This is a genomic window from Segetibacter sp. 3557_3 (genome assembly GCF_004354985.1).
Taxonomy (GTDB): Bacteria; Bacteroidota; Bacteroidia; order Chitinophagales; family Chitinophagaceae; genus Segetibacter.
This window is the reverse complement of the sequence record NZ_SMSK01000017.1, coordinates 1-57,671: the sequence shown is the minus strand read 5'-3', so window position 1 is coordinate 57,671 and position 57,671 is coordinate 1. Positions and strand designations below refer to the sequence as shown.

47 protein-coding genes (1 of these 47 running past the window's edge) are annotated in these 57,671 nt (G+C 46.5%); 32 read left to right on the top strand and 15 right to left on the bottom strand.

Annotated elements, in window-relative coordinates; genetic code table 11:
* Window positions 1-819 carry the 3' portion of a RagB/SusD family nutrient uptake outer membrane protein gene (locus EXU57_RS20260; RefSeq protein WP_133270081.1) on the top strand. 648 nt of this gene lie to the left of the window's left edge, so the window shows 819 of its 1,467 coding nt (coding positions 649-1,467); the start codon falls outside the window, past its left edge; the stop codon is at window positions 817-819.
* A 137-nt stretch (window positions 820-956) separates the two neighbouring features.
* Here the strand turns inward: EXU57_RS20260 and EXU57_RS20255 are convergent, their stop codons facing one another.
* Window positions 957-1,829 (bottom strand): RNA polymerase sigma factor RpoD/SigA, encoded by an 873-nt coding sequence (locus EXU57_RS20255; RefSeq protein ID WP_207955549.1) that lies wholly within the window; start codon window positions 1,827-1,829, stop codon window positions 957-959.
* 355 nt (window positions 1,830-2,184) lie between these two features.
* Between EXU57_RS20255 and EXU57_RS20250 the strand changes: the two genes are divergently transcribed.
* The 4 genes from EXU57_RS20250 (at window position 2,185) to EXU57_RS20235 (ending at window position 6,508) form a co-directional block, all read left to right on the top strand.
* Window positions 2,185-3,186 (top strand): hypothetical protein, encoded by a 1,002-nt coding sequence (locus tag EXU57_RS20250; RefSeq protein WP_133270080.1) that lies wholly within the window; start codon window positions 2,185-2,187, stop codon window positions 3,184-3,186.
* 346 nt (window positions 3,187-3,532) lie between these two features.
* A complete protein-coding gene (locus EXU57_RS20245; protein ID WP_133270079.1) occupies window positions 3,533-4,087 on the top strand; it encodes a hypothetical protein in 555 nt (184 codons plus the stop codon).
* Between the two features lie 436 nt (window positions 4,088-4,523).
* Window positions 4,524-5,657 (top strand): P1 family peptidase, encoded by a 1,134-nt coding sequence (locus EXU57_RS20240; protein ID WP_133270078.1) that lies wholly within the window; start codon window positions 4,524-4,526, stop codon window positions 5,655-5,657.
* Entirely contained in the window at window positions 5,654-6,508 is an 855-nt protein-coding gene (locus EXU57_RS20235; RefSeq protein WP_165958216.1) for an aminotransferase class IV, read from the top strand. Before EXU57_RS20240 ends, EXU57_RS20235 begins: the two co-directional genes overlap by 4 nt.
* Window positions 6,509-6,521: 13 nt before the next feature.
* On the opposite strand, the gene EXU57_RS20230 is transcribed toward EXU57_RS20235, so the two are convergent.
* The 4 genes from EXU57_RS20230 to EXU57_RS20215 all read right to left on the bottom strand — a co-directional run bounded on the left by EXU57_RS20230 (window position 6,522) and on the right by EXU57_RS20215 (window position 10,991).
* The gene (locus EXU57_RS20230; RefSeq protein WP_133270076.1) at window positions 6,522-7,001 is read right to left on the bottom strand and encodes a DUF4112 domain-containing protein; all 480 of its coding nucleotides are present in this window, start codon (window positions 6,999-7,001) and stop codon (window positions 6,522-6,524) included.
* Window positions 7,002-7,058: 57 nt separating this feature from the next.
* On the bottom strand, window positions 7,059-8,324 hold the full coding sequence (locus EXU57_RS20225; RefSeq protein ID WP_133270075.1) for a histidine kinase dimerization/phospho-acceptor domain-containing protein: 1,266 nt from the start codon (window positions 8,322-8,324) through the stop codon (window positions 7,059-7,061).
* A gap of 323 nt (window positions 8,325-8,647) precedes the next feature.
* A complete protein-coding gene (locus EXU57_RS20220; RefSeq protein WP_133270074.1) occupies window positions 8,648-9,325 on the bottom strand; it encodes a response regulator transcription factor in 678 nt (225 codons plus the stop codon).
* 145 nt (window positions 9,326-9,470) lie between these two features.
* Window positions 9,471-10,991: a trypsin-like peptidase domain-containing protein gene (locus EXU57_RS20215; RefSeq protein WP_133270073.1), complete on the bottom strand. Its 1,521-nt coding sequence runs from the start codon at window positions 10,989-10,991 to the stop codon at window positions 9,471-9,473.
* Window positions 10,992-11,363: 372 nt separating this feature from the next.
* Here EXU57_RS20215 and EXU57_RS20210 point away from each other — a divergent pair, with 372 nt between their 5' ends.
* Complete coding sequence (locus EXU57_RS20210; RefSeq protein ID WP_133270072.1) at window positions 11,364-12,080, top strand: 3-ketoacyl-ACP reductase; 717 nt, start codon at window positions 11,364-11,366, stop codon at window positions 12,078-12,080.
* Window positions 12,081-12,451: 371 nt separating this feature from the next.
* On the opposite strand, the gene EXU57_RS20205 is transcribed toward EXU57_RS20210, so the two are convergent.
* A complete protein-coding gene (locus tag EXU57_RS20205; RefSeq protein WP_133270071.1) occupies window positions 12,452-13,846 on the bottom strand; it encodes an IS4 family transposase in 1,395 nt (464 codons plus the stop codon).
* A 312-nt stretch (window positions 13,847-14,158) separates the two neighbouring features.
* Between EXU57_RS20205 and EXU57_RS20200 the strand changes: the two genes are divergently transcribed.
* Window positions 14,159-14,920 (top strand): NAD(P)-binding domain-containing protein, encoded by a 762-nt coding sequence (locus EXU57_RS20200; RefSeq protein WP_133270070.1) that lies wholly within the window; start codon window positions 14,159-14,161, stop codon window positions 14,918-14,920.
* A gap of 6 nt (window positions 14,921-14,926) precedes the next feature.
* Here the strand turns inward: EXU57_RS20200 and EXU57_RS20195 are convergent, their stop codons facing one another.
* Both EXU57_RS20195 and EXU57_RS20190 read right to left on the bottom strand, forming a co-directional pair.
* Window positions 14,927-16,123 (bottom strand): alpha/beta hydrolase family protein, encoded by a 1,197-nt coding sequence (locus EXU57_RS20195; protein ID WP_165958215.1) that lies wholly within the window; start codon window positions 16,121-16,123, stop codon window positions 14,927-14,929.
* 529 nt (window positions 16,124-16,652) lie between these two features.
* The gene (locus EXU57_RS20190) at window positions 16,653-17,627 is read right to left on the bottom strand and encodes a GlxA family transcriptional regulator (protein WP_133270068.1); all 975 of its coding nucleotides are present in this window, start codon (window positions 17,625-17,627) and stop codon (window positions 16,653-16,655) included.
* A 117-nt stretch (window positions 17,628-17,744) separates the two neighbouring features.
* Between EXU57_RS20190 and EXU57_RS20185 the strand changes: the two genes are divergently transcribed.
* The 11 genes from EXU57_RS20185 (at window position 17,745) to EXU57_RS20135 (ending at window position 26,289) form a co-directional block, all read left to right on the top strand.
* A complete protein-coding gene (locus EXU57_RS20185; RefSeq protein WP_133270067.1) occupies window positions 17,745-18,239 on the top strand; it encodes a DinB family protein in 495 nt (164 codons plus the stop codon).
* Window positions 18,240-18,517: 278 nt separating this feature from the next.
* A complete protein-coding gene (locus EXU57_RS20180; protein ID WP_133270066.1) occupies window positions 18,518-18,961 on the top strand; it encodes a YdeI/OmpD-associated family protein in 444 nt (147 codons plus the stop codon).
* A 390-nt stretch (window positions 18,962-19,351) separates the two neighbouring features.
* Complete coding sequence (locus tag EXU57_RS20175) at window positions 19,352-19,888, top strand: SRPBCC family protein (RefSeq protein ID WP_133270065.1); 537 nt, start codon at window positions 19,352-19,354, stop codon at window positions 19,886-19,888.
* Between the two features lie 20 nt (window positions 19,889-19,908).
* Entirely contained in the window at window positions 19,909-20,283 is a 375-nt protein-coding gene (locus EXU57_RS20170) for a DUF1801 domain-containing protein (RefSeq protein ID WP_133270064.1), read from the top strand.
* A gap of 26 nt (window positions 20,284-20,309) precedes the next feature.
* On the top strand, window positions 20,310-20,717 hold the full coding sequence (locus EXU57_RS20165; protein WP_133270063.1) for a VOC family protein: 408 nt from the start codon (window positions 20,310-20,312) through the stop codon (window positions 20,715-20,717).
* 49 nt (window positions 20,718-20,766) lie between these two features.
* Window positions 20,767-21,195 (top strand): VOC family protein, encoded by a 429-nt coding sequence (locus EXU57_RS20160; RefSeq protein ID WP_133270062.1) that lies wholly within the window; start codon window positions 20,767-20,769, stop codon window positions 21,193-21,195.
* 495 nt (window positions 21,196-21,690) lie between these two features.
* Complete coding sequence (locus tag EXU57_RS20155; RefSeq protein WP_133270061.1) at window positions 21,691-22,146, top strand: DoxX family protein; 456 nt, start codon at window positions 21,691-21,693, stop codon at window positions 22,144-22,146.
* Window positions 22,147-22,215: 69 nt separating this feature from the next.
* Window positions 22,216-22,488: a hypothetical protein gene (locus EXU57_RS20150; RefSeq protein ID WP_133270060.1), complete on the top strand. Its 273-nt coding sequence runs from the start codon at window positions 22,216-22,218 to the stop codon at window positions 22,486-22,488.
* Between the two features lie 170 nt (window positions 22,489-22,658).
* Window positions 22,659-23,087 (top strand): DinB family protein, encoded by a 429-nt coding sequence (locus EXU57_RS20145; RefSeq protein WP_133270059.1) that lies wholly within the window; start codon window positions 22,659-22,661, stop codon window positions 23,085-23,087.
* Window positions 23,088-23,299: 212 nt separating this feature from the next.
* Complete coding sequence (locus EXU57_RS20140) at window positions 23,300-23,683, top strand: VOC family protein (protein WP_133270058.1); 384 nt, start codon at window positions 23,300-23,302, stop codon at window positions 23,681-23,683.
* A 194-nt stretch (window positions 23,684-23,877) separates the two neighbouring features.
* On the top strand, window positions 23,878-26,289 hold the full coding sequence (locus EXU57_RS20135; RefSeq protein WP_133270057.1) for an ABC transporter permease: 2,412 nt from the start codon (window positions 23,878-23,880) through the stop codon (window positions 26,287-26,289).
* 100 nt (window positions 26,290-26,389) lie between these two features.
* Here EXU57_RS20135 and EXU57_RS20130 read toward each other — a convergent pair whose 3' ends face one another.
* Entirely contained in the window at window positions 26,390-28,660 is a 2,271-nt protein-coding gene (locus EXU57_RS20130; RefSeq protein WP_133270056.1) for a gliding motility-associated C-terminal domain-containing protein, read from the bottom strand.
* 489 nt (window positions 28,661-29,149) lie between these two features.
* Window positions 29,150-29,623, bottom strand: a complete 474-nt coding sequence (locus tag EXU57_RS20125) for a response regulator transcription factor (protein ID WP_133270055.1) — start codon at window positions 29,621-29,623, stop codon at window positions 29,150-29,152.
* 189 nt (window positions 29,624-29,812) lie between these two features.
* Here EXU57_RS20125 and EXU57_RS20120 point away from each other — a divergent pair, with 189 nt between their 5' ends.
* Window positions 29,813-30,130 (top strand): hypothetical protein, encoded by a 318-nt coding sequence (locus EXU57_RS20120; protein WP_133270054.1) that lies wholly within the window; start codon window positions 29,813-29,815, stop codon window positions 30,128-30,130.
* 53 nt (window positions 30,131-30,183) lie between these two features.
* Here the strand turns inward: EXU57_RS20120 and EXU57_RS20115 are convergent, their stop codons facing one another.
* Complete coding sequence (locus tag EXU57_RS20115; RefSeq protein WP_133270053.1) at window positions 30,184-30,420, bottom strand: hypothetical protein; 237 nt, start codon at window positions 30,418-30,420, stop codon at window positions 30,184-30,186.
* A 690-nt stretch (window positions 30,421-31,110) separates the two neighbouring features.
* Here EXU57_RS20115 and EXU57_RS20110 point away from each other — a divergent pair.
* The 5 genes from EXU57_RS20110 to EXU57_RS20095 all read left to right on the top strand — a co-directional run bounded on the left by EXU57_RS20110 (window position 31,111) and on the right by EXU57_RS20095 (window position 36,513).
* Window positions 31,111-32,280 (top strand): glycoside hydrolase family 172 protein, encoded by a 1,170-nt coding sequence (locus EXU57_RS20110; RefSeq protein WP_133270052.1) that lies wholly within the window; start codon window positions 31,111-31,113, stop codon window positions 32,278-32,280.
* A 22-nt stretch (window positions 32,281-32,302) separates the two neighbouring features.
* A complete protein-coding gene (locus EXU57_RS25690) occupies window positions 32,303-32,782 on the top strand; it encodes a DUF6786 family protein (protein ID WP_243745673.1) in 480 nt (159 codons plus the stop codon).
* A complete protein-coding gene (locus EXU57_RS20105; protein WP_243745672.1) occupies window positions 32,694-33,542 on the top strand; it encodes a DUF6786 family protein in 849 nt (282 codons plus the stop codon). The genes EXU57_RS25690 and EXU57_RS20105 overlap by 89 nt, the downstream gene beginning before the upstream one ends.
* 334 nt (window positions 33,543-33,876) lie before the next feature.
* Window positions 33,877-35,076 carry an MFS transporter gene (locus EXU57_RS20100; RefSeq protein ID WP_133270051.1) on the top strand — a complete coding sequence of 400 codons (1,200 nt, stop codon included), beginning with the start codon at window positions 33,877-33,879 and terminating at the stop codon, window positions 35,074-35,076.
* 399 nt (window positions 35,077-35,475) lie between these two features.
* Entirely contained in the window at window positions 35,476-36,513 is a 1,038-nt protein-coding gene (locus EXU57_RS20095) for an aldo/keto reductase (RefSeq protein WP_133270050.1), read from the top strand.
* Window positions 36,514-36,565: 52 nt separating this feature from the next.
* Here the strand turns inward: EXU57_RS20095 and rpiA are convergent, their stop codons facing one another.
* Window positions 36,566-37,249 carry a ribose-5-phosphate isomerase RpiA gene (gene rpiA, locus EXU57_RS20090; RefSeq protein ID WP_133270049.1) on the bottom strand — a complete coding sequence of 228 codons (684 nt, stop codon included), beginning with the start codon at window positions 37,247-37,249 and terminating at the stop codon, window positions 36,566-36,568.
* Between the two features lie 333 nt (window positions 37,250-37,582).
* On the opposite strand from rpiA, the gene EXU57_RS20085 reads away from it, so the two are divergent.
* From EXU57_RS20085 to EXU57_RS20065, 5 genes are all read left to right on the top strand, one after another.
* Entirely contained in the window at window positions 37,583-38,392 is an 810-nt protein-coding gene (locus tag EXU57_RS20085; RefSeq protein WP_133270048.1) for an alpha/beta fold hydrolase, read from the top strand.
* A gap of 5 nt (window positions 38,393-38,397) precedes the next feature.
* Window positions 38,398-41,028, top strand: a complete 2,631-nt coding sequence (locus tag EXU57_RS20080) for a PKD domain-containing protein (protein WP_133270047.1) — start codon at window positions 38,398-38,400, stop codon at window positions 41,026-41,028.
* 81 nt (window positions 41,029-41,109) lie between these two features.
* Window positions 41,110-41,868 (top strand): SDR family NAD(P)-dependent oxidoreductase, encoded by a 759-nt coding sequence (locus EXU57_RS20075; protein WP_133270046.1) that lies wholly within the window; start codon window positions 41,110-41,112, stop codon window positions 41,866-41,868.
* A 421-nt stretch (window positions 41,869-42,289) separates the two neighbouring features.
* On the top strand, window positions 42,290-42,856 hold the full coding sequence (locus tag EXU57_RS20070) for a DUF4230 domain-containing protein (protein ID WP_133270045.1): 567 nt from the start codon (window positions 42,290-42,292) through the stop codon (window positions 42,854-42,856).
* On the top strand, window positions 42,853-43,494 hold the full coding sequence (locus EXU57_RS20065) for a DUF4230 domain-containing protein (RefSeq protein WP_133270044.1): 642 nt from the start codon (window positions 42,853-42,855) through the stop codon (window positions 43,492-43,494). The genes EXU57_RS20070 and EXU57_RS20065 overlap by 4 nt, the downstream gene beginning before the upstream one ends.
* Before the next feature lie 535 nt (window positions 43,495-44,029).
* On the opposite strand, the gene sprA is transcribed toward EXU57_RS20065, so the two are convergent.
* Both sprA and ruvA read right to left on the bottom strand, forming a co-directional pair.
* Entirely contained in the window at window positions 44,030-51,238 is a 7,209-nt protein-coding gene (sprA, locus tag EXU57_RS20060; RefSeq protein WP_243745671.1) for a cell surface protein SprA, read from the bottom strand.
* Between the two features lie 175 nt (window positions 51,239-51,413).
* Window positions 51,414-51,998 carry a Holliday junction branch migration protein RuvA gene (gene ruvA, locus EXU57_RS20055; protein WP_133270042.1) on the bottom strand — a complete coding sequence of 195 codons (585 nt, stop codon included), beginning with the start codon at window positions 51,996-51,998 and terminating at the stop codon, window positions 51,414-51,416.
* Window positions 51,999-52,409: 411 nt separating this feature from the next.
* Here ruvA and EXU57_RS20050 point away from each other — a divergent pair, with 411 nt between their 5' ends.
* The 3 genes from EXU57_RS20050 to EXU57_RS20040 all read left to right on the top strand — a co-directional run bounded on the left by EXU57_RS20050 (window position 52,410) and on the right by EXU57_RS20040 (window position 55,597).
* Complete coding sequence (locus tag EXU57_RS20050; protein WP_133270041.1) at window positions 52,410-53,411, top strand: beta-ketoacyl-ACP synthase III; 1,002 nt, start codon at window positions 52,410-52,412, stop codon at window positions 53,409-53,411.
* A gap of 325 nt (window positions 53,412-53,736) precedes the next feature.
* The gene (locus tag EXU57_RS20045; RefSeq protein ID WP_243745670.1) at window positions 53,737-55,080 is read left to right on the top strand and encodes a trans-sulfuration enzyme family protein; all 1,344 of its coding nucleotides are present in this window, start codon (window positions 53,737-53,739) and stop codon (window positions 55,078-55,080) included.
* 10 nt (window positions 55,081-55,090) lie between these two features.
* Entirely contained in the window at window positions 55,091-55,597 is a 507-nt protein-coding gene (locus EXU57_RS20040) for a GNAT family N-acetyltransferase (protein ID WP_133270040.1), read from the top strand.
* A 750-nt stretch (window positions 55,598-56,347) separates the two neighbouring features.
* Here EXU57_RS20040 and fabD read toward each other — a convergent pair.
* Entirely contained in the window at window positions 56,348-57,238 is an 891-nt protein-coding gene (fabD, locus tag EXU57_RS20035; protein ID WP_133270039.1) for an ACP S-malonyltransferase, read from the bottom strand.
* Window positions 57,239-57,671: the final 433 nt, after the last annotated feature.

Here is a 57,671-nt window from a genome sequence, read left to right as displayed (position 1 = left end):
TTGGGTAAGGTATATGTAACCCAACGGAAATGGAACGACGCGGTAACTGTGTTAAGACTTGTATTACCGACCTATTCATTGTTACCAAACTATGCCGACCTGTTTAGACCAGACAACCAATCGAATGCGGAAAGCGTTTTTTCTGTGCGGTTTAGGAAAGGTCAGAGCCCATCGGAAGGCAATACTTTTTTTAGCGACATGGCACCCATGATCTTTATTAATGGTACAGTTTACTCAGGCGCGACGAATAACCGCCCCACGGTTGACATGGCGCAGGCCTATGAAGCTGGTGATAATCGTTTTGCCGCATCAATGGATACACAATACCTGCGCAACGCAACGACCATCTCGAGGGGACGTTATGTAAAAAAATACCTTGATCTGCCTTCTACAACGGGCGACCAGGGAAACAGCTTCCCGGTGTTGCGTTATGCCGATATTTTATTGCTGCTTGCAGAAGCCTTAAACGAACAAGCGTATAGCGCCTCAACGGCAAATGGCTCACCGCTCTACTACCTGAACCTTGTAAGGTCACGGGCCGGGCTGGCACCGCGCACAGGAACGGACTTACCTACCCAGGTTGCGGTGAGGGAAGCCATTTACCGCGAGCGCCGGGTTGAGCTTGCTTTCGAAAACCATCGATGGTTCGACCTTGTACGCAGAACGGATGCGGTACAGATTATGCAGGCCCACCTGCAAAAGGAATATGGCCTTGCCTCGCCTGCCCTTAGCAACAACCGGCTTGTATTTCCAATCCCGCAAAGGGAAGTTGAGATATACAACGACCCGGTAAACTTTCCGCAGAACCCAGGCTATTAAAACACATGCTGTCACCACGCCGGACCTCTTAGCCTGGTGGATCTTACCAAGGGGTAACCGATAGTGTTACAAACAAAAGCGCCGTACAGATTTGCTGCACGGCGCTTTTGTTTATATAAGGGGTTTAATAAGGGGTACTAACCCAGGAAGACCCGGAGTTCTTCACTGTTTGAAGCGGTCCTCAACTTGGTAATTGCTTTGTCTTTAATCTGCCTTGCGCGTTCGCGGGTAATACAAAAGTGCTCACCAATATCTTCGAGGCTCAATGGGGTTTCCACACCGATACCATAGAAGTAACATAAAACTGTTTTTTGCCTTTCGGTAAGTCCCTGTAGTGAAATGCCAATCTGCATTTTCAGTGAGTCTTCGTACATCAGTTTTTCGTCGGCCTCGGAGGCATTTTTATTCACCAGCACGTCGAGGAGGGTGCTGTCCTCTTCCTCTGATACAGGGCTGTCAACACTAACGTGGCGGGTGGTCATTTGCAAGGCTTCGGCAACTTCCTGGATCGGGAGGTCAAGGTAGTCGGCAATTTCGTCGGTTGTTGGTTCGCGTTCAAATTCCTGCTCGAGCAATTGATAGGCTTTGGTGATGCGGTTAGAAAGGCCAACCTTGTTTAAGGGCAGGCGAACAATACGGCTTTGCTCGGCAAGCGCCTGTAATATGCTCTGCCGGATCCACCAGACCGCATAGGAAATAAATTTGAAGCCTTTGGTTTCGTCGAAGCGTTGTGCTGCTTTGATCAGGCCAAGGTTGCCTTCGTTAATCAGGTCAGGCAGGGTCAGGCCCTGGTTCTGGTATTGTTTTGCCACAGAAACCACGAATCTCAAATTGGCTTTTGTGAGTGCTTCAAACGCCTTCTCATCGCCTTTCCTGATTTTTGCGGCGAGAGCGACTTCCTGCTCTGGCGTTATCAATTCAAGTTTACCGATTTCCTGGAGGTACCTTTCCAGGCTTTGAGATTCACGGTTGGTGATGGATTTGGTGATCCGGAGTTGTCGCATGCTCATAAAGCTTAATTTTAGGGTGATTACTTATTTTTATAGAATTGAAAACGTGGGTTATTGGTTTTCTGCGGGCCGCCCGGGCCTAAGCACCTGCTTCATATTCATTCGTCCCGGGTACTTCGGCAGTTATAGCATAGTGGATTGGAGGTTTTCATAGTCATCAGACTCATGTAGGAGCAGCAAAGCTCTAAAGCCGGGGGGTGTTTTTATAATCGAAGGCTACTAAGCGGAATGGAAAAATTTGCAGTTTTTGCGATTTTTGGAGCTGGGATCTGGCAGGATATGCAAAAACTAATAATTGTGCTGGTTGCAAACCCGGATTTTTAAACAACAGTAACAACGTTTCAAATTTCTCCCGATGAACCCCATAGACTTACAGGTATCTTTCTTTAAAAAGATCAAAGAAAAACTGCCGAATAATATTTCATTGCCCGAGGTGGTCGCCAACTACCTGAACATTAGTAACGACAGCGCTTACCGGCGCATCAGGGGAGAAAAATCACTAACACTCGATGAAATTGAAGTACTGGTAAGCAAAACCAATATTTCGCTGGACCAGTTTTTTAACCGGCGGGGGGCCACCAATGAAATGCAGTTTAGTGGCAACCTGATCGATCACGAGATATTTGACTTCGAAAATTACCTGTCAGGTATTGCCAGCCAACTCAAGCAATTTGCGGAGGCATCGGAAAAGGAGATGTTGATTTTTAATAAAGACATCCCGATGTTTTTGCATTTTATGTTTCCTGAACTTGCTGCGTTCAAGTGCTACTTTTGGAGCAGGTATAATTTAAACAATAGCAAATTCAACAAAGGGCAATTCCTTATCGAAGATTATATCAAAGTGTTTAATACCCTTGGGAAAACGATTTCCGATTTATATACCCAAATCCCGTCAACCGAAATCTGGAACATCGATTGTATAAATTCAACCATTCGCCAAATCGATTATTATAGCCAGTCTAAAATTTTTCGGTCAACGCAGGATATCATTACGGTATACAATTGCCTGGAAAAACAAATTGATCATATTGAACAACAGGTTGAATGCGGCTGCAAATTCGACTATGGCAAAAGTCATAAAACCAATGTGAAGTATACCTTTTTTATCAACGACTATATTCTTGGCGATAACACCTTTCTTGTAAAGCTGGATGGTCAGAAAATGGTTTTCCTTGTAAATAATGTGATCAATTACCTGCTTACTACCTCGCCGGTATTTGTTGATTACAGCTTTCAAACGATGGATATTCTGCTTAAGAAATCCACACTGATCAGCGAAATTGGAGAGCGAGACCGTGAGGCGTTTTTCAATGAATTGCGGGAGAAAATTTATGCGAGAAAAAGAAAGGTAGGGTGAGGTTGGGGAGTGGGTATTGAGGTATTAAGGTATTGGGTATTGAGGTATTGGGTGTTGAGGTAGTTGATAGGTTGATAAGTTGACTGGTTGATAAGTTGATTGGTTGATGGGTTGACTGGTTAATAGGTTGATAGGTTGGGAGAATAATAGGTTGGGAGAATAATAGTATCCCTGGTTCATAGAGTGATAATGCATTCTTGAAGAATTATCATAATCAGATTATTTGTACTTACCTGGTAATGCGTTTTAGGGCTGCTTAAAACACATACTTATGCGATTGTTAATGGCGTGCTGAACCGGCAATTTTGTAACGCATTAATTAATCAAATAAAAACAGGTAATTAAAATGAAAAGGTTGTTTCTTCTTGGTGTAACGATATTAAGTGTTACCCTTTTATTTTCAAGTTGCTCAAAGGATGTAGAGACCGGAACTACAGGCAACACCGGAACCCCGAAAACACAAATCACTGCTCCGTTTGCGGGCAATTGGTCGAGCAATAGTGTTGGTCTTATTACTTACTGGCAGCAGGGTTCTTACAATGGCTCTTATGGCAACACCGTAAATACCGTGCATTTAGGCAGCGACGGAACTGCAGGCTACTATGGCTACTACGAAGGTGCATACAGTACAACTTTCTTCTACCACTACAAGTGCACCGCTGCAAGTAAGCAGGAGGCCGACGGCAGCACAACCATAACACTTTATCCTTATGGCGGAGAACAAATAATTGGCACAACTAAAAAGGCAATCGCAGCAAGCTCACTTTACCCAAACAAGCTCATCGTTCTAAAAAATTGCCAGGTCGTTACCAGCAACGGAAAAACTTTTATTCAATATTATATGGGTAATGAAACCGGCTCTGTATCTTCGACCGTCTCAAGCCTCGAAAGACATTCCTGATATCAGGCATGAGAAAACCTCAACCCCGTAGCTTATTCATCAACCAATACCAACTGCAAACCTGGCTTCACCGCCAGGTTTTTTTTTTGCCCATAGCTAAAAACTTGTCAAGCCAGCTGGCTTTTTTCCGGGGCTCTCATCAAAATATTGCCTTTCAACGGCGGTTGCGGCTATTCGTTGCTACTCCGCCACAATACCGGCACACAAGCCTTCAGCGGGGTATCCACTTCTATCCGCCAGCCCTTCAGCCGTATAACTTTCTTCAACGATTTCGACCGGCAAAACGGAAATTCCTGCAACCTGTACAGCAATGCAGGCAAATGATTCTCTACTGCCGTCACTGAAGCTAAGCGCCCCTGGTTTGCAGGTTTTGCATCATAAGCATAGCTACCTGCCTTAAACGGGGGCAGGTGGCATAATATAGCTATACTTGTACATGCAAAAGTTTTTGCCCATCCTCCTCATCCTTTATGCATTAAACAACGTGAACGGACAAGCTACAAGAAGAGCAAGGGATTACGGGATTAACATCGGGGTGATCCCATCCGGCACCTTGAATGCAATCACGGATGTAGCCGGGGTAAGGGTTGGCCAGGTTACTTTGCTAAAAGGAGATTCAATAAGAACGGGTGTAACCGCCATTGTTCCTTACCAGGGCAATATTTTTCAACAGAAAGTACCGGCAGCCATATTTACCGGTAACGGTTTTGGCAAGCTCGCCGGCAGTACCCAGGTGGCCGAGTTGGGCACCCTTGAAACACCCATCATCTTAACCAACACCCTGAGTGTTGCAACCGCAATTGAAGCCCTGGTAGATTATACGTTAGGGCAACAGGGTAACGAACAGGCTCAATCGGTGAATGCAGTTGTGGGCGAAACAAATGATGGTTGGCTCAACGATATTCGCGGCAGGCATGTATCGAAAGCAGATGTACTGGCAGGGATCACAACTGCCGCCACCGGCCCGGTTAAGGAAGGTAATGTTGGCGCAGGAACAGGTACGGTTTGCTTTGGATTTAAAGGTGGTATCGGCACATCGTCGCGAAAGCTGCCCGACGCCCTTGGCGGCTATACCGTTGGCGTGTTGGTGCAAACGAACTTTGGGGGCGTGCTGCAAATAGATGGTGTACCCATTGGCAAGGAACTAAAGGCCTTTAGCTTTAGCGATAAATTGCTGAACAATGTCGACGGCTCTTGTATGATGGTTGTTGCGACCGACGCACCGCTCGACAGCAGGAACCTTGAACGGCTGGCTAAACGAGCGTTTATGGGGATGGCGAAAACCGGAGGTATTGCAAGCAATGGCAGTGGAGATTATGTAATTGCGTTTTCTACGGACAAGTCTTGCCGGGTTCCCCATCAGCCAACCACCTCAACGTTGCAAGCCGTGGTATTGCACAACGACTTCACTTCTCCCCTCTTTATGGCGGCAATAGAAGCGACCGAAGAAGCGATCATCAATTCGCTCTTTGCAGCAGAAACCATTACCGGTAAGCAGGGGCATATCTCCAACTCCTTACCAATAGAAAAGGTCTCCGACATTCTAAAAAAATACAATCGTATCAAGTGAATAACACAACGGTTATCATCAACGGCGAATTTACCCGGCAGGAAGATGCGGCACTTTACATCAACGATCTTTCCATTACCAGGGGTTACGGGGTGTTTGATTTTTTTAAAACAATAGGCGGTCACCCAATTTTTTTCGATGATCACCTGACCCGCTTTTATGCGTCGGCTGCCTATCTGAACCTGGCAATACCGTTTACTCCCGACCAGTTGAAGGCTCAAATCATGGGTCTTATGGCAAACAATAATATGCCTGACTCAGGGATACGCCTGACGCTAACGGGTGGCTACAGTGCCGACGGATTTAACCCTGGCAAACCCAACCTGGTCATTACCCAACAACCACTTGTGATTAACCCGGAGCTGACGAAAGGTATACGACTGATCACCTATGAACACCAAAGGCAACTGCCCTCTGCAAAGTCAATCGATTACCTGATGGCGATCTGGCTGCAGCCGCTTATCAAACAGGAGGGAGCAGATGATGTATTGTACCACCAGCAGGGCACTATAACGGAATGTCCCAGGTCGAACATCTTTATGGTGAACTACGACAACACCATAGCAACACCGGGCAGGGACATGTTAAAGGGGGTGATCAGGAAACAATTGGTCGAACGCTTAGATCATGGTTACCGCCTGGAAGAACGGGCAATAACACTTGCAGAACTTTATTCCGCAAAGGAGGTTTTTATAACCAGCACTACTAAAAACATTATGCCAGTTATTGCCATCGACCGGCATGTTATCGGCAGCGGGAAAGCGGGCACAGTGAGCACGGACCTAAATCAACAGTTGCAAAAGCTTATTGAGACACCCAATCCTGAGCAGGTGCAAATCTTCTATCCATGAGAATTAACCGAGGCTAGTTAGCAATCAGTGACCAAAGACCGGCAAGCATGGTATACACCAACCAGATTATGCCTGCCATAAACAGGAACATCAGCAGGAGTACGGGTATCACCAGCTTCCAGGCACTACCCCGGTGGCGCCCCTCTTTAAAGTGCTGGTGCATTAACCGCATGTTGCGGGTATTTGCTTTGAAGGCGATATCGAAGATGTCTCCCAATATAGGTATTGCCCCAATCACCGTATCAATTAGAACGTTGAAGACCATTCGCGCCATCACAAAACCGCTTGCACCATTACGCGCCATCAGCAACAGCATATAGCCAGATATCGCGAAAGTAGCCATGTCGCCTGCTCCAGGCACTAATCCAATAATTGCATCAAGTCCAAACCGAAAGTTTGTTCCCGGCACGGAAAATTGCGAGTCCATGATCTTCGCCATCTTGTCGAGATCACGTAGGGCTCGTTGTGAATTGGATACTTGTACGGTTGCCATGAAAGCGTTTATGCTGATGGATAAAAAATGATACCAACCGGAAGCTTCGGAATGTTATCAGGGCTTTTCAATTGTAAAATGGTGTAAACCGCTTTCGGCGTGATAACGGATGCTGAGGCCATGGGCATCAATGATTTTTTTCACGATTGCCAGCCCAAGTCCTGTCGAAGTTTCGTCGCCACCCCCGGATTTCTTAAACCGTTTAAACAACTCTTCCGAAGCAATGGGCGGCAATAAACTGGTATTGCTCACGCGAAAGTGACGGTTGCCTGAGGATATGATGAGGTTACCACCCTTGTAATTGTATTTAACTGCATTGCCAATAAGATTGCTCACGAGCGAGTCTGCCAGGAAGGGGTGGAGACTCAGCATGAAGTCGTCTTCCAGGTGGGTTTCTACCCGAACATCTTTGTCGCGGATGACCTCCTCAAATAGCTTCAGGTATTTATTCGTGGTCTGGGCAAGGCTAACCGTTTCGGTTGTTTCATATTGATTGTTCTCAATTTTCGCAAGTAGCAATAACGATTGGTTTAGTTTACTCAGCCTGTTTAAAGCAGACTCGGCCTGAACAATCGATTGCACCTGCTCATCGTCGAGCCCAGGGTCCTGCAACAATAACTCCAACTTACTTTTGGCAACGGCCAACGGGGTTTGCATTTCGTGTGCCGCGTTCTCCGTAAACTCTTTCATGTTCACATAATCGTTATGGATCTTGCGGGTCATGGAATTGAGGGAAGAATTCAACTCATTAAACTCGGCGATATTCGTTTCAGCAAAGTGTATTGCTTCCATCTTTTGCAATTCAGCCCCACGAATTTTCTCAAGTGAAAGCCTGAAAGGCTTCCAAAGACTTTTGCTGATCAGGAAATTAAAAATTAAGGTGGCCAGGAACAGTGCGGCGAAAACCAATAACATCAGCCGGGTAAGATTTGACACCAGTACGCTTTTTTGTTCCTGCGACTTGCGGATCGTTAGCTTATAAGGAACACCATTGATCGGAACAACATGCGACAGCTGCCTTACCGGTATCCGTTTATTGGCTTTCAGGCTATACCCTATGGTATCAATTATGGTGGGGTAACGTTGTGGAAAATCATCAATGGGATGGATCAGCAGTTCAGGTCCTCGCAGGATGAATGCGGTTCTTGGACTGGTTTGATCTTCGAGGTACCTGATCCATTGAAGTTCATTATTTACCAGGTCGAGATCGTCGCGTTCGTCGAGCTCTTTGCCAAAATAATAAAACAGGTAAAAACCCGCTCCAGCCAGCAACGGAACCATCGCAAGCAAAAAATACAGGGTGGTTTTGGTAAGCAGGCGCATAAAAAGCTGAATTAATATTTATCGAACTTATCTGGCAAAAACTCTTGTACCCAGTCCACATCGGCCATGTTTCGAAGTACTTTTTACAACTATTAGTGGTGTTGTTAGTAAAGCCATTGCTCGCTTGATTTGCCCCTTACAGCAATGCTGTAAAAGCCCCCGACCGAACGAAGTTCATACGGGCGGGCGCCCGGCTGGAGCCATTCGGACGGGTGTGCGACGTCAACGAGTTGGCCAACAATTTGGGATCGCGGTGCAAACGATTTACAATTAGCATACTACTGCTCGGTGTAAAACAAATGGCCTAACTAAACGAAATTGAATCAAATATCCGTAAACCGGTAACCGGTTCCATGTACGGTTTTGATATAGTCGCTACACCCAGCGTCAATAAGCTTCTTTCGAAGATTTTTGATGTGGGTATATATAAAATCATAATTACTTACCTGGTCATATTCATCTCCCCAGATATGGCCTGCGATCGCTGCTTTTGTGAGTACCCGGCGCTGGTTGGCCACAAAATATGCAAGCAACTGGTATTCCTTGTCTGTAAGGTCAACCGTCCGTTCGTTTACGCTTACCAGTTGTGCATCAGCGTCCAGCTTTATTTCATTAAACCTGGTTATCCTGCTGCCGCCAAAATTTCTCCTGCGCAGGATAGCATTGATACGCGCATTTAATTCCGACAAGTGAAAAGGTTTGGTAAGGTAGTCATCAGAACCCAGCTCAAGACCTTTCAGCTTATCCTCTAATGCATTTTTTGCAGAAATGATAATGATCCCTGTTTTGGCCTCCAACTCTTTAAGTTCTTTTACAATATCGAGACCGGTACCGTAGGGAAGACCAATGTCGACCACAACACAATCGTAATTAAAACGGCTCACCTTTTCCATACCCTGGCGAAAGTCTGCCGCAGTTTCACAAACATAATTCTGGTGCTCCAGGTATTGTTGTATGGATTGCCGCAGGCCGGCCTCATCTTCAATGATCAGTATTTTCATTGCTTTAAAATTAGGGTTCACCAGCCAGCGCCCGGAGACCAATTCCCTTTTAAAAGGAAAAAGATCTGCGCTGTATAGCGCACAAAAAAACCCCGCCCTTGCGGGCGGGGAAACTACACTGATCAAAACATCACCACAACAAAACTTATTCTACGCTGTTGAGATCGTTAAGCGCATACTGGTATTCTCTCTGAGGCTGATTAGGATAGATGCCGCTAATCACCGCACTGTTTCCTGCACGCTTTAATGCCGCCTTAAGTTCTTCAACAGAGTTAACATTCGTATCATTTACGCGGGTAATTACAAATCCTTCCCTTATGCGGGTTTGTTCTGTAAGGATACCCTGACCCAGCCCTTTTACAACCACACCGGAATTGATGTTGAGTTGAGCAGCCTTACTTTTATCGAGGTTCTCGAATGAGGCGCCCAGTTGTTCAATCACCTGTTCTGATACACTTGCATAAGTTCCGGCATCGCCTTTTAAGGTTGCTGTTCCGGTTTTTACGCTACCATTACGCTCATAGGTGAGGGAGACTTTGTCACCCGGGCGAAGTGCTGCAATACGGCCCACCATTTCTGTTCCGGTATTTACGGTAACATCATTCAGTTTAGTAATGAAGTCACCTTTTTGTATCCCGGCTTCTTCGGCTGCGCTGCCTTTAGCTACGTCCATCATATACACACCCTCGCCTTCTTTTACATTGTTGTTTTTACGATCCTCTTCACTCATCTGGTCGCTACCAAACATTACGCCCAGGTAGGCTCTTTTTGTGCTGCCATACTTCACAATATCATTCACTACCTTTTGCACCAGGTTTGATGGAATAGCATAAGCATAACCTGCATATGAACCGGTTGGTGAAGCGATCGCGCTGTTGATACCGATCACGTTACCATCGGTATTCACCAGGGCGCCACCACTGTTTCCAGGGTTAACCGCGGCATCTGTCTGAATAAATGATTCAACAGGTGTTTTGCTTTGGCGGCTGTTAATGCCAAGGCTTCTTGCTTTTGCACTTACGATACCGGAAGTAACTGTTGTTTCAAGATTTAGGGGGTAGCCAATTGCGAGTACCCATTGTCCAAGGTGTACATTATCGCTGTTGGCAAATGTGAGGTATGGAAACTTGTTACCTTCAATTTTCAATACCGCAAGGTCGGTGCTTGGATCTTTACCAATTACTTTGGCCTTGTAATCTTTTTTGTTGTTGAGGGTAACGAGTACCTCGTCGGCACCGTCGATCACGTGGTTATTGGTTACGATATAACCGTCTTCACTGATCGTAACACCTGAGCCGGAGGCACGTTGATCGGGAACCCTGCCCATGCTGCCACCCTGGTCGCCAAACATGTCGCCAAATCCGTCACCAAAGAATTCACGGAAAGGATTGTTGCGCATATCAGGTGTAGCTGCCACCTTCTTTGCTTTTTTAAGGGTCTTGATATGTACAACGGCCGGTGCAGCTTTTGTTGCGGCTGCTTCAAAGTCAACCATCGGACTGCTTACCGAGCTTTCGCCATAAGCTGCATTTCTAAAAATCGATGAAGTTGCAGGAGTATTTAAACCCGCAAACTTTTGTTGCTGGTATTCGCTAAACCCCCAGAAACTTGCCAGGGATGTTGCAGCGCTCACCAACACTACGGATAATGTTTTTCTGATTGTCATGGTGTATAATTTGTTTTATTGTTTGCTTTACGAATACAATCTTACGAGCCGGTTCTGAAGCAATTCTGTAGAAATCTGTAAAGGAGCTGTTAAACGAAATGGGCTGAGCAAATAACTTTGCGGCTTGATAAGCGCAATCAAATGGTTATTGTGCCGGTTCATCGGCCTTGTAGCGGGAGCATCCTTCCAAACACTGGCTTGTATCGGGATAACGGGGGATGATATCAGTGAACTGATCTAACAAACGCATAAATTTTCAGCCTGTTTGTAAATGAGGCTGCCCCGAAGTCCATACGATCACCGATGCTGGTTCATTTCTTGTGCAGGTAAGCAATCATTCATAAACGCGGTAACGCTTCAAAAAAAGATATCATGGAATCACTACAAGGAAAAACAGCACTGATTACCGGTGCGGGTAAGGGAATAGGCCGCGCTATGGCAAAAGCACTTGCAAATGAAGGAGTATCGGTCGGTGTAATCGCACGTACCGAGGGCGACCTGCTTGAACTTACCGAAGAAATAAAAAGCGCAGGTGGAAAAACCGCGTTTGCAACTGCGGATGTCAGCGATATCAATTCTGTGAACACAGCTGTTCAAAACATTGCAAATGCACTGGGACCAATCGATATCCTGATTAACAATGCAGGTATAGCATCATTCGGCAAGTTTCTCGAACTCGAACCCGAAGTTTGGGAGCAAATGGTTCGGGTAAACCTATTTGGGGTTTATTATGTGACCCGGGCGGTACTGCCCCAAATGATTGAAAGAAAAATGGGCGACATCATCAATATCTCCTCTACTGCCGGGTTAAAAGGAAGTCCGCTAACCAGTGCCTATAGTGCTTCAAAGTTTGGCGTCATGGGGCTCACCGATTCGCTGATGCAGGAAGTAAGAAAGCACAACATCAGGGTAACTGCTATGGCGCCCAGCACTGTGGTCACCGATCTCGCTAAAAGCGCCAACCTCATCAACAACAACGAAGACAAACTGATGCACCCCGAAGATTTTGCCGAACTGATGATTGCACAACTGAAGCTGAACCGGCGGGTCTTTGTAAAAGATGCGTCGATATGGTCGACTAATCCGTAGGTGGATATTGGTTATTAAAATTGGCGGATTGCGGATTGACGGATTGGGGATTGGGATTTGGGTGTTAAGGTATTGAGGTATTAAGGTATTGAGGTATTGGGATTGGTGGATTGCGGATGGGTGGATTGGGGATTGGGGGTTGGGAATTGAGGTATTAAGGTATTGAGGTATTGGGATTGGTGGATTGCGGATTTGCGGATTGCGGATTGGGAGTTGGGAATTTAGGTATTGGGTATTCAGGTATTGGGATTGGTGGATTGCGGATGGGCGGATTGCGGATTGCAAATTGAGGTGGTGGGTATTCAGCTATTGGGGAGGAAGGCTGAACAACGGATTGCTGTTAAACGGAGCGTCGCCCATCCGACTGGAGCCTACCGTGTACACACATCTTTTTCGATGACCCATCCTTTGTATATATCGTAAAACTTGGTAAGTCCTTCCAGGATTGTTGTTAACCCTGGTTTTCTTTGGGATTGATATCCTTTCCATCCTCCAAGGCGGGCTAGTATCCACATAACCCATTTTGCACTTCTAGTTTTGTAGGGGTTTTTTTGTTTTTCTGTTTTTCCCTGCATTTGTAAGCCAATCGCAGTAAGGCAGCTGAATTCATCTGCTGAAAATGAGCTTACGCTTTCCACTGTTTCTCCCTCTTCTAATTGTATTGCTGTATGAAACTGGAATAATTTAACGGCTGTATCTATAGCCATCAGCGTAAGCTTTCTCAATGCCCAACCACTTTCTAGTTCGCTACTTTCAATATCAAAGTTTTCCTTTTTAACCAGTCGAAACAACTCTTCAATAAACCATCTTGCTGTATACCATTGGATTGCCTGCAAAGCATCAGCAAGGTCTTCAATCTTGCAATTAGTCAGTAGCCTCCAAATTAAGGGATCAGAATCTTTAGGCGGATTAACTTCCCGGGTTTCTATGGCTGTTATCACAGCGCTGTATTCGGGCAGGCTTTTTATTTTCTTGGCCGGACGTTTGACTCTTGTTGTCAACACCCGCACTTCCATTAATGACTCTCTGGCTTTTCTACCATGACTGTCGCCGTCTATCTTTAATTGATACTGACCAATCATAGGTGAGGCTGATAATTGCTCCCACAGCCATCCATTTTCTTCTATCTTTCTTTCACATCTGGACCGGATAATATAAAACTCCCGATTGTCGTTTTTAAAATCTGCTATTTGCTCGTATATATCACCTTCACGGTCCTGAACATGAATAATAGAAGCAGCCTTCTGCAATGTCACATTGCTACATTGACTTCCCTCAATCCACTTATATGACTCTTTTTGTTCAATTGGTGACCTCTTCGATTCTTCATGAGTCAAATCGACCTTCTTATCTCTCTGCCACAACTTTATGTTGGCCATCCCATACGGATAATAACTTTTGGCATCCAGCACCAAGGACAAATGCATCTTAAAGCCCACACCGCCCTTCTCTGCATCGATAAAGCCCAGCCCACTATTAGGCTTTAAGCGATCCTTATGGGTAAAAAGATTGGCCTCACTACTATCATGAATACACACAACAACTTTATCCTCCGATAAACGACAACAACGATTCTGCTGCTCCTTAACAAGATCGCCTTCTGTTACCCGATGATTATGCAAAAACCGGTAATTGCCAATCTGATCAGCTCGATCCTTCGATACACGCTGAATACTGCTGGTAAAGTTTCTTAGTAGTGAACTTGAGAAACTCCTGCAACGCATCTCCAAACGCTTGTCTATCGCTCCTTGAAAGTTAATGGTCAATGTATCTTTTTACTCAAAGCTATAAAATAAAGATGTGTGTACACGGTAGGACTGGAGCAACCGGGCGGGCAACCAAAGTCGCCCAAAGTCAAATGCTGGGAACCGAAAAAACCATCATTGTTGCGTTGTCCCGGAGTACTTGATTGCGAAATTGGTGTTATGGTAACAATTGATTGTTTGATTGATCCGTTATTGGTCGCAGCCAGGCGTATTGGATTAAACCGGTACGATCTGGCTACAACCGGTCATTTCGTTGCAAGAACAATATCCTTCGCTGGTTTAACTTGAGACGGTTTACCAACAATAACTGAAATGAAACTCGGATTTATAGGAACGGGGAAAATTACCGACGCCGTTGTTCGGGGCTTTTGTACATCAGCAGTAGCTGGGGTTGAAATCTTCGTTTCGCCGCGTAATACCGGCATTGCAAACGCCCTTGTTGAAGCATTTCCGAATGTACAGAAGATGACTACGAACCAGGCCGTGGTTGATGCGGCAGAAATCGTGTTTGTTGCTGTTCGGCCTCCGGTGGCGTTAGCTGTACTTTCGGAACTGCGTTTCAGCTCGGCCCAGCAGGTGATTTCCTTTGTTCCACTGCTTAAGCAAGCTGATTTATTTGCTGCGGTACAACCTGCCACCAGGGTTGGCAGGGCCATCCCACTACCATCGGTAGTTTACCACAACTGCCCCATCCCACTCTTTAACATCAGCCCACAAATCGCTGAACTTTTCCGTTACATTGGTCAACCGTTGCTAGTAAACAGCGAAGCCGAATTGCACGCCATCTGGACGTTAACCGGCCTGATCTCGCCTTATTATCACCTTCTTTACGAGCTAAGCAAATGGACCATCAGTCATGGGGTAGCAGCAGAGACTGCGCACCAATATGTTGCCGACCTGTTTCAGTCGCTTTCCCATATGGCGCAACAACAACAACCAATCGACTTTAAAAAATTAGCCGCCCATGCAGCCACGCCAAATGGCATGAACGAACAGGCGGCTAAGGAGATTACTGAAAAAGGTGCACACCAGGTGTATGCAGCAGCATGCGACCGGTTGCTTACCCGGTTTTAACCCCGACTATTTATCAAGCGATAACATCCAGGGCAAGGCATTCAACATCATCGGTTCAATACTACTGGTGTGGGTGCCGTTGGGAATAGGGAAAAACTCAACATTGTTTGCACCGGCAGCCTTAAAGCGATTGAAAGTGCTTACCGTGGTATTATAAAAAACAGCTTCATCGTTTGTACCATGATACAACCGCGTCGGGCTTTTTGGCACCCAGGTCAAAAAGCTGTTGTTGGTAAGTGCCTGCTTCAACGTGGTTTCGGCTGTTGGCACCGTAAGGTTTGCGTAAAATGTTGGGTTGAATAAGGCCGACGTTGTTGTGGTAAGTTCGCTGTTTACCTGTGCCTGGTCTTTAGAGCCATCGAGCAACGCTGGAATCTTTGATGCATATGGTTCTTTAAAAAAGTCGCTGTATGGACGGTTCCAGTTGTAAGTGGTATTGTAAGATTGCAGCAGTAAGGCCAGGAATGCCGGGCTGGCGTAGGTGGGCGCACCGGCAATCGTCGACAACATGCCAGTAAGGTCGTAGCCCCCTGCGCCGGCAGCAACCGCAGAAATGGGCAGGGTACTGGCATTATTCGTTTCCAGTTCTTTTTGTGCGGCCATGGTCACGTAGCCACCCTCAGAGTATCCCACCAGGAATAGCCTGTTGGATATCGCAACTTTTTCGGTCTCCAGGTAGTGTTTCGTGGCCTTTATCATGTCCACAACCGTTGTTCCGGAAAGTTGCATATCGTAATAAGGATGCTTAACATTTGTTGAAACACCAAAGCCAATATAATCGGGTATCACGGTAACAAAGCCGCCCGCTGCAAATAGTTCGAAGCCGGTGAAAGCAGCCGGAAAATTCGATGGTGCTTCTGTATACTTAAACATCGTTCCATGTTGCGCGCTTAGCATCGAAGGGGTACCCGGAAAATTTTTGGGAATAGCCAGCAAACCGGAGACATTAATCAGGTTGCCCTTATAGTTTGTTTTGTAGATGATCTTACGGAAGTCGACATCATACTTAATTTGCGACACAAATTGACCATAGCCGGCAGTTACCGCCTGGGCCTGTAAAAGTGTTTTTGGAATAGTGGTTATGCTGGTAGCCGACACAAACAGCTCACTGCCGGTCGGCGGAGTGTCCATCTTGTCCTTCTGGCAGCCAACAAAAACGAGGAACACAAAGAAATAACTTACGAACCTTACTTGTTTTTTCATATAATCCATTGGTTAGGCATCTAAATTAATTTAATTATCCGAAAGCTTCAATAGAGAGTGAAAATCATTGGAAAACGCCTGATGCTTTTAGTTAATTTTTGTGAACCGGCGGGAGAAAGCCGGGAAGCTTTGGTTCCCCGCCCGGTTGCACCAGTCGGGGAGCGACGCTCCGTTTTACGGGCATATCATTGGGGATCAGCTATCCGTTAAACAAGTTACCCGCACATACTAAATGCCTTCGTCAAGTACACATCATCGTTAATAAAGTTCGCAGAGAATTGAACTATTATCCCCGGGTACCTTGCAAATGACTGAAAGCAATAGAAATGACTGTTGCCAACCTGTTGCCAGCGGGCAACCATATTCCATAGATGTCCTGTAGTTGGGTCCAAAAAAGAAGAATTGCTGAACGAAACGACTTTGCATCATGAATTCCATTTTTACAATGGTTCACAAACAAATTGCGTCTCAACACCAGGCAAACATTTGTCGGCAGAACCGGTGTTATCCTGGTTCCAACACGCCGTTATCAGGCAATCGCCCGGTTGTACTTATTACGGTATTGCATGGGTGAAAGACCCGTGACTTTTTTAAACGTTATCCTAAACGCCTTTGGATCGGAGTAGCCTACTTTATACATTACCTCGTTAACATTGTTTATCGACGACTCGAGGCTGAGTTTGGCCGCTTCCATCTTCACCCTTTGAATGTACTCCACCACGGTATTGGAGGTAACCTTTTTGAAACGGCGCTCGAAGTTGCGGCGACTTAAGGCAAGCATTGAAGCCAGGTCGTCCACGGATATCTTATTTTCAAAGTTTTTCTCTATATACAGTTGTGCCTGCCGGATGGCATCGTCGGCATGGCCCTTTTCGCCTTCGAAGATCATAAACGGCGACTGGCTTCCACGATCGATTTCAATGGCAAAAACCTTGGCTGATAAAACGGCAATTTCCCTACCCGCATATTTCTCAATCAGGTACAATATCAGGTTGAGGTAAGAGAACGCCCCGCCGCTGGAGTAAATCCCGTTTTCGTCAGTAATAATTTTTTCTTTCACCAGGGTAACCTCAGGAAACATACGTGCAAAATCATTTGCCGCCATCCAGTGTGTTGCACATTTTCTTCCCTTAAGCAAGCCCGTTGAAGCTAGTAGAAATGCACCCAGGCAAAGACTTGCGACTTCGGCACCACCCTGGTACTGCTTTGTGATCCACGGCAGAAAATCCTTGTTTTTTTCTATAGCCTGCGTGATTTCGCCATCAATCGCAGGAATAATGACCAGGTCGGTTTTGGCTACGTCATCTATCACCACGTCGGTGTTAACGGTAAACAAACCACCGGTCAGCGGAGTTTCTCTTGATAGTCCCACCAACTGCACGTGAAATATCGGTGCTTCTCCCCTCGCTTTAAAGAACTCATTTACCTGTGTAAACAACTGGCGGGAACCTTCAAGGCTTCCTAGAATTGCCCCCTTGGGTACAAGGATGGATATGTGCTTCATCTTTCAAATGTAAGCAAATCTGTTGGCGCAATCAACCTCCCTCATTGCCGTTTTTACCCCTCAAAAGGGCGGCCTTTTGCGAGTAGGTTTGTATGAACATTTTAAAACAACAGCCTTATGGAAACAACAACCGCCACCCCCCGTACATATGCCTTGTTAACGCTCTACGACATGCATACCGATTTTTTTCCAAGGGCGCTTGAAGGTATCAAAGACTCCGATGCACACAACCGGCTTAACACGAAAGCCAACCATGTTGCCTGGCTGACGGGCAGTCTTGTTCAACAACGATTCGAACTGGCGAAAGACCTGGGTATCGAAAGAAAACAATCTGCCTATGAGCTGTTCTGCGATAACAAAGGAATACAGGACGACGTTATCTATCCATCGCTCGAACAATTTAAAATAGACTGGAAGCTGATCACGCCCATTCTTCGTAAAGCAATGGCCGGGGCAACCGACACACAACTGGATCGGACCATAGCAATGCCTGGTATGAACATGAGCTTCTACGAGCTCATTTCGTTTATCACCTATCGCGAAGCAAACTGCATCGGGCAAATTGCATTATGGCGCAGGTTACTCGGCTATAGCGCCATGAACTATATGTAAATACGGTTTTACTTTAACAGCCAGGGTGAGGCGTTAACCGCCTCCTACCCATGACCTGGAAAACAGGCGACAAAATCCAAACAACCGCCACGCTCTTTGAATGAACAGCCGAACGTTCAACCTTTCCTACGTTTTATGCACCAGCTATTGCGCAACGAATGGCTTTCGTATATATTAGCAAACAAAACGTTTATTCCTGCTTGCACTTGCAGGTAAATCCTTGACCGGAACTGTCTGCAGGGTTGTCTGGCAGCCTGTCTAACCATCAATAAATTGTTATGAAGTTTCAAGCAACCCTGCAGCTACATGGAAAAACAGCAACTGGCCTCGAAGTACCTGCAGATGTTGTTACCGCACTTGGAAGTAGTAAGCGCCCGGCAGTACAGGTTACCATCAATGGTTATACTTACCGTTCAACAATAGGACCGCGGAATGGCAGCTATATGTTACCTGTTAGCGCCGAACACCGAACCGCTGCTCGTATCGTGGCTGGTGACAAGATAACCGTTGAAGTGGTCATCGACAATGAACCCCGGGAAGTAAACGTGCCCACAGATTTTACAGAAGCACTCAACAACAACATGGCCGCCAAAACAGCGTTCGATAAAATGTCGTACAGCCATCAACTGCAACATGTACTTGCCATAGATGGTGCAAAAACCCCGGCTACAAGACAAAGACGGATCGACAAGGCAATAGAAATGTTGGCAGGGGGCAATTAAACAATGAGGTTGTTGGCTATGAAGCAGGATCGTTCATTGTAGTTTGTTAAGCCAGGTCGTCGCTTTATATCGCGCGTTTTCTAATCTTCCAAACAGCATAACCAGGGTGTGCAATCTGGCATGTTACCTAACCCTCACCTTGTCTTATAAACGACTTTATAGTATACAATAGGTTCTTCGATACACCTTACCTGAACACCTTTACAGCATTGCAGAAAATCAAATAGCTATAGAATGCGCTCCTGCACCGGGAGTTTTATCAAGGCAATAGAACGTAGAAACCAATGTCGCATAATGCCCCTTCATTGTCGTTTTTACACCCTTGACAAGCTAAACATTGGTACTAGCTTTACAACAGCAAATAAGTACAAAAAACTAAAACCCTTCGCCATGAAAGTCTTCCGGAAAATCGTTGCCGTCATTCTGATCCTCATTGCCATTCCGCTGGTAATCGCCCTGTTTGTAAAAAAGGAATATACCGTGGAACGGGAGCTTACCATTAACAAGCCAACTGAGCCGGTATTTGAATACATCCGCCACATCAAAAACCAGGACCATTACAGTAAATGGGTTATGACGGATCAGGCAATGAACAAGCAGTTTAAAGGAACCGACGGAACCGTTGGTTTTGTATATGCCTGGGATAGTGAAAATAAGAACGCTGGAAAAGGAGAACAGGAAATCAAATCAATTACCTATGGCAAACAGGTGGATATGGAGATCCGATTTATCAAACCATTTGAGGGTATCGCAACCACCTACATGCGCACGGAACCGGTAACCGAAAATCAAACAAAGGTAAAATGGGCAATGAAGGGACAGAATAACTACCCCATGAACTTCATGAACCTTTTTATCGATGGGATGCTCGGAAAGGATATGGAAACCAGCCTCGCAACCCTAAAGGGAATTCTTGAAAAGTCCTGACCTAAACTACAAAAGCACAAATGAAAAAGGCGGTAATCAATGGAACGGATCAGGTAGATGCTTATATGAAAAATCTGGAACACCCACTCAAAGCCGAGATAGCAGTAATCCGCGACATCTTATTACATGCAAACAAAAAGATCAGGGAAAGGGTAAAGTGGAACGCTCCGAGTTTCTATTACAAACAAGACATGGCAACGTTCAATCCCAGGGCAAAGAATCATGTTCATATTGTGTTTCATCATCCATCTATCGAAAGTATTTCTTCGGCCATTTTAACCGGCGATTACATTGGGCGCCGGATGGTTTACCTACATAATACGGAGGAAGTGAATAGTCAAAAAGCGGAGCTCGAAAACATTATGAATGAACTGGTAAACATCATAGATAAATAATTAACCCACACAAAAACAAAGGCACAATGGCAACAAAAATGTTTCTCAATTTACCTGTCGAAGATCTCAATAATTCTATTGAATTCTTTACAAAGCTTGGCTATACTTTCAACCAGCAATTCACCAACGAAAATGCAACCTGTATGATCATCTCGGAAGACATCTACGTGATGTTGCTGGTAAGGCCATTTTTCAAATCGTTTATCACAAAAGAAATCGCCGATACAAAAACGAGCGTTGAAGCGATCACCTGTTTGTCTGCCGACAGCAAAGAACTTGTAGATCAAATGATCAGCAAAGCGATTGACGCAGGCGGAACAACTTACCGCGAACCGCAGGATATGGGCTTCATGTATTCTCATGCTTACCAGGACCTCGATGGCCATCTTTGGGAAATTGTTTGGATGGATCCCGCAGCCGTAAACCCCGCCTAGATGCCGCTGTAATACAAACAACAATTCCAGTTAACAAACAAATACAACAATGCCTACGATTAATCCCTATCTCCACTTTAATGGCAATGCCGAAGCGGCATTCAACTTTTACCGTAGCGTGTTTGGGGGTGAGTTTAAAATGATGTCGCGATTTAAAGATGCACCCTCGCAAACGCAGCTTCATGCAGGCGAAGCAGAAAAGATCCTGCACGTTTCACTACCCATTGGTAATGGAAACCTGTTGATGGGCAGCGATGTGCCGCAGGCCTTCGGCGAAGTAACGTTTGGAACAAACTTTAACATCAGCATTAGTACGTTTGATGAGCCGGAAACAGACCGGGTGTTTGCTGCTTTGTCTGACGGCGGAACACTAAATATGCCACTCGAAAAAACATTTTGGGGTGCCTACTTTGGAATGTGCAAGGATAAGTTTGGCGTTCAATGGATGGTAAGTTACGAGTCGAATCAACCCGGCTAACCCTGCAGCAAATAAGTCCATACCTGAATTTTAATTGCAATCGTGGGAAAGCATGTCAATCTCGAAAGCATGTCTGGGCGGCGGGATGGTTGTACACATTGTTGTTGATACACCGGTGGCTGCACTATGTCCGATCCGCATGCACGACCAGGTTATGCATTCAATGTTTAACCAATAATTTCTTTTCTCTTGGTTACTGGTATAGTTGGTTTTCGCGGCGATTCCAGGGATACCAATGTTGCGAATTCTAAGAATGATAAAAGCAAAAAAGAAGTTAACCGTTTATATAATCTATTGAACCTGGGTGGAACACTTTTCCATTCTTTGCAGCTCATAGTTTGGGGAGGCTTGATCACAACGTTCTCCAACAAATTCGGTTTGCCGAGGATATCACGTACGAAAGCTAAGATCAACCAGAGCTGCACACCTTGATGAGCTTGCACTAAAAAATTCTCACCGTAATCCAATTATACCTGAACAATTAAATATCCAATCATGAAAAGTCTATTTCGTTATTCGTCGCTGAACACAGATGTTGCCACCTTGTTGTTACGTTTAATTTTTGGTGGCATGTTCGTGCATTATGGTTATGGAAAAATCATCGGCTACGATCAGATATTGCCCATGTTTGGCGACATCATTGGTATCGGGTCTAAGCTGTCGCTGATACTGGTCATATTTGCAGAATTCTTTTGCGGTCTCCTGATAGTACTGGGTCTTCTTACAAGACTTGCTGTTATACCGGTGTTTATAACCATGATCGTAGCCTACTTTATCGCACATGCTAATGATCCATTTGATGTAAAGCAACTTGCCTTTATTTTCCTGCTATTGTGTTTGCCGGTGTTTATTCTTGGTAGTGGTAGATACTCACTCGACTACTTATTTGGTAAGAAGAAATCCCATCAAATTAGTCCTGGTGCAGGTGCTCTGCATCGCGCAGTAAACTAACCCGGTGCAGGTCACGCCGGAAACCGCATCTTCGTAAACCAATGTTTTACAGGATCAAAACCTCTCAAAATGGTAGAAGTATTTAAAACCAATGTTCAGAAACGCGCTATTGCAAACATCTTGATCGACGAGATACACCGGAGCTTTCCTGCGTATCGGGCGAGCTTCGATCTTGATGATTGCGATAAGATTTTAAGGGTAGAATGCCGAAGTCACCCGGTGCAGGCAAATGAATTGATTATCCTGCTGAAAGATTTCGGCTTCCAGGCCGAAGTGCTACCTGATGATCCGCCGGCAACGTGGAAACAGCTAAGTGCGGCCTACCCGCTTTTCCAGAATTAACCACTTGGGCGCCACGCAATTTCCTGCCGCTTCAATTGGCTACATGCCGGTTTACCAGGCAACTCTTTTGTTTGCTGTAATGCTTTACTGCCGGTCTTCCATGATCCGATTAAACCATTGGTGTAGGCACCCACCCTTTCATTGCATTTCGTTATCTCAAAATCGACGGTATGGATTCAAAGCAAATCACGACAGATCTCCTGGACTCGCTTAGTGAACTCATAAACCAGGTTAGCTCACTCAACGAAGCGCAGTTAAATACTTGTCCTTTCCACGGTAGCTGGACCCCCGCCCAAGTCAGTCAACACCTGGTACTTTCCAATAGTGGTTTTCTCGAGGTTATCAATGGGCCCGTGTCGGAAGCAAACAGGAACCCGGCAGAATTCATCCCTGCAATAAAAAATGACTTTTTAAATTTCAGCATCAAAATGAAATCACCGGAATTTGTTGAGCCTCCTGATACTTACTATAACAAGGAGGAACTTATACAAGCTTTGCACCTGCTTCGTACGGGGGTTACCGCGTTGGTTCCAAATATAGACCTGGCTAAAATCTGTATGGCCTTTGAATACCGGTATATGGCTTCCTTAGCCGGTTAGAGTCAATTGCATTTATGCTTTACCATACACAAAGACATTTGCGGCAGCTAAAGGAAATCTGCCAATTCATTACTGCACGGGCATATGAACCACACGGGTACAATGAATAAGTTTTAATTTACAGGATAGTTCAATCCCATATACCAAGAGCGGCAATCAAGGTAAAGTGCTTATAAACGAGATAAAGTATTGCTTACCCTAAAATCAATAACATGTTTCAAAACACTAAGGCATTTAGCGGGTTTTCAGTACATGATATTAAGAAGGCAAAGGAGTTTTACAGCTTTGTACTTGGACTAACGGTTGTTGAAGGGCCGATGGGCATTCTTGAACTCCACATTGAAGGGGGCATACCCATTATCGTTTACCCGAAACCCAACCATACCCCGGCAACTTTCACCGTGCTAAACTTTCCCGTAGAAAATGTTGAAAAAGCAGTGGAACAATTAAAAGCCCGGGGAATTGTATTTGAACAATACGACCTTCCAAACTTCAAGACAGATGCAGACAATATCTTTCGCGGTGGCGGACCCAAAATCGCCTGGTTCAAAGATCCGGCCGGCAACATATTTTCGGTGCTCGAACAAGCTTCCTAATGTTATCGGAGTTCCCGGTTGTGTCATTGGGTACCATCTCATATAGTTGATCCGGAACAAAAAGCAGGTATAAGTTTTCTACACCGTAAAAGATCCATTTAGCCGCGGTTTATCAGCAAAATCAACCATCCTTCCCGTACCGGATTTTACTCTCCTGATTAATGCAGACCTTAAGGTGAAACTTACCGATCCGCATGCTGCAAAACTATATTAAGGTCGCCTTGAGAAATCTTTGGAGAAACAAGGCTTTTTCTGCTATCAACATTTTCGGCCTTGCCCTTGGTATAGCATGTAGCCTGCTCATTTTCCTGTTCATCCGTGACGAACTTAGCTATGATCGTTTTCACAATGATGCAAACCGGGTTTTCCGGGTGGTAAAAGATTTCGTAAACGATGATGGCAGCCGCCTTCCGGATGCCACGTCACCGGCTGCCCTTGCCCCGGCCATGCAAAAGGAAATGCCGGAGGTTGTATCCGTTACGCGCATCCGGCCAAACTGGGGTACCAAGTACCTGGTAAAATATGGCGATCAACGTTTTTCAGAAGAGAAAGTCTACCGGGTAGACAGCAGCTTTTTTGATGTATTCACTTTTCCTTTTCTCCAGGGAAATAAGGCTACCGTATTCTCGGATGTTAACTCAGTTGTTATAACCGAGGGCACCGCAAAAAAGATATTCGGCAAACAGGACCCAATGGGAAAAGTGTTGGAGATCGACGGCCCTTTTGGTAGTCTTACCGTAACGGGTGTTCTTAAAGATATTCCGGCAAACACCCACTTCCATTTTGATTACCTCGCTTCCTACCGGAAACTCCCTTATTCGCTTGATGCCAATTGGGGTGGCTACAACGACTACACCTATGTAAAAACAAAAGCCGGCACCGATCCCGGCCGGCTTACCGATAAGATACAGGAGCTCTATAAACGGAATGATAAGGAAGACGGCTCCAACATCTTTTATCTTCAACCCCTTACCGATATTCACCTTCATTCAAACCTGAAATGGGAACTCGAACCAAATAGTGATCAGCTTTACGTTTATGTGTTTAGCCTGATTGGCTTATTTATCCTGGTTATCGCAGGAATTAACTACATCAATCTTTCAACCGCCAAAGCCTCAGCGCGCGCTAAAGAAATCGGGGTGCGAAAAGTTGCGGGAGCATTGCGTGAGTCGCTGATCCGGCAGTTTCTGGTGGAGTCTGTTGTAACCTGCATGATTGCGGCACTCATCGCAGTGGTAATGGCATTGGTAATTGCCCCGTTTGTAAACGAGCTTACGGGTAAAAGCTTACAGGTGCTTGATGATGTTTCCCTGGTAGTTTACCTGCTGTCGGCAACAATCGTTCTTGGGTTACTCGCAGGTTTTTTTCCTGCGCTATACCTCTCCTCCTTCAAGCCTATAACGGTGCTCAAAGGCTTTAAACTTAAAGAGCAGGGTGCATTGAGCTTACGGAAGGCACTCGTTGTACTCCAGTTTACCATCTCCATTGTATTAATCATTGGCGCATTGGTGATTGCTCAACAGATGGAATACATACAGTCGGCAAGGCTTGGCTTAAACACCGACCAGGTTCTTGTGATAAACAAGGGACGAAATATCAGTGCCGATAAACGCGATGCTTTTTACAACGAAGTGGCAGCATTACCCGGGGTGAAAAAGGTCGCGCTTGCTTCGGGTATGGTGGCATCACTAAACTCCACCAGCAAAATGCGGGCACGCGGTTCAGCTAACGAGCAGCTCGTAAACTTTCTTGTTGCCGGTAACAACTTGTTCGATGTACTGGGGATGACATTCAGGGAAGGCCGGGGCTTTTCCGAAGCTTTTCCATCAGATACCATGACCAGTGGAGCAGTTGGTCCCCTGGATCAAACCATCGGCAGTATCGTAATAAATGAAACAGCAGTACGCGACCTGTCGATCGGTTTTCCAGCAGTGGGCAAACAACTGCTTTGGGGCACAGATGCCGACACCAGTTATTATCTGAATATCATCGGCGTTGTAAACGACTTCCATTTTACCTCCATGCGAAACAAGATCAAACCATTTGCCTTTATTAATATACCACGACAATCGAGAACGTTCGCAGTCAAACTCAGTGGTGCAAACATCACTGCGACGATTGCCCAACTCGAAAAAAAATGGAACGGAATTTACCCGGATAAAACTTTTGAGTACAGCTTCCTCGATGATTCCTTTGCCTCATTATACCAGGCGGAGCGGCGCTTCCAAAAAGTATTTACAAGCCTGGTTGTACTTGGTATCCTAATTGCCTCCCTCGGCTTGCTTGGGCTCGCAACCTTTGCCGCTCAACAAAGGGTAAAAGAAATCGGCATCCGGAAAGTACTTGGCGCATCTGTGTTAAACATCACAGGATTATTATCTAAAGACTTTCTGAAGCTGGTAATGATTGCCTTTATCGTTGCTTCACCAATAGCGTGGTATGCAGTATACCGGTGGCTGCAAGACTTTGCTTATCGTACCGAAATACACTGGTGGATATTTCCTGCGGCAGGAATACTGGCCATCCTCATCGCATTACTTACAATCAGTTTTCAGGCGATTAAAGCTGCAGTGGTTAACCCGGTAAAAAGTCTTAGAACAGAATAGTGGGATATTCAGTCACCCAATGAAGCCTGATCTTACAGTACAATGCTGGAGACTCTAATCGTTGCTGTTATCGCTTGCATTTGCACGCGAGACCTGGTGGCTACCGCATTAGCGTAATCGTACCCGTTTTTTGCAACCACTCCCCACCTGCTTGTTTTTGTGCCCGCAAGCTGAACACGTAAACCCCTGTTGGCTGTGCCATTCCATTCACGGTCCCATCCCATGCTTTAAATTTATCCCTCGTTTCAAAAACGAGCTTACCATACCGGCTATAGATCTTCCAGGTTATAGTGGATGCGGGGCCAAACAAACGCAGATCATCGTTTCTTCCGTCACCGTTTGGCGTAAAAGCGGATGGAATATAAATGTCAGCAAGAGGCTGAACTTTAACCTGAAAATATGCGGTGTCGACACATCCATCGGGAGTTTTTCCAATGGCCCCGATATTCACGGAAGTTGTTGCAACAAAGTTTTGCTGACTGGCAGATTGCCGCGAGAAGAGTACTTCAGGAAACCATTTAGTAATGTCGCATTTTACGGAAGCAAGTGCTTGTAAAAACACTTGCTCTCCTTCGAAAACGGTTTGTGTTGAGGATACAAGTCTTAGGTTAAACCGATTACTACCCGACACGTTGATTTGCGATGAGGCAGTACATCCGCCCGCATCCCTGACGGTAACAACATGTGCCCCCTCGCCGGCATTTTCAAATAAACCGGAAGGTTTAAAGTTGTTCCCATCGAGGGCATAAACATAGGGTGCCGTTCCATTCTTTGCTACTGCTATGATTGCGCCGGTTTTGGCGCATGCAGCGGTAGTCGTCAGTGTAAGCTCAAGTGTGCTGGCCACGGGTAAGATGTCCACAAAACCCGGTGGCGACTTGCATCCACTGCTGTCAGCCTCAACCCGGTAGGTTCCGGGTAAGAGACCGCTGAATACATTTACCGGCTGGCTTGCACCACCATTCAGTCGATAGGTGATTGCTTCGCTTACCGGTGAGCGAACGGTGATTGCACCAAGCGGTATGGAACAGGTAGGCGGAGTAGCAACCAGTTCAGGCGCCGCAGGTGCCGATAACAACACCTGAACCGGGGTTCTTGTGCTTTCGCAACCATTGGTGGTTTGGCTCACATAATACATCTTGCTTTGCAGCGGTGTTGAGCCTGGTAGCACTGTACTTCCGACCGGGTCAGCATACCATTTAATAGCCTCCCCGTTAGCGGTAAGTTGGGCTACTGTCGCGCCACTGTTTAAACAAAAAGTCTGCAATGGCGGTGCAACGGGTGGGGAAGATAAAACCGTAACGGTTACATAAGCAGTATCCGGGCAGTTGGTTGTATCCGTACCGGTAAGTTGGTACGTAGTAGTATAAACCGGATTTGCATACACAGAAGCGCCGGTTGTTGAAGATAATCCAACTGCCGGCGACCACTTCCATGTATTGCTGTTTGCGCCATTATGCGCCGCTAGTAAAACCGGGGTCATCGAACAGGTTACAGCCGATGCCGGGGTAACCCAAATATCTGAGCTGCGACCCGGATGTTTTCGAACAGCGCTGATCCACGCTGCATTGTTTATACTGTTTGGCAACCCGGGCGTTTCAACAAGGCTGCCTGCAGGCCCTGTTTTCCATGCAGTGTTTGCATCATGTCTGCCACTTGCTTCATCAAAATACCAGGTAGCCCTTACAACATTGTCACCCGACGGAAGGGTTAATATAATCGTTAAAACAGCAGGTCCGGTAAAAAATGGCATGGAGTAATAACCAATGGCAAACCATCCGGCCGGATCGCTGAAGATCGCATTGGGCCGTACCACTAAGATTGCATCTCCATCATCCCTTAAACCGATCCTTGCCCAATTTTGAGGATCCGGTGTTCCGGCTCCTTTTGTGTACGAAAGGCCGCTATAATTTATGGGTGTTGTGGAACCGTTTGCGGGTAGTGTGCTGTACTCCAACAAGGGGCTGCTTATGGGCAATACATAAACATCATCACTGTTGCTATCAAGTGGATCATCAGGTGGAAAACCGGGGTTGGTGTTTTTATCAGCGTCGTTGTAAATAACGATCATCGCACCAATTGGAACATTGTGCCAGATTACAGTGTCCCGGAACCGGTAATGACCCCCGGAGATAGCAGCACCTGCGCCTTGTGCGAACCAACCATTCTGATCATCCACGATCCAGTGAGCAATATTCATGGTGGTGTCGATGCAATCCTTCGGGCCAACAACAATCAATTCAATGTATTCCTTGTTGCCCGATGTACCCTGCGAAAATTCATTTACCTCAAGACGTGAGCGGTTGCCCATTTGTGATAAAACATTTGTTGCGAGCATGAGCAAACCGGCAAGTAAAATCTGGTATCGCATGTTCCGGCAGAATGTTTTATTGGATTGGAATACGAAGCAATTGCATCACTGCATTTTTCGATTAAAGGTGATTACAGAAATGTACAAAAGATCGTTGAAAGAAAGAAGCAGCGAAGTCTTAGCACTTAACCAGCATTTAGGACTCACGCTAAACGAAGAAGGAATTAGGAGCGCAGCAGTAGAATGATTTAAGCGCTACATTCAAAAAACAACATTTTAGTTGTTGTATTAAAAAAGCCAATTGCACTCCGTTGAGCCTTGCGTTAAACGAATACTCCTAATCTAAGCAACAAAGCTGTAAGAGATCTGAAGTCAAACCGGCTATTGAAGGTGATCGTGTCGGTGAAAGAAAATGCGGAAAATTATGAGTCACGACGAAGGCAAAGAAAATTACTCAATAATACTTGCCTTTACCACCGCTGATAAACGATGTCGTGATGGCTAGTCTACAAAGGAATTCTAATTTGTGGGAGCAGGTACATCATGATACTACCAAAGATCAAAGCCACCACTAGTCAGGCTCTTTCCCCCTGTAACAAAAATCTTCGCTTTATCATTATCGGGAACTCTCAGTTGCTCAGCAAAAAACCGGTCAACGATAATTATATCAGGTTCGTTTTCTTCAAGATATTCATCGGCATCTTTCAGGTTCGTACAGACATCTACTTCACAACCTTTTTTCTCCAGGTAGAACCGCATGAGCGCACCAAAGTCAACTTCATCGTCGACAACCAACACCTTCCTTTTTATTAGGGGTCCCGGAGGATTGGACTTCTTCTTTTCCTCCTCGATCATCGCCTCTAAATGCGACATAAACTTATCACAACATGCAGTTACCTCAAGATCGTCCCTTCTAACTTTTACAAACGGTATTTTCCGGTGATCAATGCATTTTTCAGCAAGCAGCTTCTTGCTTAAATCCACCAGATCTTTTCTTACAGGCGAAAAGTCATAATTAAACATATCATCAACTTTACAGCGTCAGGTAGGTCCCTTGCAACCCAGCATTTCCTGCCAGCGCATGCCAGCCAATGAAGAACTGACCCCGGGAGAATACAGGTGGCACAGGTTTGGAAGTTTAAATTTAAACTATTTTTCTTTCGAAATCAGCGGTGTTTTCACGGTGAAAAACTGCTTAAAACAACCATTATCATGAACAATGATTTAGCAAACAACGAAAAAGATCAGAACACAACGAAGCAAAAGTGGGAGGAAATGCAGGGAGAAAGAATGAACAACGACCAGGATCCTTCATTGGGTACCCCACAAGAGGCGAACACCACAAAACACGTAAACTTCCGCGACGATAATAGCGGCACATCGACTGAAACAACCGGCGAACATGGGCTTGCCAGCCAGCAATGGAAAGAAATGCGTGAAGAGCGTAAAAACAACGACCAGGATCCGGCGCTTGGCAGTCCGCAGGATGCCAATACCGACAAGCACATCAACTTTACGGAGAACGAATAAGCAAGCCCGACTGATGACGATAACGCGATTACAAGACCGTGCGACTCAACCGGCTATTTGGTATGGCCGGCTGAGTCGGGCATGATCACGTTATCGTCGCTGGTCGGCATTGTTTTCTGAACGCTGCTGCTGTCCATAATGGGTGGACGAACAACCGCCATTGTATCTTTAACTGCCGGCGGCACCTTACTCGTATCATTTGTAGAGTTCGTACCCGACTCGCCCGATCCACAGGCGGTGAACCCAAGTGCGAAAATCCCCGCAAAACTTACTACAATCAGCTTTTTCATAATTCTTTATTTAGCACATCCTTAAAATACCTACCATGCTGAACTGTTCAGGCAACCCAAAGTCTCCGGTGAACAGATCAGCCACTCAACAGGGTATAACCTGGTGCCGACACCTAAAACGATCCCGTTAACCATTAGCATTTTTTTTGGAGCCGGCATCGTATCTCCGTGCAACTGTGGTTGTGTCACTCCCTTGTACCCCATCTTTCCATGGCAGCCGTTCGCAACCCTGCAAAAGGTCTTACCATCAAAGAAGTCTGATAAAGACTATTCTGCATCTGACACCCTGTTCAAATTACAAAAGCAGTTCCATGTACGCACACCATCCTGAGGCCGTTAATAACTGGGCACAATCCCGTTAATAGGTAAAAACATGCTCAAAGCGCTCAGCATCGCCATTAGGGTATTGCGGGGAAAAGTTTGCTCAAAACAATCACCTGCTTTCTTCATGTTTAATCAATGCTGATCTGTTGCATAGTTTAACCAGTAATGGTATCGCAGCCTGATCTAACCCAGGTATAAAATCATTGGTTTTCATCTAAGCGGAATTACTAAATTAGTAGTACAGGTTATTGCAGGAAACCCGCCTCAAAGCTTCTCGATCTAACAGGCTGCGTGGTTTCTGGTTTTCATGATGTCCCCCCTGCCAGGAAGCTAGCTAAAGATTGCCTAAACCAATGCCATTTGAATATGAAAAAACTACTTACTCCTTTTCTTGTCCTGTGTGTTTGTATTGCCACAGGCCAACCCGCAAGTTTCAACGGTCTCGATATGAACATGAGCAACCTCTCCAGGCTATCAGATGCAAAAACACGTTCAATAAGTCCCGAGAACTTTACCGGTGCAAAAGGCCGCGGAGGCATGGCCGATCCAAAAGCCGATAGTGGTAAAAGAAATGTAGCAAACGCAGCGCCGGCGGCACATACGCTGGGGAAGGGCTGGAAAGTAAACCCATTTATCGAAGTACGGGGTGGCGAAACCATTACGATTGCCGAAATGGAAGGCCCGGGTGCTATTCAACACATCTGGATGACGCCAACAGGGAACTGGCGTTTTTCGATTCTCCGCTTTTACTGGGATGATGAAACTACACCATCGGTGGAAGTACCGGTGGGCGATTTTTACGGAATGGCGTTTAATGAATTTGCACCCCTAAACTCATTGGCTGTTACGGTTAACCCGGGAAGCGCTTTCAACTGTTATTGGAAAATGCCGTTTCGAAAAAAGTGCAGGGTCACCCTGGAAAACATCAACAAAAGAGATCCCATGCGCTTATACTACCAGATTGACTATACACTAACGGGAATAGGCGATGACGAGGCCTATTTTCATGCGCAGTTCCGCAGGGCAAACCCAACAACAAATTCGCTGTATACACTTGTGGATGGTATTAAGGGCAAAGGCCAATATGTTGGAACCTACATGGCCTGGAACGTGAACAACAATGGTTGGTGGGGTGAGGGCGAAATAAAGTTTTTTATGGATGGCGACAATCAATTTCCCACCATCAATGGAACCGGCACTGAAGACTACTTCTGCGGATCTTACAATTTTGAAAATCAAAAAACAAAACAATACCAGGAGTTTTCAACAGCCTATGCCGGGTTGCACCAGGTAATCAGGCCCAATGGTTTGTATACTGCACAACAGGCTTTCGGCATGTACCGTTGGCATATACTTGATCCTATACGGTTCGAAACGGATTTGAAGGTTACCATACAGGACCTCGGCTGGCGACACGATGGACGTTACCTTCCCCAGAAATCAGACATATCCTCAGTGGTCTTCTGGTACCAGCGGGAGCCACATGCCCCTTTCCCGGTCTTGCCGTCGAAAGATGATCTTGAAATGTCCAGGTGATCGCAACTGAAAATGTATTGCCATGTCAAACCCCTTCTTCCCTTTTGCATTTCTTTGCATCATGAGTGCAGCATGTAACAACCAGCCAAAACCTGTGGCTGCAAAACAATTGATGAAAACCGCTGAGCAGGGCAGCTTTCAGTATGATCTCGATTTCCTTAATAGCCACGACCAGGTAATCGTGTTGGGTGCTCCGGGAGAACCGGCCCAGGTGATTGTATCTGCACGGTACCAGGGAAAGGTTTTCACATCAACCGCCGACGGCCCTGGGGGCAAGAGCTTTGGCTGGATAAACTACAAAGCTTTTTCTGGCGCGGAAGACAGCCACATGAACGCCTATGGCGGTGAAAACCGGTTTTGGCTTGGGCCGGAAGGCGGCAGGTATTCACTCTATTTTGGCAAGGGTAAAAAAAATGGTATTCGACAATTGGAAAACCCCGGCGCCAATCGATACGGAAGCCTGGAAGATTGCAGCAAAGAACGAACAGTCGGTACAGCTTGAAAAGGACATGAACCTGGTAAATTATACCGGCACCAGATTATCGCTGCAGGCAAAAAGAACCATTCGCATACTAACCATGAACGAGATTGCCGCACTTGCAGGAGTATCCATAACCGAAGGGGTGAAGGCTGTTGGATATGCAACGATAAACAGCATCACCAATACGGGTACAACACCCTGGAACGAACAAACAGGCATGCCTTGTATTTGGATACTCGATATGTTTAATCCCTCTGCTGGAACAACCATTGTGATCCCCTACCGTACCGATGTAACTGATACCAGCGCCAAAATAGCAACCACGAACTACTTTGGCGAGATCCCCGGAGACCGGATCAGGTACCATGGCAACGTACTATTGTTTAAGGCGGATGGTAAACACCGCGGCAAACTTGGTCTTGACCCATTGCGGGCCAGACCTGTTGCCGGCAGTTACGACGCTCAGCATGGCATACTTACGATTACTACCTTCGACGTTGATCCAAATGGCAGGTACCTGAACCAGGAATGGAACACGAGCGCACCACCTTTCAAAGGCGATGTAGTAAATGCTTACAACGATGGCCCGCTGCAAGACGGGAGCCAGATGGGACCATTCTATGAACTGGAGAGTGTATCTCCGGCTGCTTTGTTAAACCCTCACGAAAGCTTAACCCACGAGCACAACGTTTTTCATTTTACAGGTAATAAAAACGAGCTGGATGCAATTGCCGTTAAATGGCTGGGCATATCAATCACAGCGATTGAAAAAAGCTTTTGATCGTCGCACATCGAAACTGCGCCGGTTAGTTAAACCATCTTTATTGCACCAAGCCGCACTTTTTTAATTGTAAATCGTTTTCGCCGTGCCCAACTTGTTGGCCCAGCTCACTGGCAGGTCGCACTCCCGTCCGAACGGGTCAGCCGGGTCGCCGCCCGTATGAACTACATTCGGACTGGGACTTGTACTGCATACCATCACCCGGCAAATTAAGCCAGCAGCGGGAGTAACTAAACGGTATTGAATCAAAAGTCAGTAATCGGCACTTTTGACGATCGTACAATGTCGCAAAAATTGAATACAGCCGGGTACCTGTTTTTCCCACCTTTGCCAAATGAAAACCGATGGACTAAGCAAACTCCAGATTATTGTAATGGCGGTAACTGCAGGTGTATGTGTTGCCAATATCTATTACAATCAGCCAATTTTAAAAGAGATTGCCGCCAGCTTTGCAACGGGCGAAGGTGAAGCCGGGAACATATCCGTATTAGCACAGGCTGGATATGGACTTGGCTTGTTTTTTCTTACCCCGCTTGGCGATAAGACCAACCGCAAAAAGCTGATCCTGATCCTGCAAAGCATCCTGGTAGTGGCACTATTGGGCATGGCATTGATTACCAACCTGACCGGTCTTTTTGCTTTGAGCCTTGTGATTGGGATGCTTGCCGTTGCAGCCCAGGTTATATTGCCGATGGCTGCCAGCCTCGACAAAGTGAACCGGGGAAGAACGGTTGGAATCATTATAACGGGGGTACTTGTAGGCATATTGGCTGCCCGGGTAATCAGCGGCTTTATTACGGAATGGTTTGGATGGCGGTTCGTATATGGCATCTCCGCAGGAATGGTTTTAATTACCGCTTTGCTGTGTCACCTTACCCTGCCGGATTTACCTCCACAATTTACCGGTAACTACAAGGCCCTTTTGCAATCCACCCTGTCGCAGGTGCGGCGATTTGTATTGCTAAGGCGCACCGCGCTGCTCGGGGCACTGGTATTTGGGGCATTTTGTTCATTTTGGACCACCCTTACGTTTCATTTAAGTGGTTCCCCGTTTTATTACCGGAGCGATGTAATCGGCCTGTTTGGTATTCTTGCAATTGGCGGGGCTTTACTTGCTCCTGTTTTTGGTAAACTTGCCGACAAAGGAAACCCGGGGCGTTCGCAATTGTTTGCAATATCCTTGTTAATCGCAGGAGTGATTTTAATTAAGTTGTTCCCCTACAATATCGTATCATTTGTTGTTGCGGTATTGTTGCTCGATATAGGGGTACAGGCTACCCAGGTAACGAATGTAGCCACCATCTACACCCTTGACGACACTGCGCATAGCCGTATCAATACGGTGTACATGACCTCGTACTTTCTTGGTGGTTCCATTGGCACTTTCGCGGGGGTGCAGTGCTGGAAACTTGGTGGCTGGCCACTGGTTACCTGGCAACTGCTGACCTGGAGCTTACTGGCGCTGCTGGTTGCATACCTGGGTTACCGGAAACAACCTTTGGCCAAGAGTGTGGTGCTCCAATCGACACCTTAAGGGTAGCTGTTCGTGCGGGCTCCACGGCTGTTGAGGGCGTAGTAAAGGTCTATAATGACCCCAGTTATAAAGCCGGGGTAGCGCATATTGTTTCGTATCCATTTTCATAAATCGTGAACAACGCGTGAGGGATAGAAGCAAGTACCCCGACGCGCCTTACAAAGCATTTTATAACCGGGAACTTTGGGCGCGGCGGCGTACTGCGGATAGCCCGGCACTGTGGCCAGCAAGCTTTGTAAACGATAGAACGATAAGGCCACAGTGACACGCCATAATCTAAAAGCAATTCGCTTAGTTCGCCTGTCGCCCCGTTGGTATGCTCTTTTATGCTACTGCCGGAGCGTTGCCCCATTTACGACCAAGAGGAGCACGTGAACAACTAATATAAACAAACAAATTATGGAATACAGGCAACTCGGTGCATCGGGACTTGAAGTACCGGTTCTCAGCTTTGGCACCGCAACCTTTGGGGGTGAAGGAACATTTTTTAAGGCGTGGGGCAGTACCCAGGTGGAGGAAGCAACCCGCCTGATTGATTTATGCCTGGAAGCAGGGGTGAACCTTTTTGATACGGCAAATACCTATTCGCAGGGACTTTCAGAAGAGATACTCGGCAAAGCCATAGCCGGTAAAAGGGACCAGGTGATCCTGTCGACCAAGGGGACTTTTACGTTTGGCAAACCCCCAAACAACCAGGGTTCGTCGCGCTTTCACTTATTGAAACAGGTAGAGGGAAGTTTGAAGCGTTTGAATACCGATTATATCGACATCTATCATATGCATGGTTTCGACGGCAATACACCCGTGGAGGAAACCTTACGCACCCTTGATGACCTGGTGAGCAGCGGAAAAATAAGGTATATCGCCGCTTCAAATTTTTCTGGTTGGCACCTGATGAAGTCGCTGGCAAGGTCAGAAAAGTATGGCTGGAACCGCTATGTGGGTCACCAGGTGTACTATTCGTTATTGAACCGGGAATATGAATGGGAGCTTATGCCATTGGGAATTGACCAGGGTGTGGGCGGGATCATATGGTCGCCGCTTGCGGCGGGAAGGCTTGGCGGCAAATATCGCCGCGATAAACCCCTGCCGGAAGATAGCAGGGTTGCCCAGGGAGGCAGCCCGGTACCGGATGCCGTGATTGAAAGAGAAACGTTCTACAATATCATCGACGTTTTGGATGAGGTGGCAGCTGAAACCGGCAAAACCGTTGCACAGGTTTCACTGAATTGGCTGCTTCAACGTCCTACCGTGTCAACAATTGTAATCGGTGCCAGAAACGAAGAGCAGTTAAGGCAAAACCTCGACGCTGTTGGCTGGAATTTAACTGCTGAGCAGGTGAAGCGACTGGATGGTGTTAGTGAGCTGCCGCCCATATACCCGTACTGGCACCAGCGCCAAAACCTGAAACTGAACCCCCCACCGTCGTTTTACTAATCTGATTTTAGGCATAAATCCGTTACCCCTTCTGAGCAGGACGGTAACGGATTTATTCGTAAGTAATGGTTGACCCCGACGCGGCAACACCCATGATTACCTTATGGGCCAGGTTGATAAAGAGTCCGTGCCCGACTACCCCTTCTATACTTTTGAGCGCAATTGATAGTTTTACAGGATCAGCAATCTGTCCGAAGTCGGTATCTATTATCTGGTTGCCCTGGTCGGTCAGATAGGGTTGAGTATCTGCCATCCTGATCTTCCCGACCCCATTTTTTTGTTTGAGTTGCCTGAGCACATATTGGCTGGCGAAAGGTACCACCTCCACCGGCAACGGAAACCTGCCCAGCACGTCCACCTTTTTTGTCGAGTCAACAATTATAATCTGGCGACGGGTTAAGGAGGCCACAATTTTCTCCCGCAACAAGGCTCCACCACCACCCTTTATCAGCCTCAGTTGGGTGGTAAATTCGTCGGCCCCGTCGATGGTTACGTCAATTGACTCCACTTCATTGATATCAACGAGGGGAATATGCAACGATTCTGCAAGTTCTTTTGTTCTGTTAGAAGTGGGGACACAACGAACGCTCAGCCCTTCGCTTACCAACCTGCCAATTTCCTGTATTGCAAAAAATGCAGTTGAACCTGTTCCCAGGCCCACAACCTGGTTATTGGAAACATATTTAACTGCTTCCTTTGCAGCGAGGTACTTTTCGTGATCCCGATCGGTTGACATGGTTAACGTTTTGCGGTGAGGTGTATGATGTGTGTAATTTTCTTACCTACGGATAGCAAGTTTACGTAATGCGTTGTTAACAACCAACTTGGTTAAGCTGCCTTTTTTCTAATGTGTCGGGAGCATTTTTGCTGAACGATATAGCTGAAGATGTTACAACAGGTTGCAAGTGCAACATTTTGCATTTAGTTTTCGGAAAGGGATGTTGATTTTAGGAGAAACTTATCCTCTTCTACCGATCGTGCCGATTGTGAACAGATATTTGCAGGAACGAGAAAGCTTACCAGGAAAAAGCATAACCCACCCGTTCAATTGTTTACTTTTTCAAGTGCTATGATTAAAAATTTTACATTCAGGAATACCCGGGTTTACTATAAAATTTCCGGTGAAGGAACGGCTGTTGTACTGTTACACGGCTTTGCAGAAAGCGGAAACATCTGGGACGCACAATTAAACTTCCTGGCAGATAAAAATATGGTTATTGTGCCCGATCTGCCCGGAACCGGTAAGTCGGGATTGTTAAAGCAGGACGATCAGGTTAACATTACGGATTATGCTGACTGTGTTGTTGCCCTGTTGCAGCACGAGCAGGTAAGCTCCTGTATTATGATCGGGCACTCCATGGGCGGTTACATTACCTATGCGCTGGCAATGGCACATGCGGGCCTATTGAAAGGATTTGGGGTTGTACATTCAACGGCGTTTGCCGATACGGAAGACAAAAAAGCCACCAGGCAAAAGAGTATCGACTCGATAAAGCAATATGGTCCGCAGGCATTTCTAAAAACCAGTATACCCACCCTGTTTGGCGATACTTTCCAGAGACGCCACCCTGATGTTGTAAATGGACTAGTTGAGTCGGGAAAAACCTTTAGCGGAGATGCACTGGTACAATATACAACAGCAATGATGAACCGGCCGGAGCGAACAGAAGTATTGAGAAGCAGCGAAGTACCGGTTTTATTCATCTTAGGAACAGATGATGTTGCGGCACCCTTAAACGACGTTTTGCAGCAGGTGCATCTCCCTCGTGTATCGTATATTCACATATTACAAGATGTAGGGCATATGAGTATGCTCGAGGCTACTGAACCATTAAACAACCATTTGCTGGATTTTATCCGAGCTTGTGAACCCGAATAGCTAACATGAAGCGAATTATCTTTTTGCTCCTTTTCTTTTGTGCGTCCTTTTTCTCTTATGCAGGTCACATTGCCGGTGGAGAGGTTTTCTATAAATATCTTGGCCCTGGCGGGTTGGCAAATACCGATAAGTACGAAATAACACTTCGTTTGTTCCGCGAGTGTAATCCTCCCGTGGGCGGGCAGCCCATTGCGGAGATGCCCCCGGATGTTTGGCTTGGCATATTTAGAAACGCACAACCTGCACAGCTTCAAATTGAGTTTAAAGCTGTGCCCCGCGCCAGTCTTGTACCAATAAGCCTCACTACTCCTGGTCCATGCATTACCAACGCCCCGGTTGTTTGCTACCAGGTTGGCACATACACCGTTACAACTGATCTTCCCGTTTCTACAGCCGGTTACGTGATCTCGTACCAAACCTGTTGCAGAACGAACAACATCACCAATCTCCCGCTTGGTGGGGCCCAGGGTGCAACCTATGTTGCCGATATACCAGGAACAACCACGCTGGCAACAGGCAAAAATTCAAGTGCGGTATTTGTACTCAAGGATACTACGCTGGTGTGTAAAAGCGTAAACATGAACCTTGATTTTAGCGCAACCGACCCCGATGGCGACTCCTTGTCTTACTCTTTTTGCCCGGCCTATAACGGAGGTAATACCACCAGCTCAACCCCCGTACAACCATCATTGCCACCGTATGGCGTAATTAACTATGTATCGCCCTTTACGGGTAGCCAGCCGCTGGGAAATGCAGTAACAATAAATCCCAGGACCGGGATGATAACAGGGATTGCTCCCGGTGCCGGATCGTATGTGGTAAATGTTTGCGTATCTGAGTTCAGGAATGGCAGTTTGCTGACCATTCACCGCAAAGATTTTACGCTCAAAATTGGCGACTGTAGTACCACCTCGGCAAACCTTAACCCGAATGTATTCTTCCTGTGCGACAGCCTGACCCGGAGTTTTGTAAATGGTTCAACCTCGCCCAACATTAATTCATATGCATGGGAGTTTGGGGATCCTGCCTCAGGGGCAAGCAATACCTCTACTCTTCCCACTCCTTCACACACCTATTCCGATACCGGAGTTTTCAAGCTTAAGCTCACCGTTTCAAACAACACCGGGTGTACAGCAACCGACTCAGCAGTGATCAATGTTTTTCCCGGGTTTAATGCAGATTTTACGATAGCCGGAAGTTGTTTCCAAACCCCGTTTCAATTTACCGATCGTACCACAACTGCCTATGGCACCATTAACAGCTGGCGTTGGGACTTTGGCGAACTGACCAAAACCGACGATACCTCTCGCACAAGAAATCCCAGCTACCAATACCCTTCACCCGGCCCCCGAACATCAACCCTGATTGTTACAAACACCAAAGGTTGCAGCGATACCATCACCCGCCCGGTGGCGGTCCAGGATGTGCCGGCATTAAGTATGCCCTTCAAGGACACCTTGATTTGCAGTATTGACACCCTGCAGATCGTCACCCAGGGAAATGGGGTGTTTACATGGACACCTAATATCAACATCCTTAACCCCAACACCTCGAGCCCACTCGTTTTTCCAAAAGACACCATTACTTATGTGGTTACATTAAATGAGAATGGTTGTATCAAGCGCGACTCTCTAAAGGTAAATGTGGTTGATTTTATCAGGGTTGACGCAGGACGAGACACCTCCATCTGCCGGGGAGACAGCATGGTAATCCGAACAGTCAGCGATGCCCTGCAATACGTTTGGTCGCCAGGTATCGGGATAAATAACGCAGCAGCAAAACGGCCGATAGTTTCGCCAGTTGCCAATACAACCTATTATGTAACTGGTAATGTTGGCAAATGCCAGGACAGGGACTCCATCAACATCAGGGTGGCGCCATATCCTTTTGCAAATGCCGGCCGAGATACATCCATCTGTTTTGGTGAAGCTGCGCAACTGATTGGCTCAACGGTTGGGTCCTCATATACCTGGAGCCCGGCAGGTTCGCTCGCCGGAGCCAATACCTTAACACCCGTTGCAAATCCAGTAACTACCACGGCATATGTGTTAAGTGCCTTTGACACAATTGGTTGTCCTAAACCCGGGCGGGATACTGTTCTGGTAAATGTAAATCCACGCATAAGGGCCTTCGCCGGAAACGACACCTCGATTGTGCTCAATCAACCACTCCAACTAAATGCTACCGGTGGCACCATCTATGCCTGGTCGCCGGGTGTAGGAATGAATAATACCAACATACCAAATCCCCTGGTTAACCTTACTCCCGGGATTGACTCCATTACCTATCGGGTGCGGGTAAGTATACCAATTGGTTGTGCAGCAGAAGACGATATTAAAGTGCGGGTGTTCAAAACCGGACCCGACATTTTTGTACCTACTGCTTTTACCCCAAACCAGGATGGTAAAAACGATGGATTAAAGCCCATACTCGTGGGCATGCGATCACTAAGCTTCTTCAGGATTTATAACCGTTGGGGTCAGCTCGTTTACAATACATCCGAGCCGGGCAGAGGATGGGACGGCAAGATTAGTGGAGCCGACCAGGGTAGTGGAACTTTTGTTTTTATGGCAGAAGGAGTAGACTTTCTTGGTAATAAGATCGTACGAAAAGGGACAACGGTTTTAATCCGTTAATGCGTAAACAAATCGCAGTAATGATTCAATAACTTGGTCCGGCAACGGTTGTAAGCAGCGGGATTTGCTAAAAAAAACACCATGAACAAAATTATCATCATAACGGGCGCCACCTCGGGCTTTGGAAAAGCTGCTGCGGAAAAGTTTGCAGCTGAGAAATGGAACTGCATCATTACAGGCCGCCGCGAAGAACAACTGCATGCTTTTGCTGATGAACTCAGGACAAAGTACCACGTGAGGGTTTTAAGCCTTGTGTTTGATGTACAGCAAAGGGACCAGGTTTTCGCCCACCTTGGTAACTTACCGGAAGAATGGCGGCAGGTTGATGTTTTGCTGAATAATGCCGGCCTGGCACTTGGTCGTGAGCATATTGATCAGGGTGATCCGGACGATTGGGATACCATGATTGACACTAATGTGAAGGGTTTGCTGTATGTAACCCGGGCTGTGCTACCCTACCTGACGGCTCGCCGCCAGGGGCACATCATCAACCTTGGATCCGTTGCAGGCAAAGATGTATATGAAAACGGCAACGTTTATTGCGCCAGTAAGGCTGCGGTGGATACCCTTAGTCATGCCATGCGGATTGATCTTCTTCAACACAGCATTAAAGTAAGCGCAATACATCCCGGAGCTGCAAAAACCGAATTTGCTTCAGTGCGTTTTAAAGGTGATGAGGACAAGGCCGCCCAAACTTATAAGGGCTTCGAACCGCTGTCGGCGGAAGACGTTGCAGGCATAATCTACTATACCGCGTCACTTCCGGCACATATCTGTATCAATGACCTGGTGGTAACCTGTACGGCCCAGGCAGACGGGATTTACTTCTTCAAACAATAGTGCCCATTGCGCCCGATGTTACGAGCTTCAGCTTAAACTTTTGTGGTGCATTACTGCTTGCTAAGGGTGCGTCTTCTGGATTATAATATGGCTTGGTTTTGGTAATCACATCAAATGAAGCTGTTAATCAACTGCTTACGAGATTCCAAAATGCTACATTGTGAAAAAGATCACGCTGGTGTTAAGCTTTCTACAATAAAACAGCACCCATAAACAGCACACAAACAACATTCGCGACAATATCATACCGGTCCCGCCCAGCAAAGGCGGGACTTTTGATTTTGAAGGCCCCAATTGTGCAGATCAAGCCTCCCGCCTGGGTTCTACAAGCTGAAGCATACAGGGGCGCCCAGTTGATCCGTAAACCTTTGTGGTGAAAAGCAGGCTAACTTGCAGGCACAATAATTTTTGCCGTTCGCTTATGAAGCTTGTTCTGATTGCCTGTTTAATGTTCTTTTCAAGCTGTACCAGGAAAATTCCGCCGGAGGAAAAACCATCGGTACTGGCACTACGTGAAATGGGCGAACTCGCTACGGTTGAGTATACCATAACAAAAATTATAAAAGCCAGTGACGACAAAACCTGGTATAAGCTTGGAGACCGCAAAATCCTCATGAGCTGCGAAGCTTACCTGAAGGCAGGTGTTGACCTGGCTTCTTTAACCGAAAGCAGCTATAGTGTTGATGGCAAAAACATCCATATTCGCCTCCCCTCTCCGGAATTGATTAGCCTGAATATACCACCGGATAAAATCAGGGTAGAATATCAGCAGGTTGGTGCATTCAGGGATCCATTTAACAGCCAGGAACGCGATGGGCTTGCCGCCCAGGCAGAGGCTGAGATCAGGAATAGCGTAAATGCTATAGGTATTCTTCCGCAGGCAAAAGCAAATACCGCACTTTTCGTGAGCAACTTTCTCCGGCAGGCAGGCTTTCAAAACATCACCATCTCCTGGTCCGATACCCCCGGTAAAACCGTTGCACCATGAAGAGACTACGCGTAAGGAGATTTATTTACATCATACTTGCCATATTCATTGGCGTATGGATTATTAAACGGGGATTTAAGCTGCCCTCTTTACGGAACCCTTTTGCAGAGCAGCCTGTCGTGATCGACCAAACACCCATTGTGATTAAACAGGTTCGATCAATAGCGCAGTTGGTAACGGTTACGGTCCTCGACGAGGTGGTGGTTGACTCTGTGGTGGTCAACAAATCGTCTGCCTTTGCTAACGTATTCAACAGGGTTACCGCTGTACCCATGTTACCCATTACATCCCGTCGACTTGTGTTGATCTGCAAAGGCAAGGTGCTCGCGGGAACGGAATTAAACCTCGTGAACAGGCGCCATGTCAGCATAAAAAACGACTCCATATTTGTGCAGATACCCCCGGCAAAAATACTTGACCTGATCACCAATCCCTCCGACTTCGAAACCTTCGAGGAAACGGGAAGCTGGACGCCCGACGCGGTTGTACAGGTTAAATTGAAGGCACGGAAGAGGTTACACGAACGGGCGATTCAGCGCCAGATCCTTCAGCGGGCAAATACAAAGGCCATACAAATAGTTTCCACATTGCTTCAAAATTCCGGGTACAGGTATGTTTCGGTGAGCGTAAGCTCGTAATGCTCACCCCTGGTGTCCCCGCAGGAGTTGCCACCCTCGCAGGTGTTGTCACCTGCGATTAGCCTAAGCGTGATGGGGTGTGGTTGTCGCCCCCGCAGGTGTTGCCGCCCCGCAGGTGTTGTCACCTGCGGTTAAGATGAGCAAAATGCTTTGGTTGTGCCCCCAAAATTGTTGCCATCGCAGGTGTTGTCACCTGCGATAAGATAAGCGAAATGGGGTGTGGTTGTCCCCTCGCAGATGCTAATACGCACGCAGGTGTTGTCACCTGCGAGTAAGATGAGCGAAATGGTTTGGTCGTGCCCCTCGGGTGTGCTCACATCATACGGGCAAGTAGGCAAGCAGGTGACAACACCTGTATCGGCGAGTTGGTGACAACACCTGCATGTGCAAGTAGGCAAGCAGGTGACAAGACCTGCATGGGCGAGTTGGTGACAACACCTGCAGGGGCTATGGGTGACAATCCGGTTCTATAATAACACTGGGAGCAAAATGTACAGCTCCCTGTGCATCCTGCTTCCAGTTGGTGGTTATATGCTTATTGCGCAAGTGATATCCGGACCTGCAATCCTGCCCGGGTGTTAGTAACCGGAGCAGACGTAGAGATGTAAGGCACAACCCGGCGCTGATCAAAGAACAATTTCAAATTGATCCTATTGTTAAGTACATAATCAATGGATGGCTGAATGGTATAAACCTTCTGCCCCCCGGTACTAAAGGAATTGCGCTGGTCAAGCCTGCTGTTGCTGGTTGCATCATCGCGCATGCCAAGGTCCAGCCGGAAGCTAACATCATTCTCCAGCTTCTTGTTTTTCATGCCCGGCAACCTGAATGGCAGGGTAAAGCCCCGTTTACGCCAGCTGCCACCAATCGTCCACTCCGTACTGTTTACCTCGCTTAATTGAAAGTCGATTAGGCTCAGGCTTAGCTGCCGGCTCTTCTTGTACTCAAACTTTGCATTAAGCTGTCCAACCGTGGTGATGTCGATACCAAGCAAAGGACTAAACTGCTCCTGGATGGTAATATTCGGAACCAGGAAGTAAGGAATGAAGTTGCCTGATACGGTATCGATAAAGCCAGGTGCACCATATCGGAACGGATCGGAGTATAGAAGCGCACTTGTAAAGCTGTTCATTCCCAAATTCGCCGTGTAGCCATGCGTAAAGCTTATCGCGCTGAATGTTCTTGCGATTGATGGTACACGGGTAAGGCCGGTATAAGTAGCCCGCCAGTTCGGTTTTGGCTTAATGCTTCTGAAAGGGTTCGACTTGATGTTCGGATTCGACTGGTCAATGAATCCAACGGTCAATGGATCTTTGCCCGTATATGCTGCAATGAATGCAGGAATTAGTACGTCTTGCGAATACCTGCCGTACCCGGTATAGTACTGGTCGTTGGTCAGGCGGTTCGGCAACTGCTTCTGATAAGGGTTATTGTTTGCCAGTCTTTCCGAAAGAATTTGCCGGTAGTTTTCAAACGTAACAAACGTGTTGGACAGCCGGTTCGGATCTGTTTTCGTAAACAGCGTTTGGAACGCGATGTACGAAACATTAAAACCACCACTTGCCAGCGGACTCAGGTGTTTGAAGCCGCCACTGTCCGGTATATTCTTAAACAGCTCGGTGTAGTCTTTGGTAAACGTTTTGTCGATGTTCAGGTCAATGGTAAACTCCCGTAAAGGCTCAAGCTGTGCGGTAATGCTCAATTTTTGATCGAGGTTTTGCCGGAACATAAAGTTGAAGGTCGTGTCGCGGGTAATCAGGCCTTTTGCAGCTTTGGCGTTTAGCCAGTTTGTATCAGGCTGCCTGCCAAAAACATAATCAAGACCCGGCGCCATACTGCTCCAGTTTTGGCCCAGTACCCTGGTGCTGTCGGTATAACCCGGAAGCCTGCTCTGGTAATTTTCGCTGTAGTTTACCGAAGCACGACGTACCATAGTTAAAATTTTGCCTCCTGCCCTTGCGAAGCCACCCATTTCCACAGGTTGTGCCGCCCTGAGCAATCTTCTTGCCTTGCGTTCGTCTCTCCGCTGAGCGCGCCATTTTTTGAGCGCGGCTGTCCGTGCTTTTCCGGTGAGTCCTTTTAACGCTTCTGCTTTGGATGGCAGTGTCGAGGTAGAAGTAACGGCATCGGGAGGCGCACCCGGGTTCGCAGCATTCCTGTTTTTGGCATCCCTGCCATTTTTCTTTTCGTCCGAAGCGCCTGGTGCCGGCGGAGGCGGAACGGTTTCCAAAGCCCTTAACCACCTTGATTTACTATAAAGCCTGGTGAAATCAAACTCACCATTCAGGCTATGCTGAAGGCCATTTTCTATCGTATTACCGATGTCAATACCAATGTTTCGGGCAAGCCTGCTCGCACCAATCCAACTGTAATTCGTCGAGTAGCTATACCGTGCAGTTACCCATTCAAGTATAGGCACCTTTGAAAAAGGAAGGGTATAACTCGCAATGGCTTTTTGCTGATACAAGGTATTCCGGCCACCTTTAAAGAAGTTCTCTTTAACGGTGTCTCGTTTGAATTTGGTGTCTAGGCGCCCTTCCGGCTCGTCGATACGGGCGTTGTTTACGGCAGAGAAATCCAGGTTCAGCGAACGGGTAAGATCCCAGCGGAAATTATAGTAGCGATCAAACGTAAAATACTTGTCGTAGGTAGTGTCTACCCTGTCTACCTTCTGATCGAAGTTGTTTACAATGCGTGGTACATATTCACCGTACTGCCGGTTAATGTCGGCACGTACCTGTAGCAGGCTTGGGTTCAGGTTGAAATTCAGGTCCCTTACCAACGAGTACCATGGAGAACGCGACCTGATAAAACGTTTAAAGGGCTCTATATATTTAGGTTGGGCATTATAGGTATAACCAATCCCGCCACGATGTTTGATCAGGTCGTTTTTGAGAATGAGTGGATTGGTTTGCTCAAACTTGATATAGGAGTAACTGACGTCGATATTGCTTGGGCTCCAGATACGCATCCTGCCCGTAGGTTGTAGCCTTACGTTGGTAAAATTGAGCGTCTTGATCGTTGTCTTATCAATGGCATCCCTTCTTATAGAATCCCTTTGCTTACCCGAGCTGTTATTCAGCTTTGTCTTTAACAGCAGATCCTGGTCGTAGGGGTCGTACTCAGGCGTACGAACGGTTTGGCTGATGCTTGCGTACAGGGGTACGGAAAGTCCGAATTGTTTCGGCAACAGCTTACCAAGTTCAAGGTTGGTTGCGGCGTCAAATTGAGAAAAGTTTTCACGCGCACGCTCGTTAACCCTTTGCTCAAGCGTACCAAAACCTTTGGTGTACGTATTTGCAGAAACCGACAGGTTACCAAGATCGGCCATGTTGATGTCGACCCGTCCCAATGCCGCATATCCACCGCTTTCGTCAAGCCGTGAAAAGCGCAATTCATTTACCCAAACTTCGGCGTCTACCGTTACGTCCCTGTCATTATTTTCTACCCCGATAAAAAATGCCCGTACTTCCCCGAGGTTGGGATTCCCTTTTACAGAGAAGGTCTTTGTACCAATGATCTCGCGGTATATCGTATCCAAAGCATTGCTCCGGCTTGCATTTCTACGAAGTTTCAGCTGAACAAGTTCCTGGATGTCAAAGTCAAGCGTATTAGAGTCTGGCCAAACCCTTTTTTGGCCGGCTTCATCGTTAACATACCGGCCCTCCGGCGTCACGGCCAGCGGGATTTTAATTTCATAGTAGTTATTCAGGAAATCCTGCCCGATGCGGACAACTGCTGACAATTGACCATTGTAAACGCGGGTTGCATTTGGCACACTTTCAGCGTGTACAAACATGTTTAAACGACCAAATTGGCGCATATCCAGGTTCATCGTTTTAAATACCCCCCTCGCTTCCTTTTTCCCCAGGTTCCTGATCTGGAAACTCATCGCCTGCTCATTCTGCAGGATATTAATGTTATTGTTGCTCAGCTGCTGTACCCGCTCGATGCCTGGTGGTATCAGGTAGTTTACCGGGAACCTGCTGCTGTTTTCCTCCAGGTTCACCGCAAGCACATTGAAGCGCGTAGCAGAGCTTTGGGTGATCGGCCGGTAAGCTCCGGTAGTATCCAATTCAAACTGGAATGTTCTCCATTGATTACGTACCAGGTCAAGCCGTGCAAAACGCAACACCACAGAGTCCTCAAAGTCGGTCAGGAACATCCGCATAAAGCGAATGGACTTAAAATCTGGTATGTTTCCGATCTTACTTTGGTAGTCGCGTATCGGAACCCTGAACAGGTACCAGTTTTCCTGGCCTGTAGAGTCGTTAGGATAACGTACGGTAACCACACGTTTGTCTGTAATGTATTTGCTGTTGCCCACATCCATCCCCGGCTTCAGGTCAACTTCATATTGGTAGTACTCCTCAGATTCGTTAAGCGTATTGTCGCGGTTTAAATCTTCGTTATCGGGGTAAAGGGTAGCTGCCGGACTAAACTCACTTGTACCTGTCGCGATTGGTGAATTGCCTTGTGAGTTATTAAAATTTTTGTAGCGTCCAAGTATGCCGGTGTTCGTTGCATCGAATGACGGATCGCGGTACCAGCGGTAGTTATCGTTAGATGGGTCGGTTAGTCTTTGCTGGTATAAAGGAGAGGTTGCACCGAAAGTGCTTGATATGCTTTGCAGGTAGCTGCTTCTTTTTCTTGCTTCTGCCGAATCCGACAAACCATCAAAACCAAGATCCTGGAAAGCCCTGTCGTTTGGATCATTGCTAAACGCCTGGGTGATCTGGATCGGGTTAATGGGTGTTCTGCCCCATGTCGTTTCCTCAGTAGCTGTCGGCTGGTTTGGAGTTGGCAGACCATTTTCGTAAAAACGATGGCCGTCTTTTAAGATGTCTTCGCTTAACGTACCCAGGTTTAGGTACAGCTTACCACCTGAACTATTTTGCTTCTTTATAAAAGGATCTTGTATCCAGAATTCAATAAACTCAACATTGCTGGTTTCAAAATCGGTTTGTTCAATGCTGCGCATCAGTCCACCCCAGCGTTCCTTTGGCCTCCTGAATCTACCTGCTGCATCGAGTTCGGTAGCCCTCGACTCAAAATTGTAGGGACCCATTTCTGTGGGATAATACGCCAGGTCGAATGTTGGCTGCTGGTTACTTCCCAGGTTAAGGCTCCGTTGGGGAAACAGTTCCTGCGAGTATACCGTGCGTACACGTGGATCGCTCAGTTGACTAACGTCTCTACGCAATGGGTTATTGATGCTACCCTTATCCTGTAATATCGGTTCTATATTATACCAGGCAAGTTTTGCCCTGTTCCGGTTGTATGCAACGGAGTCGTTCAAGCTTGCTTCCGGAAACAAGCCATTCCCCTGCGGCGTGGAAGCAAGTGCCCATGATATGAATGGGAAACGCAGGTCAATGCTGTTCCGCGTTCCTTCAAAATCGTCAACATAGCTCAAACCTTCATTGCCCTTACCAATCTGCCTTGGGTGGCCCGGCTTCAACACCGCAGCTTCACCATAGGCATTGATGGTACTCATAGTATTGGTATTGTAAAAAGGCAGCTTATCCAGTAAACGCGTCAGCTTGGGAAAATCAGATCGATAATTGAAGTCGAGTCCATACATCGTGTTACGGATCGGGTCCTCGCCGTAGTTGGTCTTGGTGAAAAACGGGCGCTCACCCAAACGCGCCATAGATGCGCCAAGCGAAAGTTTTTTGCTGGCAAGATAGTCGAGCCGCATTCCCATGAAGTTCCTTTGTTGAATACCAAAACCTGCATTGTTTTCAAAAGAAACATTCACCGGTAAGCCGGTATTTAAGATGGCCTGGTTTAGAATTTTAACCGTACCGAGGTTATAGTCGATAGAGTAATCAAAACCTTCCCGCAAAATCTGGCCACCGGCTGATACCGTCACCGAACCTTGTGGAACATTGAATGCACCCAGGTATATTTCAGAAGAAGAACTCCCCTTGCCAGACCCCTGCATTACGTACCGGTTCAGGTTGGCGAAAGTTTGGGCTATGGCTTTAATCGAATCGTAAAGCTGGTAATAAACGTATTTGCTTTTGATGTTCTGCGGCATACCCGGGAAAGCAAGTGCGTCCAGGTCACGTCCAAAAGGTTCCCTGACCGGGAAAATCACCTTACCCAATTGCGGCAATACGGTAAAGCCATCTACATAGTCGAATACCCCATCCGGCAAAGGGTCATTTTGGTTGTTCAGCCGGTCGAGGTTTAATATCCGCAGAAGCGAACGCCCTTCTACTGAAGGCGCACTTTCCGGTAAAAAACGCTTGAGACCTCCGCTTGGTTCCTCGTATAGTACATTGAGTTTGAAATCCTGCCGCTGAATACCCGGAAGGTCAAGCGAATAAACGTTTTTCATCATCCAGTCCCAAATGGGTAGACCCGGGCGCTGCGACGTAGCCTTCAATAACTTTAGGAACAAAACTTTTTGTACGCCCTGGCGCGAAGAGTCAAGGGTAACATCCTGCGAAAATTCACCCACCTGGAAAACCCTGCCATTGTAACTATATTGAAAAGCTACACCCAACACTTCATCGGGTTGCAGTTGTTGGTTTAACGTAACAAAACCCACCTGCGGGTTATACACGAATTCATTTGGTGAAAGTTTGCGGGCGAAAGTCTTCTCAAAGTCCTCAACAGGCCTTAACCCTCTTGATAACAGGATGCTGTTGATGGCTGTCGGGTTGCGGTTTGTGGCCGCGTTGCCGGCCAGAAAAGTATAGAGGTTATTGGCACCATTTGCCGGCAAACCTCCTGGTACAACACCGGTTGGCTGGTTAACCGGGTTAAAAGGAGCTGGTTCCCCAAGGTCCATCAGTCCCACAACATCACGTGTTTCGGTAGTGGCTCCGGTCCGGTTGGTTACCCAAACCTCCATGCGCAATATCTGAACCTGGCTATTAACAACCGGCAGATTTTGCATGGCTTTATTATAGTTATCGTAGAAATACTGACCGAGGTAAAAGTGCCTGTTTTCTTCGTAATCATCCAGGCGTTTTTCAAATCGTTGCGTGGTAGCACCGCCTTGTAGCGCAAGCGATTGTCTTTGCGATTTCTGGTTGGCAAATACACCCGTGAAAAACATTTTGCCAAACTGCAGTTGAGTCTTGATACCAAATAAACTCTGTGCGCTGGGTATCAGGGTACCTTTAGAAGTAAACGAAACATTACCGGCTTCAATCGATTTGATGATCTCATCATCCATTCCCTTGTAGTCAAGCTTCAACTGGTTTTCAAAATCGAAGTTTGCAAGGGTATTGTAGTTAATCGGCAGCTTCAGTTTGTCGCCGATGTTGGCAATCACGTTTACATTGGCATTCATGTCGAAATCGAAACCGCCATTGCGACGCGCCCTTTCCGGCAGGGTTGGGTTCTTAATATTCTGTCCCTGGTAGCCCGCCATGATGTCCACATTTCCCTGCGGACGAATATCCACTTTTAAACCGCCGGGGCCTACGCCAAAAATCCGGTCGAAAAGTTTGTCATACATCTTCATCTTAGGCCTTACCACCTTTCTGTTCAGGCTGCTTAATGTATTCGCTCTTTTCTTAAAGTAGTCTATTTCTGCCTGCCTTCCCTGTAAGCGCATCATTTCGTCGTAGGTAAGATAGGTAGGCGAACGATAGTTGCTGTTCCCTATTTTCTCATTAATATAATATCGGCGCGTTTTAGGATCGTATTGAATATCGCGTTTAATGAAACCTGTGTCTGCAAGATTAAAAGGGTTTGGGTTTGAATAAGTAAAAGGGTCGCCCAAACGGTCCTTTAAAGGGTAACGAACCGTGTCGGTAGCAGGTGAGGGAGTTGGGGCTTGAGCGAATAGAAAATTACAGCTAACCAAAAAGGTTACTGCAAATAATATAGGAAAGCGGACCGAATTTTGGATTGTGATCACTTGTGTTCACTGGGTTAGGTACAGATCTAACGATAGGCTAAACGTTTTTTAATGCCTGTTTTATCAGGTCTTCCAGGATTGTGGTATCCGGGTTGGCAAGTAGGGCTTTTTTAATGGCCTGTTCTGCCTGTGGTCGCACAATACCTAAAGAAACCAATGCATTTAACGCATCTGTTTCCATTTTATTACTTGCTGATGGTAAAACTGTTGATTCCAGTGAAATTTTTCCCAATTTATCCCTTAGCTCCAGTACCAGTCGTTCCGCAGTTTTTCTACCTATCCCCTTGATGCTTTCCAGTTGGCGGGCGTTGCCCTGCACAATTGCCCGTACGGTCTCATCGGGCTTCATTCCAGACAACATCATTCTGGCCGTTGCTGCACCAACTCCCGAAACACTTATTAAATGAATAAACAAATCTTTTTCAGCCTGCTCGGCAAAGCCATAGAGCGTTTGCGCATTTTCAGTAATCTGCAAATAGGTGAACAGTAAACCCGTCGTTTTGCCGTTTATCGCAGAGTAGGTGTTTAAGCTGATCTGGCACTCATACCCTACACCATTTACGTCCACAACAACCTGCGCAGGGTTTCTTACGAGAAAATTACCTCTGAGAAATGAAATCAAAATATTGGGTTTAGCAGCCTTCAAAAATAAGGGAAGGCTTGGGGAAGTACAAATAATATTTTCCGGAATCAAAGCAGTACAGGTAAATGATAATGGCCGGCCATCAATGGCGTTTTTTTGCGCTATAACCACGTTTTTTTGGTGACCGGCATTTGTATTTCATGGTGATCATCGTTGCTACGCTCAGTTCAACAATTGGCTTTTCATGGGGTCTTTTTATGTCAGATCTGGAATCCGCATCCTGCTACCCCAATACGCCTTGAACCAGCAAGGCTATCGAACATGAAATCTTCTCGCTTACATCCAGCCCGAAAACTCCTGCTGTGCTATTACACAATTCTGGTAAGGTATGGCGTTCACCGATTTCAACTTTATCAACTACTTTTATTCACGAAAAAACAGAATCAAAAGATGCAAGAAAAAATTCAGGCAGCGATTACCGCGGTAGGAGGTTATGTTCCGGAATACAGGTTAACAAACAAAATCCTCGAAACGATGGTAGATACCAACGACGAATGGATTAAAACACGAACAGGGGTTGAGGAAAGAAGAATATTAAAAGGTGAGGGTAAAGCTACCTCCGATATGGGAGCACCTGCTGTACTTGATCTGTGCAAAAAAAGAGGTATCGATCCTGCCGAAATTGATTGCATTATCTGCTGCACCGTCACCGCCGACATGTTGTTTCCGGCAACGGCGAATCTTATTGCGCATAAGGTTGGCGCAGTAAACTGTTTTGGCTTCGACCTGGGTGCTGCCTGCTCGGGATTTCTTTTTGGCGTTACAACCGGTACAGCCTTTATTGAAAGTGGCCGGTACAAAAAAGTTGTTGTGGTTGGCGCCGATAAAATGAGTGCTATCGTAGACTACAGCGATCGCACAACCTGTATCTTATTTGGCGATGGTGCCGGTGCAGTTCTGCTGGAGCCCGGTGAACCGGGATTTGGGGTAATGGATAGCATTTTAAAAAGCGATGGTAGCGGGGGCAAATTCCTGCATCAGAAAGCCGGAGGCTCACTAAAACCGTCCAGTATGGAAACCGTTGCTGCAAAGGAACATTATATCTACCAGGAGGGCCAGGCTGTATTCAAGTTTGCCGTAGTAGGAATGGCAGACGTTGCTTACGAACTGTTGCAACGAAATAACCTTACCGGTGAGGACATTTCCTGGTTGGTTCCGCACCAGGCCAATAAACGTATCATCGATGCTACAGCAAACAGGATAGGCATTCCCTCTCAAAAGGTGATGCTCAATATTCAAAAGTTTGGCAATACCACGTCCGCAACTATTCCTTTGTGCTTGTGGGAATGGGAGAACAAATTAAAGAAAGGCGACAACCTTGTTTTCGCGGCATTTGGCGGAGGCTTTACCTGGGGCTCAACACTGGTAAAGTGGGCATATGATCCGAAATAATTGAGGATGTTACCGGTTATTTTCCGTGCTGCAAATTTTTGTAAGCAAGTAGTAAATTCTCGCGTGCAAACCTCGCAACAAACTACCAGGGTACACTTATGTAAAAAGCCCTCGTGGGATAGCCCTGGCCAGTCAGGCACGAGATAGCACATGCCCGATAATTCAAATACTCAAAACCAATACGTGTCGCGAAGTAACCATTTCTTTCCCGCAGTCACAGGTTGTTTACATATTGACGGACCGGAATACCTTTAAATAAGGGTAAGCTGCTCGCCAGCAAAACTACGTTGTATAACCCCTGGTCGTACTTGCAAACCATAAGGGAATGGGTTTTGCACTGCTCGTTCTACCCTGCCGGAGTAAAATCAAATATGTTCTTTTCCCGCAGGTTCAAACCAATTTCCCGGCACTAACATTAAAGTCAACAATCAAGAGTATGTCAGAAGAAAAGCTTCCCTTCACAGGTTTCAGTTCCGTGTCCATTCACGGCAATCAGAATAAACATCCGAATTCTGCACACATTACACCAATATACGCTACGTCAACCTTCACCTTTGATACTGCACAACAAGGTATGGAGCGCTTCGACGGGCAACAAGAGGGATACATTTACAGCCGTTGGGGCAATCCCACATTTACAGATGCTGAAAAAGTAATTGAGGCGCTCGAGTGCTTCAATCTTAAGGATAGTAATGGAGCCCCCCTCCAGGTTAAAGCCATTCTGCATGCAAGCGGACAGGCAGCCATGACAACCATGTTTATGGCGAACCTGAAACCGGGCGATAAAATCCTAAGCCATTATTCGCTGTACGGTGGCACACAGGAGTTGATGCTAAAGGTGCTGAACCAAACAGGTGTCGAAACCATTATCGTCGACCTGCGCGACCTCGAACTCACCGAAAGAACGCTGAAAGAAAACCCGGGCATCCGGATCGTACACATTGAAACCCCTGCGAATCCCACCATCCAGTGTGTAGATATTGAGGAGGTCACCAGGATTGCAAAGCGCTATGGCACCCTGGTAACAGTAGACAATACTTTTGCTACCCCGTACCTGCAACAGCCCTTTAAATATGGTGTTGACTTTGTTTTTCATTCGACTACGAAATTTTTGAATGGTCATGGCACCGCAATCGGCGGTGTGCTGCTGGGGAGAGATATCGAGTTCATGAATACACGCGCCACCAAGTGGCACCGCCTCCTGGGAGGAAATAGCAATCCCTTCGATGCGTTCCTGCTGCTCCAGGGCATGAAAACGCTGGAGATTCGCATGGATCGACACTGCAGCAATGCGGTTGAGACTGCCGCCTTTCTCGAAAAACACCCTCATGTAGAAAAAGTCAATTATACCGGCTTGTCCTCCCATCCTGATTTTAAAACTGCGCAAAAGCAAATGAATCATCCTGGTGCTATGCTTAGTTTCGAGCTTAAAGGCGGTATAGAGTCCGGAAAGAATTTCATTGATAAGTTGAAGATGTGCGTACGCGCAGTGTCTCTGGGAACTGTAGACACCCTTATCTCCCATCCCGCTTCGATGACTCACTATGGGGTAGCAAAAGAACACCGCGAAAAATACGGGATCACCGACGGTCTTATCCGGATGAGTGTAGGTATTGAAAACCTGCCGGATATTTTAAACGATCTTGACCAGGCTTTGAGCACGACTTAAACTTCTCACAATGGATAACGTGGTAATCAGGAGGGCAGAAAAACGGGACTGCAGCCGTTTACTTGAACTTGTCAGGGAACTTGCCCATTACGAACGGGCGCCCGACGAAGTCACCATTACTCCCGAACATTTTGAAGAGAGCGGCTTTGGCAATAAGCCGGTATGGTGGGCATTTGTTGCTGAAGTTAATGGAACGGTAGAGGGGTTTGCCCTCTACTACATTCGGTTCAGCACGTGGAAAGGACAGCGCATGTACCTCGAGGATCTGGTTGTAACAGAAAAGATGCGCGGCAAAGGATTGGGAAAAAGACTATTTGACCAATTGTTTGCTGAAGCTTCCGCCAAAGGTTTGGGTGGTATTTCATGGCAGGTGTTGGAATGGAATGAACCGGCAATAAATTTTTATAAAAAACTTTCAGCTGCTTTCGATGGTGAGTGGATCAATTGTAGCGTGAATGTCGGCTCTGCTGCCTATTCGGATGCTGAACACCTGGATGGTCATCACCCATTGAACTAATAGTTGTTGGCGGTATAAAAAAAACCGGCTTTTCAGCCGGCTTCTACTGTGCGCTTCTCGTGTGCATTATAAACCTGCGCTAGTATCGTATCAAATAATATTCATTTCAGATCAGCAGCTTTATCGATGGTGGCACCCGACGTCTTGTGGTCATTTCGGGCAACCCGGATCAAGGCCGCACCCTACCTACAATCGCTTTTCTATGATGACGACAACACCCAATTCAGTTGCATCCCTGGATAATAACCATACAGCCCGGATATTGTTCTTTTAACTCAGTCCTGAGTTAAGCGATGTCAGAACAGAGCATTCATCTTTACTGGTAAAGATTTTCTCCTCCCTGGATCGAAAATGCTTTGAAACCTTTTTAACAACACCCGTCCTCAACATCATTGAGGTACGCATTTAAGGCACCCGCGGTTCATGTTACAAATGCCTAAAATTCTTCTTCTCTATAAAGCTTCGTCGGTCAACACGTATGCAATAGCCTAAACGTTCTTGAAAATAGTTGCCTTGCACAGTTAATGTGATTACTACCAACCTATTCCATATACACAAAGCCCGTCAAAGCTCCGATCGTTCAACTTGAGCTGTGCTGGTTGATTCCGAAAAAATTCCCTGCCAATTTAATGCTTTAGCAAACTATTAACATCCCTTTCGGTAGAAAATTTTTAATTATTCTTTCAAAATCTTCTACAAAACAGAAAAGCTGCCCGGTAAAGGGCAGCTTTCTTAATATATATTCAGGTATCAGCTAATTCCGGCTACAACGGCATCTTTATAGATTTTGCTGGCTAACCCTTGCAGTACTTTGCCCGGCCCCACTTCGGTAAATCGGCCGGCACTATCATTTACCATAGCCAATATGGTTTGGGTCCACCTGACTGGTCCGGTAAGTTGCTCAATGAGGTTATTTTTTATCGCGTCAGGATCAGTAACAGCGGTTGCGACTACGTTCTGGTAAACTGCACAGGCCGGGGGATTAAAAACAGTGTTTTTTATCGCGCGTTCGAGTTCATCTTTTGCCGGGGACATCAGAGGGCTATGGAAAGCTCCCCCCACGGGTAATACGAGTGCCCGTTTTGCCCCGGCCTCTTTCATCCTTGCGCAAGCTACCTCTACACCCTTAATTGATCCACTGATCACCAGCTGCCCCGGGCAGTTGTAATTAGCTGCTACTACTACTTCCCCCGTTTCCTCACGCACTTCAAAAGCTATCTTTTCCACCAGCTCATCACTTAGCGCCAAAACCGCGGCCATTGTTGAAGGAACCATCTCGCATGCACGTTGCATTGCTTTTGCCCTAATGCTTACGAGCTTCAGCCCATCTTCGAAGCAAATGGTGCCGTTAGCAACAAGTGCCGAAAACTCGCCAAGTGAGTGCCCGGCAACCATATCCGGGCTTGGATTTTCAATTGTACGATAAGCCATGATGGAATGAAGGAATACTGCAGGCTGGGTAACGTCGGTTTGCTTGAGGTCCTCATCGCTGCCGCTAAACATTACTTCAGAAATACGAAAGCCAAGGATTTCATCAGCCTGGTCAAGAAGCTCCCTGGATACTTCATGGTTTTCATACAGGGCCTTTCCCATACCTGGGAACTGACTACCCTGGCCGGGAAAAAGATAGGCGTGTTTCATGCAATGTTATTTCGCACGAAAATAGTGAAATGAGGGCTTGTGAAATTTGCGGGTTTACATAACTAGAATAACAACGATTCTGTCCGGGTGTAGAGGGCACCCGCTCTGCAAGGGTATGTGTTTGTAATTCGTGAGAAAAGTGAGCGCATATCATTTACTGGTTGCTAATTTTTAAATCGTTCGGGAAGCCTCACTTCCCAAAAACGAAACAGAAAACCAAATACTTAATACCTCATTCCTGAATTCCCAATTCCCAACAATGTTGTTTAGTTAAGCCTTTGCACTGCATCAAAGCTGCGTATTGTAATTGTAGTACAAGGTCTCATGTATGAGATGCGGGAGACTTGTAAATAAAAAAGGGTCCTGTAAAAGTGTAAATTGAGTTAAGGAATAATCAATCACTTTAAAAACAGAGACCCTATGACACAAGTTA

Excerpts from the sequence above, each read along its gene's own strand:
- EXU57_RS20255 (WP_207955549.1), bottom strand. The coding sequence starts at position 1,829 with ATGAGCATGCGACAACTCCGGATCACCAAATCCATCACCAACCGTGAA.
- EXU57_RS20250 (WP_133270080.1), top strand. The coding sequence starts at position 2,185 with ATGAACCCCATAGACTTACAGGTATCTTTCTTTAAAAAGATCAAAGAA.
- EXU57_RS20245 (WP_133270079.1), top strand. The coding sequence starts at position 3,533 with ATGAAAAGGTTGTTTCTTCTTGGTGTAACGATATTAAGTGTTACCCTT.
- EXU57_RS20240 (WP_133270078.1), top strand. The coding sequence starts at position 4,524 with ATGCAAAAGTTTTTGCCCATCCTCCTCATCCTTTATGCATTAAACAAC.
- EXU57_RS20230 (WP_133270076.1), bottom strand. The coding sequence starts at position 7,001 with ATGGCAACCGTACAAGTATCCAATTCACAACGAGCCCTACGTGATCTC.
- EXU57_RS20225 (WP_133270075.1), bottom strand. The coding sequence starts at position 8,324 with ATGCGCCTGCTTACCAAAACCACCCTGTATTTTTTGCTTGCGATGGTT.
- EXU57_RS20220 (WP_133270074.1), bottom strand. The coding sequence starts at position 9,325 with ATGAAAATACTGATCATTGAAGATGAGGCCGGCCTGCGGCAATCCATA.
- EXU57_RS20215 (WP_133270073.1), bottom strand. The coding sequence starts at position 10,991 with ATGACAATCAGAAAAACATTATCCGTAGTGTTGGTGAGCGCTGCAACA.
- EXU57_RS20210 (WP_133270072.1), top strand. The coding sequence starts at position 11,364 with ATGGAATCACTACAAGGAAAAACAGCACTGATTACCGGTGCGGGTAAG.
- EXU57_RS20200 (WP_133270070.1), top strand. The coding sequence starts at position 14,159 with ATGAAACTCGGATTTATAGGAACGGGGAAAATTACCGACGCCGTTGTT.
- EXU57_RS20195 (WP_165958215.1), bottom strand. The coding sequence starts at position 16,123 with ATGAAAAAACAAGTAAGGTTCGTAAGTTATTTCTTTGTGTTCCTCGTT.
- EXU57_RS20190 (WP_133270068.1), bottom strand. The coding sequence starts at position 17,627 with ATGAAGCACATATCCATCCTTGTACCCAAGGGGGCAATTCTAGGAAGC.
- EXU57_RS20185 (WP_133270067.1), top strand. The coding sequence starts at position 17,745 with ATGGAAACAACAACCGCCACCCCCCGTACATATGCCTTGTTAACGCTC.
- EXU57_RS20180 (WP_133270066.1), top strand. The coding sequence starts at position 18,518 with ATGAAGTTTCAAGCAACCCTGCAGCTACATGGAAAAACAGCAACTGGC.
- EXU57_RS20175 (WP_133270065.1), top strand. The coding sequence starts at position 19,352 with ATGAAAGTCTTCCGGAAAATCGTTGCCGTCATTCTGATCCTCATTGCC.
- EXU57_RS20170 (WP_133270064.1), top strand. The coding sequence starts at position 19,909 with ATGAAAAAGGCGGTAATCAATGGAACGGATCAGGTAGATGCTTATATG.
- EXU57_RS20165 (WP_133270063.1), top strand. The coding sequence starts at position 20,310 with ATGGCAACAAAAATGTTTCTCAATTTACCTGTCGAAGATCTCAATAAT.
- EXU57_RS20160 (WP_133270062.1), top strand. The coding sequence starts at position 20,767 with ATGCCTACGATTAATCCCTATCTCCACTTTAATGGCAATGCCGAAGCG.
- EXU57_RS20155 (WP_133270061.1), top strand. The coding sequence starts at position 21,691 with ATGAAAAGTCTATTTCGTTATTCGTCGCTGAACACAGATGTTGCCACC.
- EXU57_RS20150 (WP_133270060.1), top strand. The coding sequence starts at position 22,216 with ATGGTAGAAGTATTTAAAACCAATGTTCAGAAACGCGCTATTGCAAAC.
- EXU57_RS20145 (WP_133270059.1), top strand. The coding sequence starts at position 22,659 with ATGGATTCAAAGCAAATCACGACAGATCTCCTGGACTCGCTTAGTGAA.
- EXU57_RS20140 (WP_133270058.1), top strand. The coding sequence starts at position 23,300 with ATGTTTCAAAACACTAAGGCATTTAGCGGGTTTTCAGTACATGATATT.
- EXU57_RS20135 (WP_133270057.1), top strand. The coding sequence starts at position 23,878 with ATGCTGCAAAACTATATTAAGGTCGCCTTGAGAAATCTTTGGAGAAAC.
- EXU57_RS20130 (WP_133270056.1), bottom strand. The coding sequence starts at position 28,660 with ATGCGATACCAGATTTTACTTGCCGGTTTGCTCATGCTCGCAACAAAT.
- EXU57_RS20125 (WP_133270055.1), bottom strand. The coding sequence starts at position 29,623 with ATGTTTAATTATGACTTTTCGCCTGTAAGAAAAGATCTGGTGGATTTA.
- EXU57_RS20120 (WP_133270054.1), top strand. The coding sequence starts at position 29,813 with ATGAACAATGATTTAGCAAACAACGAAAAAGATCAGAACACAACGAAG.
- EXU57_RS20115 (WP_133270053.1), bottom strand. The coding sequence starts at position 30,420 with ATGAAAAAGCTGATTGTAGTAAGTTTTGCGGGGATTTTCGCACTTGGG.
- EXU57_RS20110 (WP_133270052.1), top strand. The coding sequence starts at position 31,111 with ATGAAAAAACTACTTACTCCTTTTCTTGTCCTGTGTGTTTGTATTGCC.
- EXU57_RS25690 (WP_243745673.1), top strand. The coding sequence starts at position 32,303 with ATGTCAAACCCCTTCTTCCCTTTTGCATTTCTTTGCATCATGAGTGCA.
- EXU57_RS20105 (WP_243745672.1), top strand. The coding sequence starts at position 32,694 with ATGGTATTCGACAATTGGAAAACCCCGGCGCCAATCGATACGGAAGCC.
- EXU57_RS20100 (WP_133270051.1), top strand. The coding sequence starts at position 33,877 with ATGAAAACCGATGGACTAAGCAAACTCCAGATTATTGTAATGGCGGTA.
- EXU57_RS20095 (WP_133270050.1), top strand. The coding sequence starts at position 35,476 with ATGGAATACAGGCAACTCGGTGCATCGGGACTTGAAGTACCGGTTCTC.
- rpiA (WP_133270049.1), bottom strand. The coding sequence starts at position 37,249 with ATGTCAACCGATCGGGATCACGAAAAGTACCTCGCTGCAAAGGAAGCA.
- EXU57_RS20085 (WP_133270048.1), top strand. The coding sequence starts at position 37,583 with ATGATTAAAAATTTTACATTCAGGAATACCCGGGTTTACTATAAAATT.
- EXU57_RS20080 (WP_133270047.1), top strand. The coding sequence starts at position 38,398 with ATGAAGCGAATTATCTTTTTGCTCCTTTTCTTTTGTGCGTCCTTTTTC.
- EXU57_RS20075 (WP_133270046.1), top strand. The coding sequence starts at position 41,110 with ATGAACAAAATTATCATCATAACGGGCGCCACCTCGGGCTTTGGAAAA.
- EXU57_RS20070 (WP_133270045.1), top strand. The coding sequence starts at position 42,290 with ATGAAGCTTGTTCTGATTGCCTGTTTAATGTTCTTTTCAAGCTGTACC.
- EXU57_RS20065 (WP_133270044.1), top strand. The coding sequence starts at position 42,853 with ATGAAGAGACTACGCGTAAGGAGATTTATTTACATCATACTTGCCATA.
- EXU57_RS20050 (WP_133270041.1), top strand. The coding sequence starts at position 52,410 with ATGCAAGAAAAAATTCAGGCAGCGATTACCGCGGTAGGAGGTTATGTT.
- EXU57_RS20045 (WP_243745670.1), top strand. The coding sequence starts at position 53,737 with ATGGGTTTTGCACTGCTCGTTCTACCCTGCCGGAGTAAAATCAAATAT.
- EXU57_RS20040 (WP_133270040.1), top strand. The coding sequence starts at position 55,091 with ATGGATAACGTGGTAATCAGGAGGGCAGAAAAACGGGACTGCAGCCGT.
- fabD (WP_133270039.1), bottom strand. The coding sequence starts at position 57,238 with ATGAAACACGCCTATCTTTTTCCCGGCCAGGGTAGTCAGTTCCCAGGT.